The organism is Reyranella aquatilis, assembly GCF_020880995.1.
GTDB lineage: Bacteria > Pseudomonadota > Alphaproteobacteria > Reyranellales > Reyranellaceae > Reyranella > Reyranella aquatilis.
In genome coordinates this window covers 1-57,671 of sequence record NZ_JAJISD010000019.1, presented here as the reverse complement: position 1 = coordinate 57,671, position 57,671 = coordinate 1, and the positions used below count along the sequence as shown (strand labels likewise).

General features: G+C 61.3%; 51 protein-coding genes and 5 pseudogenes (1 of these 56 running past the window's edge). 18 read left to right on the top strand and 38 right to left on the bottom strand.

Annotated elements, in window-relative coordinates; translation table 11 throughout:
• Positions 1-675, top strand: the 3' portion of a protein-coding gene (locus LJ725_RS28135; protein ID WP_068190232.1) for an acyl-CoA dehydrogenase family protein. Its footprint begins 492 nt before the window's first position; 675 of the gene's 1,167 nt are visible here — the last part of the coding sequence; its start codon lies beyond the left edge, outside the window; its stop codon occupies positions 673-675.
• Positions 676-770: 95 nt separating this feature from the next.
• On the opposite strand, the gene LJ725_RS28130 is transcribed toward LJ725_RS28135, so the two are convergent.
• From LJ725_RS28130 to LJ725_RS28105, 6 genes and pseudogenes are all read right to left on the bottom strand, one after another.
• Positions 771-2,108, bottom strand: a complete 1,338-nt coding sequence (locus LJ725_RS28130; protein ID WP_068190234.1) for an LLM class flavin-dependent oxidoreductase — start codon at positions 2,106-2,108, stop codon at positions 771-773.
• Positions 2,109-2,381: 273 nt separating this feature from the next.
• Positions 2,382-2,585 (bottom strand): annotated as a pseudogene (locus LJ725_RS28125) (NAD(P)-binding protein); the annotation flags it as partial.
• Positions 2,586-2,830: 245 nt separating this feature from the next.
• A complete protein-coding gene (locus LJ725_RS28120) occupies positions 2,831-3,604 on the bottom strand; it encodes an SDR family NAD(P)-dependent oxidoreductase (protein ID WP_230554247.1) in 774 nt (257 codons plus the stop codon).
• Positions 3,605-3,713: 109 nt separating this feature from the next.
• Positions 3,714-4,949: an acyl-CoA dehydrogenase family protein gene (locus tag LJ725_RS28115; RefSeq protein ID WP_230554246.1), complete on the bottom strand. Its 1,236-nt coding sequence runs from the start codon at positions 4,947-4,949 to the stop codon at positions 3,714-3,716.
• 126 nt (positions 4,950-5,075) lie between these two features.
• A complete protein-coding gene (locus tag LJ725_RS28110) occupies positions 5,076-5,840 on the bottom strand; it encodes an SDR family NAD(P)-dependent oxidoreductase (RefSeq protein ID WP_068190243.1) in 765 nt (254 codons plus the stop codon).
• Between the two features lie 150 nt (positions 5,841-5,990).
• Positions 5,991-7,232, bottom strand: a complete 1,242-nt coding sequence (locus tag LJ725_RS28105; protein ID WP_068190244.1) for a phenylacetate--CoA ligase family protein — start codon at positions 7,230-7,232, stop codon at positions 5,991-5,993.
• A gap of 449 nt (positions 7,233-7,681) precedes the next feature.
• Between LJ725_RS28105 and LJ725_RS28100 the strand changes: the two genes are divergently transcribed.
• Positions 7,682-8,137: a MaoC family dehydratase gene (locus LJ725_RS28100; protein ID WP_230554245.1), complete on the top strand. Its 456-nt coding sequence runs from the start codon at positions 7,682-7,684 to the stop codon at positions 8,135-8,137.
• 75 nt (positions 8,138-8,212) lie between these two features.
• Here the strand turns inward: LJ725_RS28100 and LJ725_RS28095 are convergent, their stop codons facing one another.
• From LJ725_RS28095 to LJ725_RS28035, 13 genes are all read right to left on the bottom strand, one after another.
• The gene (locus tag LJ725_RS28095) at positions 8,213-8,671 is read right to left on the bottom strand and encodes a PaaI family thioesterase (RefSeq protein WP_068199973.1); all 459 of its coding nucleotides are present in this window, start codon (positions 8,669-8,671) and stop codon (positions 8,213-8,215) included.
• Positions 8,672-8,706: 35 nt separating this feature from the next.
• Positions 8,707-9,828, bottom strand: a complete 1,122-nt coding sequence (locus LJ725_RS28090; protein WP_068199972.1) for a zinc-dependent alcohol dehydrogenase — start codon at positions 9,826-9,828, stop codon at positions 8,707-8,709.
• 31 nt (positions 9,829-9,859) lie between these two features.
• Positions 9,860-10,312, bottom strand: coding sequence for a Zn-ribbon domain-containing OB-fold protein (locus LJ725_RS28085; RefSeq protein ID WP_082752399.1), 453 nt, complete (start codon positions 10,310-10,312; stop codon positions 9,860-9,862).
• Positions 10,309-11,493, bottom strand: a complete 1,185-nt coding sequence (locus tag LJ725_RS28080; protein ID WP_230554244.1) for a thiolase C-terminal domain-containing protein — start codon at positions 11,491-11,493, stop codon at positions 10,309-10,311. Before LJ725_RS28080 ends, LJ725_RS28085 begins: the two co-directional genes overlap by 4 nt.
• Before the next feature lie 56 nt (positions 11,494-11,549).
• Complete coding sequence (locus LJ725_RS28075; protein ID WP_068190642.1) at positions 11,550-12,749, bottom strand: amidohydrolase family protein; 1,200 nt, start codon at positions 12,747-12,749, stop codon at positions 11,550-11,552.
• Positions 12,750-12,802: 53 nt separating this feature from the next.
• Positions 12,803-13,675: an SDR family oxidoreductase gene (locus LJ725_RS28070; RefSeq protein WP_068190648.1), complete on the bottom strand. Its 873-nt coding sequence runs from the start codon at positions 13,673-13,675 to the stop codon at positions 12,803-12,805.
• Positions 13,676-13,700: 25 nt separating this feature from the next.
• A complete protein-coding gene (locus tag LJ725_RS28065) occupies positions 13,701-14,840 on the bottom strand; it encodes an LLM class flavin-dependent oxidoreductase (RefSeq protein ID WP_068190641.1) in 1,140 nt (379 codons plus the stop codon).
• 73 nt (positions 14,841-14,913) lie between these two features.
• Positions 14,914-16,014 carry an amidohydrolase family protein gene (locus tag LJ725_RS28060; protein ID WP_068190639.1) on the bottom strand — a complete coding sequence of 367 codons (1,101 nt, stop codon included), beginning with the start codon at positions 16,012-16,014 and terminating at the stop codon, positions 14,914-14,916.
• A gap of 105 nt (positions 16,015-16,119) precedes the next feature.
• Positions 16,120-17,286, bottom strand: coding sequence for an aromatic ring-hydroxylating oxygenase subunit alpha (locus tag LJ725_RS28055; protein ID WP_068190638.1), 1,167 nt, complete (start codon positions 17,284-17,286; stop codon positions 16,120-16,122).
• Between the two features lie 40 nt (positions 17,287-17,326).
• Complete coding sequence (locus LJ725_RS28050; RefSeq protein WP_068190636.1) at positions 17,327-18,109, bottom strand: enoyl-CoA hydratase/isomerase family protein; 783 nt, start codon at positions 18,107-18,109, stop codon at positions 17,327-17,329.
• Positions 18,110-18,122: 13 nt separating this feature from the next.
• Entirely contained in the window at positions 18,123-19,277 is a 1,155-nt protein-coding gene (locus LJ725_RS28045) for an acyl-CoA dehydrogenase family protein (protein WP_068190634.1), read from the bottom strand.
• A gap of 10 nt (positions 19,278-19,287) precedes the next feature.
• Positions 19,288-20,079: an enoyl-CoA hydratase-related protein gene (locus LJ725_RS28040; protein WP_068190631.1), complete on the bottom strand. Its 792-nt coding sequence runs from the start codon at positions 20,077-20,079 to the stop codon at positions 19,288-19,290.
• A 4-nt stretch (positions 20,080-20,083) separates the two neighbouring features.
• Positions 20,084-20,851, bottom strand: coding sequence for an SDR family oxidoreductase (locus tag LJ725_RS28035; RefSeq protein ID WP_230554243.1), 768 nt, complete (start codon positions 20,849-20,851; stop codon positions 20,084-20,086).
• 625 nt (positions 20,852-21,476) lie between these two features.
• Here LJ725_RS28035 and LJ725_RS28030 point away from each other — a divergent pair.
• The 4 genes from LJ725_RS28030 (at position 21,477) to LJ725_RS28015 (ending at position 24,792) form a co-directional block, all read left to right on the top strand.
• On the top strand, positions 21,477-21,692 hold the full coding sequence (locus LJ725_RS28030) for a ferredoxin (RefSeq protein ID WP_068190628.1): 216 nt from the start codon (positions 21,477-21,479) through the stop codon (positions 21,690-21,692).
• Between the two features lie 15 nt (positions 21,693-21,707).
• Positions 21,708-22,937, top strand: a complete 1,230-nt coding sequence (locus tag LJ725_RS28025; RefSeq protein WP_068190627.1) for a cytochrome P450 — start codon at positions 21,708-21,710, stop codon at positions 22,935-22,937.
• Positions 22,938-23,265: 328 nt separating this feature from the next.
• Positions 23,266-23,841 carry a carboxymuconolactone decarboxylase family protein gene (locus LJ725_RS28020; protein ID WP_068190625.1) on the top strand — a complete coding sequence of 192 codons (576 nt, stop codon included), beginning with the start codon at positions 23,266-23,268 and terminating at the stop codon, positions 23,839-23,841.
• Positions 23,842-23,940: 99 nt separating this feature from the next.
• The gene (locus LJ725_RS28015) at positions 23,941-24,792 is read left to right on the top strand and encodes an alpha/beta fold hydrolase (RefSeq protein ID WP_082751733.1); all 852 of its coding nucleotides are present in this window, start codon (positions 23,941-23,943) and stop codon (positions 24,790-24,792) included.
• Positions 24,793-24,854: 62 nt separating this feature from the next.
• On the opposite strand, the gene LJ725_RS28010 is transcribed toward LJ725_RS28015, so the two are convergent.
• The 3 genes from LJ725_RS28010 to LJ725_RS28000 form a co-directional block, all read right to left on the bottom strand.
• Positions 24,855-25,940, bottom strand: coding sequence for a Zn-dependent alcohol dehydrogenase (locus tag LJ725_RS28010; protein WP_068190623.1), 1,086 nt, complete (start codon positions 25,938-25,940; stop codon positions 24,855-24,857).
• Positions 25,941-26,013: 73 nt separating this feature from the next.
• On the bottom strand, positions 26,014-27,168 hold the full coding sequence (locus tag LJ725_RS28005) for an acyl-CoA dehydrogenase family protein (protein ID WP_068190622.1): 1,155 nt from the start codon (positions 27,166-27,168) through the stop codon (positions 26,014-26,016).
• Between the two features lie 162 nt (positions 27,169-27,330).
• The gene (locus LJ725_RS28000; RefSeq protein WP_156716891.1) at positions 27,331-27,804 is read right to left on the bottom strand and encodes a hypothetical protein; all 474 of its coding nucleotides are present in this window, start codon (positions 27,802-27,804) and stop codon (positions 27,331-27,333) included.
• 449 nt (positions 27,805-28,253) lie between these two features.
• On the opposite strand from LJ725_RS28000, the gene LJ725_RS27995 reads away from it, so the two are divergent.
• Positions 28,254-28,892, top strand: a complete 639-nt coding sequence (locus tag LJ725_RS27995) for a TetR/AcrR family transcriptional regulator (protein WP_156716890.1) — start codon at positions 28,254-28,256, stop codon at positions 28,890-28,892.
• 96 nt (positions 28,893-28,988) lie between these two features.
• Here the strand turns inward: LJ725_RS27995 and LJ725_RS27990 are convergent, their stop codons facing one another.
• The 7 genes from LJ725_RS27990 to LJ725_RS27960 form a co-directional block, all read right to left on the bottom strand.
• The gene (locus LJ725_RS27990) at positions 28,989-29,783 is read right to left on the bottom strand and encodes an ABC transporter ATP-binding protein (protein ID WP_068190617.1); all 795 of its coding nucleotides are present in this window, start codon (positions 29,781-29,783) and stop codon (positions 28,989-28,991) included.
• 40 nt (positions 29,784-29,823) lie between these two features.
• Positions 29,824-31,074: an ABC transporter substrate-binding protein gene (locus LJ725_RS27985; RefSeq protein WP_068190615.1), complete on the bottom strand. Its 1,251-nt coding sequence runs from the start codon at positions 31,072-31,074 to the stop codon at positions 29,824-29,826.
• Between the two features lie 35 nt (positions 31,075-31,109).
• On the bottom strand, positions 31,110-32,129 hold the full coding sequence (locus tag LJ725_RS27980; protein WP_230554241.1) for a branched-chain amino acid ABC transporter permease: 1,020 nt from the start codon (positions 32,127-32,129) through the stop codon (positions 31,110-31,112).
• Between the two features lie 52 nt (positions 32,130-32,181).
• Positions 32,182-33,078, bottom strand: coding sequence for a branched-chain amino acid ABC transporter permease (locus LJ725_RS27975; protein ID WP_068190612.1), 897 nt, complete (start codon positions 33,076-33,078; stop codon positions 32,182-32,184).
• Positions 33,079-33,087: 9 nt separating this feature from the next.
• Positions 33,088-35,028 (bottom strand): AMP-binding protein, encoded by a 1,941-nt coding sequence (locus tag LJ725_RS27970; RefSeq protein ID WP_068190610.1) that lies wholly within the window; start codon positions 35,026-35,028, stop codon positions 33,088-33,090.
• A complete protein-coding gene (locus LJ725_RS27965) occupies positions 35,025-35,813 on the bottom strand; it encodes an ABC transporter ATP-binding protein (RefSeq protein ID WP_068190608.1) in 789 nt (262 codons plus the stop codon). Before LJ725_RS27965 ends, LJ725_RS27970 begins: the two co-directional genes overlap by 4 nt.
• Before the next feature lie 322 nt (positions 35,814-36,135).
• Complete coding sequence (locus tag LJ725_RS27960; RefSeq protein ID WP_082751731.1) at positions 36,136-37,833, bottom strand: N-acyl-D-amino-acid deacylase family protein; 1,698 nt, start codon at positions 37,831-37,833, stop codon at positions 36,136-36,138.
• A 332-nt stretch (positions 37,834-38,165) separates the two neighbouring features.
• Between LJ725_RS27960 and LJ725_RS27955 the strand changes: the two genes are divergently transcribed.
• The 6 genes from LJ725_RS27955 (at position 38,166) to LJ725_RS27930 (ending at position 44,322) form a co-directional block, all read left to right on the top strand.
• On the top strand, positions 38,166-39,260 hold the full coding sequence (locus LJ725_RS27955; RefSeq protein ID WP_230554240.1) for an LLM class flavin-dependent oxidoreductase: 1,095 nt from the start codon (positions 38,166-38,168) through the stop codon (positions 39,258-39,260).
• 3 nt (positions 39,261-39,263) lie between these two features.
• Positions 39,264-40,061, top strand: coding sequence for an SDR family NAD(P)-dependent oxidoreductase (locus tag LJ725_RS27950; protein WP_068190600.1), 798 nt, complete (start codon positions 39,264-39,266; stop codon positions 40,059-40,061).
• Between the two features lie 15 nt (positions 40,062-40,076).
• The gene (locus tag LJ725_RS27945) at positions 40,077-41,522 is read left to right on the top strand and encodes a flavin-containing monooxygenase (RefSeq protein WP_230554239.1); all 1,446 of its coding nucleotides are present in this window, start codon (positions 40,077-40,079) and stop codon (positions 41,520-41,522) included.
• Positions 41,523-41,600: 78 nt separating this feature from the next.
• Positions 41,601-42,509 (top strand): alpha/beta hydrolase, encoded by a 909-nt coding sequence (locus LJ725_RS27940; protein ID WP_230554238.1) that lies wholly within the window; start codon positions 41,601-41,603, stop codon positions 42,507-42,509.
• 12 nt (positions 42,510-42,521) lie between these two features.
• The gene (locus LJ725_RS27935) at positions 42,522-43,778 is read left to right on the top strand and encodes a thiolase C-terminal domain-containing protein (protein ID WP_068190598.1); all 1,257 of its coding nucleotides are present in this window, start codon (positions 42,522-42,524) and stop codon (positions 43,776-43,778) included.
• A gap of 22 nt (positions 43,779-43,800) precedes the next feature.
• On the top strand, positions 43,801-44,322 hold the full coding sequence (locus LJ725_RS27930; RefSeq protein WP_068190596.1) for a Zn-ribbon domain-containing OB-fold protein: 522 nt from the start codon (positions 43,801-43,803) through the stop codon (positions 44,320-44,322).
• Between the two features lie 164 nt (positions 44,323-44,486).
• On the opposite strand, the gene LJ725_RS27925 is transcribed toward LJ725_RS27930, so the two are convergent.
• Positions 44,487-44,951: a MarR family winged helix-turn-helix transcriptional regulator gene (locus tag LJ725_RS27925; protein WP_068190594.1), complete on the bottom strand. Its 465-nt coding sequence runs from the start codon at positions 44,949-44,951 to the stop codon at positions 44,487-44,489.
• 431 nt (positions 44,952-45,382) lie between these two features.
• Here LJ725_RS27925 and LJ725_RS27920 point away from each other — a divergent pair, with 431 nt between their 5' ends.
• From LJ725_RS27920 to LJ725_RS27900, 5 genes and pseudogenes are all read left to right on the top strand, one after another.
• A complete protein-coding gene (locus tag LJ725_RS27920; RefSeq protein WP_230554237.1) occupies positions 45,383-45,826 on the top strand; it encodes a MarR family winged helix-turn-helix transcriptional regulator in 444 nt (147 codons plus the stop codon).
• A complete protein-coding gene (locus LJ725_RS27915) occupies positions 45,823-46,929 on the top strand; it encodes an HlyD family secretion protein (protein ID WP_082751729.1) in 1,107 nt (368 codons plus the stop codon). Before LJ725_RS27920 ends, LJ725_RS27915 begins: the two co-directional genes overlap by 4 nt.
• Positions 46,926-48,437: a DHA2 family efflux MFS transporter permease subunit gene (locus LJ725_RS27910; RefSeq protein WP_068190589.1), complete on the top strand. Its 1,512-nt coding sequence runs from the start codon at positions 46,926-46,928 to the stop codon at positions 48,435-48,437. Before LJ725_RS27915 ends, LJ725_RS27910 begins: the two co-directional genes overlap by 4 nt.
• A gap of 136 nt (positions 48,438-48,573) precedes the next feature.
• Positions 48,574-49,415, top strand: a pseudogene (locus LJ725_RS27905) (IS5 family transposase).
• 51 nt (positions 49,416-49,466) lie between these two features.
• Positions 49,467-50,316, top strand: a pseudogene (locus LJ725_RS27900) (IS630 family transposase).
• Between the two features lie 35 nt (positions 50,317-50,351).
• Here LJ725_RS27900 and LJ725_RS27895 read toward each other — a convergent pair.
• The 8 genes and pseudogenes from LJ725_RS27895 to LJ725_RS27860 all read right to left on the bottom strand — a co-directional run bounded on the left by LJ725_RS27895 (position 50,352) and on the right by LJ725_RS27860 (position 57,592).
• Positions 50,352-51,410 (bottom strand): annotated as a pseudogene (locus LJ725_RS27895) (IS630 family transposase).
• 360 nt (positions 51,411-51,770) lie between these two features.
• Positions 51,771-51,869, bottom strand: a pseudogene (locus LJ725_RS27890) (ATP-binding protein); the annotation flags it as partial.
• Positions 51,870-51,908: 39 nt separating this feature from the next.
• Entirely contained in the window at positions 51,909-54,014 is a 2,106-nt protein-coding gene (locus LJ725_RS27885) for a DUF3363 domain-containing protein (RefSeq protein WP_068190582.1), read from the bottom strand.
• Positions 54,015-54,364: 350 nt separating this feature from the next.
• A complete protein-coding gene (locus LJ725_RS27880) occupies positions 54,365-55,075 on the bottom strand; it encodes a lytic transglycosylase domain-containing protein (RefSeq protein WP_230554235.1) in 711 nt (236 codons plus the stop codon).
• Between the two features lie 110 nt (positions 55,076-55,185).
• Entirely contained in the window at positions 55,186-55,701 is a 516-nt protein-coding gene (locus LJ725_RS27875; RefSeq protein WP_068190580.1) for a S26 family signal peptidase, read from the bottom strand.
• On the bottom strand, positions 55,698-56,162 hold the full coding sequence (locus LJ725_RS27870; protein ID WP_068190576.1) for a DUF2840 domain-containing protein: 465 nt from the start codon (positions 56,160-56,162) through the stop codon (positions 55,698-55,700). The genes LJ725_RS27875 and LJ725_RS27870 overlap by 4 nt, the downstream gene beginning before the upstream one ends.
• A 244-nt stretch (positions 56,163-56,406) precedes the next feature.
• Complete coding sequence (locus tag LJ725_RS27865) at positions 56,407-57,294, bottom strand: replication initiator protein A (protein ID WP_068190575.1); 888 nt, start codon at positions 57,292-57,294, stop codon at positions 56,407-56,409.
• A 13-nt stretch (positions 57,295-57,307) separates the two neighbouring features.
• Positions 57,308-57,592 (bottom strand): helix-turn-helix transcriptional regulator, encoded by a 285-nt coding sequence (locus tag LJ725_RS27860; protein ID WP_068190574.1) that lies wholly within the window; start codon positions 57,590-57,592, stop codon positions 57,308-57,310.
• Positions 57,593-57,671 lie beyond the last annotated feature (79 nt).

Sequence of the window (57,671 nt, the reverse complement as noted above, 5' to 3'; positions counted from 1 at the left end):
GACAAGATGCTGCTGATTGCCCGGACCACACCGCAGGACCAATGCAGGCGGGCGACGGATGGTCTCTCGTTATTCTACACCGACTTCGACCGCAAATTCATTGAGGTGCGCGAAATCGAGAAAATGGGCCGCAAGGCCGTCGATTCGAATCAGGTTTTTCTCGACGGACTTAAAGTGCCGCTTGAGGATCGCATTGGCGAGGAAGGCAAGGGGTTTCAGTATCTTCTGCATGGTCTCAATCCAGAGCGAGTGTTGATTGGTGCCGAAGCCATCGGCATCGGGAAGCTGGCACTCAAGCGAGCGGCTCAATATGCCAAGGAACGAGTCGTCTTCGGCCGTCCCATCGGTCAGAATCAGGCAATTCAACACCCGCTGGCGCAAAACTGGATGGAGCTTGAGGCCGCCAACTTGATGGCGTTCAAGGCCGCTTGGCTTTACGACAACGGCAAGGATTGTGGCGCTGAAGCCAATGCCGCGAAGTATCTTGGGGCACAGGCTGGTTACAATGCATGTCTTCAGGCGGTGATGACCCATGGCGGCTACGGCTACGCCAAGGAATTTCATGTCGAGCGCTATCTGCGGGAAGTGATGATTTGCCGTATTGCCCCGGTCAGCGAGCAATTGATCCTCTGCTTCATTGCCGAAAAGGTACTAGGACTGCCGAAATCTTACTGAAAAGCCGATTCTGGCAAGCGCTGGCTGGAGAAGATCTGCCCGCTGGTCCGCAACATGATCCTGGCCGCCGAACAGGCAGACCCGCTCGCTGCACTTCAGCCGACGGCCGATTTCTCCGGCACCGAAAGCCCCAGCGTGTCGCGTAGCGTCTTGCCGGGATATTCCTTGCGGAACAAGCCGCGACGCTGCAGCTCCGGCACCACCAGGCGAACAAAATCCTCGTAAGCGCCCGGCATGTGGGTCGCGGCAATGACGAATCCGTCGCACGCCCCGCCGTTGAACCACTCTTCCATCTGATCGGCGATTGCCTGCGGCGTGCCGATAAAAGTCGGAACCTCGCGGATCGTGCCGCGACCGCTGTACTGCACGAAGTCGCGCGTCGTCGGGTTGGCCTTGCCGCTGATCTGGATCACCCGGTCGCGCATGGCCTGCAGGCCGCCGATGGATTTCAGCTCGGCGTCGGTGAATGGCTCGTCCATCGGCTTGCTTGCAAAATCGAAGTTGAGCACCTCTGACAGCAGCGCCAGAGAATCCATCGGATGCGCCAGATTGTCGATCAGCGCCGCCTTTTCCTCGGCCATGGTCTTGGTCTCGCCGGGGATGACGTAAACCGCCGGCGTCAGCTTGACCTTGCCGGGATCGCGACCGCCGGCCGCGACCTGCTGCTTGAAATCGGCGTACATTTTCTTGCCCAGCGCCAGGTTAGCGAAGATCACGAAGATCAGCTCGCCCCAGCGCGAGGCGAACGTCTTGCCGCGACCGCTCTGCCCGGCCTGGATGATGACCGGATGGCCCTGCGGCGAGCGCGGCACGGTGAACGGACCGCGCGAACGGAAGAATTTGCCCTTGTGGTCGAGGCGATGGACCTTCTTGGGATCGGCGAAGATGCCTTTCTCGCGATCAAGCAAGATCGCGTCCTTGTCCCAGGTATTCCAATGGCCCAGCACGACTTCCATGAACTCGTCGGCGCGGTCGTAGCGCAGATCGTGTTCGAGATGCTCGGTCTGGCTGAAATTCACCGCCTCCGAATCGTTTAGCGAGGTCACCACGTTCCAGGCGGCGCGACCGCCGATCATCAGGTCGAGCGTGGCAAAGACGCGAGCGACATGGAACGGCTCGAAATAGGTCGTCGAGTACGTGCCGCCGATGCCCAGATGCTGTGTCGCCAAACCCATCGCCGTCATGATGGAAACCAGGTCCATCTTCACGACTCGAATGCCATGCCGCACCGATTCCTCGTAGTCGTCGCCGTAGCGGTCGGGCATGGCCAGCCGGTCGTCGAAGAACGCCAGGTCGAACTTGCCCTCTTCGAGCGTGCGGGCGATGCGCTGGTAGTACTGCGGGGACATGAAATCGGGCATGGTCTGCGGATGCCGCCACGACGCCGGATAGTTTGAGCAGTTTTGCGCCTGCAGGAAGGCCACGAGCGTCATTTGTCTTTTCTTCTGCTCACCCATGACCTGACTTCCCTATTTTCTTTGCACGGCCCGAGCGTGATTCAGCTGCATTTCACCAGCCGATCAATACCCTGTGGCAATAAGGAACAAGAGGGAATGGCGTTTCGACGCGCAGGTCTCTTCGCAATTCCCCGGTTCTCACATCCTGACTATCTATCGCTCAGGTTTACTACTTTGGCAGCTTCGCCTTTAGAGCCTCGTAATTGGCGGAGACGTTAGGATACTTCTTGCGAAAATCAGCGCTCACCTCTGTGCCGCGGGGTATCGATTCCAGTACCACGTGCCACCTACGCCATCGCCGGTTTCGAAGACACGAGCCGTGAGCCCGAGCTGCCTGAGCCGGTACAGTTGGTACATTCCGGAAATGCCCGCACCGATAATGATGGCGTCATATCGCCTTATCGGTTCATGAGCGGCTGCGGGCTTGACTTGCTCGGCCACAACATTGGTCATCACCAAGTTTCCTCCTACTTACTTATGGGCTTCCATCAGGGTTCTCCGGATAAACCAGGGTTGCCAGCGTCAGCGCAACCATGCACCCTCCTCGCAACAATGCGATGGAACGAACGGATTTCGTTTAGCCAGGGGGAAAAGCGCGTGTAGGTGCCATGGGCGCGCGACGGCGGGTTCAGCAACAGAACTCCCCGGTTCGGGTTGGCAGGTGCCAATCGCGAATTGCGTCGCGAGCTCAAGCCAGTTCATGCCGTTGATCCACCATCGACCGGCAGAGCCGCGCCGGTCACGAAAGAAGCCTCGTCGGACAACAAGAACAGCGCTGCATTGGCAATCTCCTCAGGCCTGCCTGGTCGACCCAAAGGCGTCATGCCGGCGTGCTTGCGAATCAGTTCATCTGGATCTAGACCGTGCGTGCTCTGTTGGTCCGGCCTGGCGACGAACACACGTAGCATCGGTGTATCTACGGGGCCGGGACACAAGGCATTGACGCGGATCCCATCACGGGCAAGGCGCTTGGCGAGTGAGCGCGTCAGACCAACGACTCCGAACTTCATGGCAGAATAAACGGGACTGAACGGCGAACCATGCAAGCCGGACGTCGAGGCCGTGAAAAGAAACGCGCCGCCGCCACGCGCGCGCAATTCTGGAATCGCTGCTTCAGTGGTGATCAGCACAGAGCGCAAGTTGAGGCGAACCGCGAGGTCGAAATCCGCCAAGTCCAGACCCTCAACCGAAGCGGGGCCGGGATGGCCGAGATGATTCCAGACAAAGTCGAGGCCGCCAAAGGCGCTAGCGGCATCCTTGACGATTTGGCGCGCTGCATCGTCGTCGCCGAGGTCAACGATGATCCCTTTCGCAGTACCGCCAAAGGCCACGATCTCGTTGACTGTGGCGGCGACGCCCACTTCGTCCCGATCGATGACGGCCACAGCAGCACCCTCGCGCGCGAAGCGAACTGCTCCTGCCCTCCCCATTCCTGAGGCGGCAGCGGTGACGATGCCGACCTTGCCCTTCATTCGCATAATTACTTTCCTCTCTTGCAAACATTGGTTCAACAACGGCTAGGCGCAGCACACGCCTGTATGATGAGCGAAGCCTGCGAATCCGACGAGGCAGCTGCGACACCTACAATTCCGTATCCCCGGCAAGGAGGCGCTGCGCTATGGTGCGACGCAAAATTTCATTTGTGCCGTCAGCCACGTTGACCGAACGGACGTCCTGCCAGGCGTGAACAAGCCCGAGCTCATTAGTGAAACCCATGGCGCCATGAGTCTGGATTGCGCGATCCAGCGCCCGGGCACCGATTTCTACTGCGTAGGCCTTAGCCATCGACAGTTCCTTGACCGCCCGCTCGCCCCGGTCGATCAATGCCGCCGCGTTCAGCGCCATCAGATGCGCCGCATGCAGCTCCATCGCCGTCTCGGCCAACGGAAACGTCACGCCCTGGTATTCCGCAATCGGCTTGCCAAAGGCCTCGCGTTGTTGTGCGTAGCGCAACGCCATCTCCATCGCCCAGCGCCCAAGTCCCACGGCACGCGCTGAATTGTAGATGCGGCCAATTGAGACGCCCAGCAATCCGATCCGGAAGCCGTCGTGCAGTTCACCGACCAGCTGCCACGGCTCGAGCTGCACATCCTCCAACACGATCGAACCCTCGTTGCCGCCCACCGAGCCATGCATACGGATGACACTCTCCAGCGTGAAGCCAGGTGACGTCGTCGGCACCAGAAACGCGCTAATACCGCCCGCCCTGCGTGATGCGCGTTCAGGATCGGTGACGGCAAAGACGATGCAATAGTCTGCCTGCGGCGCGTTGGTAGTCCAAATCTTGCGGCCGTTGAGTCGCCAGCCAGACCCGCTTTGGACCGCCTTCGTCTGGATAGTGGTTGCATCCGAACCGGCACCGGGCTCAGACATGCCGAAACACATCGACGTCCTACCCTCCATCATGCCCGTTAGAATTTCGGCGCGTGCACGGTCCGTTACCATCAGCAAGACCGGGCTGGGACCGAACGCCCAGTGACTGACCGTATAGGCTCCCAGCCAGTTATGACTGCCACAGAGACGATAGATACGCTCCCAGACGACGAAGTAGGCAAGCATGCCCATTCCAGCCCCGCCCAGTTCCGCAGGGACTGACATCGAGTAGTAACCAGTCTCCGCTGCCGCCATACGCACGCCTCGGATATGGTCGACCACAGCAGGGACATAGCGGCCATCCTCGCCGTACGTGCGGCGCGGATCGGACAGCAGCGCATGATCGCGCTGGTGGCGCGGGAACACTTCCCTGCGCAGGAAGGCTTCGACGCCGTCCGCCACTGCGATGACGTCGTCGGGGATCGGAAAGGCGACAGCGGTCAAGACGATCCTTTCAAAATTCACCCCTCGCTTCGCGGCACCGGGACTTCCGTTCATAAGAGGTAGAAGTCAGATGATTGAGAGAGCACGCCTCCACCGCCAAGCGCAGTGAAGACAGACTGGTGTGACCTAAAGCAAGACCGTCCCGCCATCGACGGCGATCGTTTGGCCTGTCACCATCGAGCTCGCATCGGAAGCGAGATAGAGGATTGTGCCAACCAGATCGTCCGTCGTAAGCACCCGTCGGATGGACTGACCAGAGACGATAGCTTTCACGGCGTCTTCCTTTTTCTCGCTGAAAAACTGGCTCATGCCCTCTGTCTCAACGGTTGCAGGCGCCACTGCATTGACGCGGATGTTGAAGCGGCCAAGTTCGCGCGCGAGACCGCGCGTCAAGCCGATCACAGCCGCCTTGGAAGTCGTGTAATGCAGGGCGTTGGGCAGACCGTACGTCGCGGCTAGCGAAGAAATGTTGATCACGGAGCCGCCTCGTTCGCGCATAGGCGGCACGAACGCACGGCAGCAGTTCCAGACGCCGGTAACGTTGACGCGCAGGCATGCTTCCCAGTCTTCCTCGGCGATCGTGTCAAAACGACCCGACTTGAGCGTTGCGAAGAGCGCCGCATTATTGACGAGCACATCCAACCGCCCAAACCGGGCCAGGGTATCCTCGGCCGCCGCGCGGCAACTAGCCATGTCTCCAACATCGCATTGCCGGCCGAACGCCTGCCCACCGTTCGCCTCAATGTCGCGGACGGTATCGCCGCAATCCGAAACGTCGAGCACGACCACGGAGGCTCCAGCCTTGGCAAGTCCCTGCGCATAGGCGCGGCCAAGGCCCCTCGCGGCGCCCGTTACCACCGCCACCCTGCCGCGAAGATCACTCTGCGCCATCTTCATCCTCCACGCTTTCACGCGACCCCATCCACCGAAGTCGTCCGTCAGAGCCATTTCTAGGCTTACTGCTCAGCCCTATTCATTCGGCGGCTAGGTCGAACCGGCGTCGTGGCGGGGAGACCGTCTCGTCCCCAGGGCCTCGCTGGATCAGGTGTATTTGCGCACATCGTCGATCACTTTGCCGTCGTTGGGCAGGCTGCCAGGCGCCACGAATTCGACCCGTCCGCGCACCTTGCAGACGCTCTGTACGTTGTCTTCCACCGACTTGGCCAACTCGGTGGAGCCACCCGCAAGCTCAGCCTTCAGGGTCATCACGTCCTGCTGATCGACCCAGTCGACGACTAGCCGCAGACGGCCCAGCTCGGAATGCCGGCGTGCGATCAGCGCAATCTGTTCTGGGTCGACAAACATGCCCTTGACCTTGGTGCGCTGGTCGGCGCGCCCCATCCAACCCTTGATGCGCATATTCGTTCGGCCGCAGGGGCTGATGCCGGGCAGCACCGTAGACAGGTCGCCGGTGCCGAAGCGCACCAGTGGATAGGCCTTGCTGAAAGTCGTGACGACCACCTCGCCAACGTCACCGTCGGCAACGAGATCACCGGTTCCGGGCCGCACGATCTCTACCACCACGCCCTCATCGACGATCATGCCCTCGAGTGCCTGGGACTCGTAGGCGATCGTACCGAGATCGGCCGTGCCGTAGCTCTGTAAAGTTGAGATGCCGTGGTCGCGGAACATCTGGCGCAGTGAAGGCGGCAGCGCCTCGGCGCCGACGAACGCGTTGCGGATCGACGATATGTCCTTCCCGAGCTCAACGGCTTTCTCGAGAAGGATCTTCAGGAACGACGGCGTGCCTACATAGCCGACCGGCCGGATGGCCTCGATGGCGTCGAGCTGCAACTCGGTCTGGCCGACGCCGCCCGGCACCACGATGCAGCCCAACGCCCGCGCCGCCGTCTCCATCATGATCCCGGCCGGTGTAAGGTGGTATGAGAAGGTATTATGGACGATATCACCGGCGCGGAAACCTGCCGCGTACATGGCCCGCGCACCGCGGAAATAGTCCTTTTCAACGGTGTCGATCTCGAAGATCGGGCCTGGCGACATGAAAATGTGCTGGACCTGCGCGAGCGGCACACCGAGCAGCCCACCCATCGGCGGTTTCTTCTTCTGCACGGCACCAAGATTCCCTTTACGCAGCACCGGGAGTCTGGCGAGCGCAGCGCGGCCGGTCACTGCGGCTGGGTCAACGTCCTTCAGCCATTCAGCAAAGAACGGCGCATTGGTCTTGGCATGCGTGATTTGGGCCCGGAGGGCGGCGGCCAACGCCATTTCCCGTTCCTCGGCCGAACGTGTTTCAAGAGTGTCGAAGTATCCGGTGCGTTCCATATCTAGCGCCCCTGTATGCGCGTATCCGAACATCCTCTAAGACCGCCAAAGTTTGCGGCATTGGCAGTGCTTGACGTAGCGCCGGGACTCGCATGAACCGACCGCGTTCAATCCGGGCTAGAATTCCTTGAAGCCGAAATTCTCGCGCAACTCTGGCCGCCGCTCCCCTCTAGCATTAGTCTGTATTATTGGTATCGAACATTCATTAGAATTTCAATATGTGCAACCTTAAAATTATGAAGCGCCAGACCTATTATCTCGGCAAAGAAGACATTCATCGTAACGCGAAGCTCAATCCCACAGACAAGAGGCTGCAATGGGAAATGATGCTAGGCAAACGGTTTTGAAGTTCGCGCACGATCAGGGCTATCACGACAACAAGCCTCTGAGTCCGCGCGATCGTCAAGCTTGGGACACGCGTTCGACCAGGCCTATATGGGAGAATTCACATGGACTACGTCGGCCTCGGACTGTTCTGGACTGATCTCAAGGTCGGTCAGAAGTTCCGCACGATCAATCGCACCATCACCGAGGCTGATCTGGTGAATTTCATCAATGCGACCGGGATGGTTGAGATGATCTTCACCGATGTGACTTTTAGCGAACAATACGGTGCCATCGCGGGCCGTCCCGTACCGGGCGCCCTCTGCTACTGTTTCATCGAAGGCCTCCTGGTTCAGGCCACGATGCAGCATACCGGCCTCGCCATGCTGGAATCGACCATAAAGGTGCACGCTCCGACCAATGTCGGCGATACCATTCACGGTGAAGTGGAAGTGACCGCCATCCGGCCAACGAGCAAGGGGAACCGGGGAATCGTTACGACGATCAACAACATCGTCAACCAGCGCTACGAGGTGGTGATAACCTACAGTGCGATCCGCATGATGGCAGGACGCAGCTGAAGCCATCGCGCCTCGTGCTTCGTGCTTCGTTGGCGCACCCCGCTGCTGGTCGCCGTCCAAACGGCGAGATCTATGTCAGTCCTGGGATTTCGGTGGCCTCGGTTGCATGATCAGAACTGTACCCTGAGCAGCGCCACAGGCGCGTCCGTCATTCTCGACATCAATCCGCACCACCGCCGTAGAACGGGTCATGGCGATGATACGCGCCTCAGCGACCACGGTACCGGAGGAGACCGGCGTGAGCAGGTTCAGCTTGAACTCCGTGGTGGCCGCCCACTGGCCAGATTGCATGTGAGGGTAGCATACTAGCCCGAGCGTATGGTCGCACAAGGCCGAGAGCACGCCGCCATGCATATTGCCGAAGCGCGTCAATAGCTTCGGAGCCACCGACAGTTCCACGCGCAGCCGGCCCGGCTCGACCAGCGTGGTGCGCAGACCGAGGAACTCCGGGAGACCGGATGAAGGGGCGGCCGAGTCGAGAAAACGGCGGGCCACCTCTTGATCGAAAGGCGGGAGACGCGGCGGTAGATCCATGATGCTTCTTTTCCGGTTGTGGTTCAGCGCTAACGTCAAGATGGGGGGATCAGGCAAGAGTGAATCGATCCTTCGCCATCTACCTGACGAGCGAGCGTACGGATCGCCAGATCCGCATCTTCTAATGCAAAATCATGTGTGTGCATAAGCGCGAGCGGTACCTTGCGACTTTCGATGAGATCGATCGCCTTGCGATAGCCGGAACTGAGAACACCGATGGCGCCTTTGATGGTAATCTCCTTCCAGACGACCATGTCGGAAATGAAGTCGGGCACCGTTTTCTGACGCCTTTTGCCGTCCTGCGTGGTGAACCCCTTCACTCCAGCCAGCACGATCGTCCCGCCCCGACGGACGTAGTCGAGCGCACCGCGTACCGGCTGGGTGGCGTAAGAGGTGACATCAACGACTATATCCACGCCCCTGCCGGCCGTGATCTCGCGGACGCGCTGCTTGGGGTCCTCATTGTCTACGTCGATCGTGTAGTCAGCACCGAGCGCACGTGCAACGGCTAGCTTTTTGGCGTCTGCAGCCAGTCCCGTGACAATTATCGTGGCCGCCCCGGCATGGCGTGCGGCCACTACGCTGGCTAACCCACGCTGACCAGGCCCCAAGATCATCACCGTATCACCGACGCTCGTGCCCGGAAGCTCGACCGCCCAACGAAACCCAGCGCCAAGGGGATTGAACATGACCGCGATTTCCGGCGGCAAGGACTTGTCGATCCGATGAACGATCGCGTTCGGCGCGAGATACATATACTGAGAGTATGCGCCCCAGATTCCAGGTGCCACAGTGAGTGGGATATAGGAATAGATCTGCCGCCGGTCGCACAAATGATAGTGCCCACCAAGGCATGTACTGCAGCAGTGGCAGGACAGCATCGTCTCGACGCAAACGCGATCGCCGACGTCGACGCGCCAGCGCTTCGCCGCAGTATCGCCGATCGCCTCGATGATCCCCAGCGGCTCATGCCCCGGGACCACCGGATAAGGTGTGTTCAACACGCCTTCATATTGCTCGTGATCGCTGCCGCAGATGCCGCAGGCCTCGATTCTGAGGATCGCGCTGTCAGCGCTGACTGGTGGAATGGGCAGGTCGCGACGCTCCAGTTTGCGCGGACCTGTCTGCACCATGGCAAACGTTTTCTTGGGCAACATCGCGTCACTTCTCCTCAAACATGGAGCCGTTTCAACCTGACCCAATGATCTTCCAGTGGACCAGCGTGAAGGGCGGCTTGGCATCGTTGTGCGGCTCGAACACGGCCTCGACCTCGGCACCGATACGAACCTCCTGACGCGGATCGCCGACCAAGTTGCCCAACATTCGGATGCCGGCAGCGTGGGGCAACTCAACCAGGACGACGATATATGGCCCCTGATCTTTGAGCGCGGGATGCACCGGATGCCACGGCCGCTCCCAGCTATAGATCCGCCCGCGTCCTTCGACCTTCTGCCATCCCACATCGAACGACAGGCATTTGTGGCAGATCCATTCCGGTCCCCATTGCCAATTGCCGCATGGCTTGCAGCGCTGAACCATCAGCTCGCCGCGCCGCGCACCTTCCCAGTAGGGCGCATCCAGCCCGTCGTTCTCGGCCACCGGGCTCGGCAGGCCCGGCCGCAAGTAAGTCGCGGTGGTCATTGGAGCGTCTCCTCGCTGCCCAGGATCAGGCTCGATACCGGCGTCACCATAGGACCGGAGATCACCATCGACACCTGCGCATCGGGCACTTGCGTCGTCGACTCGTTGCGGATCTGCCGCACCGCCTCCACTTGCAGCTCGAGCCCGTGCATATAGCACTCGGCGAGATTCCCTCCGCTGGTGTTGAGCGGCAGCTTGCCACCAGGCGCCTGCAGGTTCTCAGGGACGAGGAAGTCGTTGGCCTCCTCGGCGGTGAAGAAGCCGTGCTCAACCAGGCTCATCAGCACGCCACCGGTGAAGTTTTCGTAACTCTGCACCACGTCAACATCTGCGGGTTGCAGATGTGCCATGGTGTAGAGATGCGGCGCGACCGTGGTAAAGCTGGACGTCGCATAGAGCGGCGCGTTGTGACAGCGCGCTCCGTTGCGGTATTCCGAGCCCTGCGCCGCCGCTAGAAGATACGCCGGCTTCTTGGCGAAGTCGCGCGCCCGTTCCGCCGGCACAACGATCAGCGCTGCGGCGCCATCGTTTTCCATGCAGCAGTCGAACAGCCGCCACGGCTCGACGATCCAACGCGACGCATCGTATGCCTCAGCCGTGAGCGGCTTGCCATACATTACTGCACGCGGATTACGCTGAGCGTGATGATACGACGCCAATGCGATGGCGCGCTGAGCGCCGGGCTCGATCCTGTTCTCGTGGATGAAGCGCATAGCGCGCATGGCGTAGCGCTGAGCAGGCGACATCACGCCATAAGGCGCGTTGAGCGCTGCCTCGCCAGAGGCCGTACCGCCCGGCGGTGCCGCGCCGAAGCGCTGGAACTGGCCTTGTGCTAGGGCCCGGAAGACGACGACGCAGTCCGCCACGCCGGTGGCAACGGCAGCGGCGGCATTGGCGACGGCGCCTGAGCCACCCCCGCCGCCACCGCCCCACTGCATGTTGGAAAAACGCAGCTCCGGCAACCCGAGCGCCGCGGCGAGACGCGACGGATCGTTGCGGTCGTTGCTGTAGGAGGCGAAACCATCGATCTTCCGCGGATCAATCCCGGCATCAGCACAGGCGGCGAGGATCGCTTTCAGCGCCAGCATGAATTCGGGATCTGGCGACTTGCCATGTTTGTAATAGGTAGTCTCGCCGATACCGACGATGGCAACCTTGCCGCGTAACGTGCGCTCGGTCATTTCGCGGTCCTTTCGGGTCCTAGTCGCTCCTGCACACACCGTCCGTTGCCACGAGGTCAGGTCCTATAGCGTGCCGGCAGGTCGAGCTTGAGGAAACGCGCCGCATTGAGACCGAGGATCTTGGCCCGGCTGGTATCTGATAGCTGCCCCATGGTGCGCTCGATTGCCTCTGCCGAATGCGGCCATGTACCCTCGTGGTGCGGATAATCGTTTGCCCACATGAAGTTATTAGAAAGACCATGCGACTCGGCCAGATCGAGACCGGCCTTATCCTCCTGGAACGAGGCGAATCCGTGGGCTCGGTAGTAGTCGCTGGGTAGACCCTGCAGCTTGGGTCGGACCCAGAAGTGATGCTTCTTATACGCTTCGTCCATCGCCCCTAACAGCCACGGCACCCAGCCAATCCCGGCTTCGATGGTCGCAAACCGTAGCCCTTTGAATCGCTCCAGCACGCCGGAAGCGCAGAGATTTGCCACAGGCTCGATCGTCGGCGACAGCGAGTGAGACACGTAGTTGACGACAGCACCTCCATTGCCACGCGAAGCCCGCGGATCACGTCCGGTCGAGACGTGGAACGTGATCGGCAGGTCGGCGTCCTGGACAGCCGCCCATAGCCGGTCGAAATGTGGCAGGTTGTAGTTCGCGTGGTTAACGTCGTGCGCACCCCAAACCGGCTTGCACGGTAGAGTGAGGCAACGGAAACCAAGCTTGGCCAAACGCTGAACCTCGGCGATCGATCCTTCAAGATCACCGGTCGCGATCGCACCTGCGATAACGATGTGATCCTGGTGTGGGGCGAACATCTCCCACGCCCAGTCGTTCCAGGCTCGGCATTGCGCCATTGCGAACTCAGCGTCGGGCGTGGCCCACATGGCGAGGCCCTTGTTTGGGAACATCAGCTCCACGTCGACGCCGTCTCGGATGTGATCGGCGATGCGCCCCGCGGCGTCTGCACCAGCCTTGTTGCGCGCCGCGTCCTCGCCTTCCAAAGTGGCAAGCCGCAGCCGATCCGGTCGGTAACCTTCAGATACGCGCCACTGCACGCCGTCCTTGTCGGTCACCACGCGCGGTAGCCGCTCATGGTACTTTGGGTCCATTCGCTTGAGCCACAGATCTGCTGGCTCGTTGGCATGGCAATCCGCGGAGACCAAGAAGTACTTGCGCGTTGCATCCGGTCTTGCGGTCCGCACCCAGCCATCGGTACCAGGGGTTTCGAGCCGCCAGCGGTTGGGGGCGTTGACCACGATCTCGTTCATGACTGTCTCCCTCGGTACATTTCGGGCAAGACCACAATCCAAGCCACAGGTGACTAGCCGATCTTGAAGTAATCCGGTCGGCCGGCCGACCAAAAGTCGCCCCACATCTGCTGCCCGCCGTCGATCGTGAGGACTTCACCGGTAATGAACTTGCCCGAAGGTCCGGCCAGATAGACGCAACCTTCGACGACATCCCAGACATCGCCTGGACGGCGCATGGGATTACTTTCGTAAAAGGTTTTCCGGCCCTCCTCGGTGTACTGCTCGAAGCCGCTGCTCTCTACGGCGCCGACTCCGAGGCAGTTAACCCGGATGCCCAGAGGCGCCCATTCCACAGCGACCGTCTTCGACAGGTAGATGACCCCGGCACGGGCAGCGGTCGAATGTGCCATGTGAGGCAATCCGCGCCCGATGGTGGCCGTGATGTTCACAATGTTGCCCGCCTGGGCATGATCGCGCCAGCGTCGCGCGGCAGCCTGCATCATGTACCAAGTGCCGTTAAGATTCGTGTCGATGACGGCCTTCCAGCCCTTGATGCTGAAATCGATGGCGGGTTGCGCGAACTGTCCGCCGGCGTTGTTGACGAGGACGTCGAGCCGACCATGGCGCGACCATACGCGCTCCATGAGCGATTCAACTTCCTCCGGTTCGCGAATGCTCATCGCCGTGGCGTCGACATCAGTGCCCAGGTCACGCAGTAACGCGACTGCGGCTTCGAGCTTCTCGGGCTTGCGGCCGCAAAGGACGAGATTCGCGCCGAGCCTGGCGAAGAGTATGGCGATCGCCTTGCCGATGCCACTGCCACCGCCCGAAACCACGATCACCTTGCCCTTGAACAAGTCGGGTCCGAACACGGTGGGATGCGCGACGAGCTCGGCATCCGTGAAGCCGAATCGGCGATCGCCAGCGGAGACAGAATCGGTCATGAGCGCCAACGGTTCGCCGGCACGATCAAGTCGGATCCGTAAAGCGCGGCATGACCTTCGTCGCCATCAGCTCCAGGGACCGCAGTATCTGGCCGCGGTCGTGCAGACCTTGGGGTATCAGCAGCACGATTTCATCCTGGCCGGGTACCGCTTTCTGAACCGCCTCCAGCCGGCGTGAGATGGTGTCCGGCGAGCCGACGAGCAGCTCGGGCAGGCCCTGCCCGAACGGGGTGGCCCATTGATTCCAAAACCACCGCATATCCTCAAGCTGTGCGTGCGCTTCGGCGTCGGTCGGCGCACAAATGAAGATGCCGCCCCAGGCCGTCGCGTGGCCGGGCTTGACGGCTCGGCCGTGTTTCGCAGCCTCGTCGTGATAGGCGCGATTGAGCTGGCTGTAGAAGTCGAGTTTGTCCGTCAAGACGATCGGCTTGCCGCCGTACTTCGCCCAGAACAGCGCGGTGCGCATTGAGGCCGCGAAGCCGCCATAGAGGGGCGGGTGCGGCGTCTGCAGCGGACGCGGTGCGATGCCGACCTCGTTGATGTGCATGTCGGGGCCAACGCCCTGCCCATAGGTCGTGTAGACGCCATGCGGATGCGGATTGACCATGCCCACGGGTGGAAAGTTCCAGTACCTGCCGCGATGGCTAAAAGTATCGTGCGTCAGAGCCTTGACCACGACGTCGACGAACTCGCTGAAATATTCGCGGTTGGCTTCGTCTGCCGGCGAGTCCTTGTTCCATGGACCGACAGCGTGGAGATCCTCGCGCACCTTGAAATTCTCAACCCAACGGGCCTGATAACCACGCACCAGGCCGACACCGAAGCGGCCGCCCAGCATGTGGTCCATGGTGGCGATGTCCTCGGCGACGCGCAGCGGATTGTGCGTGGTCGATACGAAGCCGCATGTGATGACCCGCAGCCTCTTCGTGTGCTGGCCAATCCACATTCCCATCAGCCGCGGGTCGTTGGAGATCTCGAAGCCCTCGATCTGCAGATGATGTTCGGGATGGCCGAAGCCGAAATACCCGGCATCGTCGGCAAAGCGCGCATACTCCGCGATCTCGTCCAGCATGCGCTGGTAAAGCTCCGGTTTGCGGCCGGCCATCCCGGCTTCAAGTTCAGCCCGTCGGCCGACCGTGCAATAGATGAACAGGCTGAACTTCATGTTGATCCCTCACGGCTCGGAAGTGATTTGCCGGTAGTCAATGTCGTCACTCAGCACACGAAACTGCCGACGGCTAGGCCGCGAGCTTGTAGAGCGCCGCCACGTTGTCGTGCAGGATCCGCTGACGCTGTCCCGCGTCGAGATGGGCGGTCTGTTCCGCGATCACGTCCTTGCTCCACGGCCACGTCGAATCGCTATGCGGGAAGTCGTTGGCCCACATCAGTTGTTGAGGTGCTAGCATGTCGGCAAGCGTGAATGCGACGTAGTCGTCCTGGAACGTCAGGCTGATGTTGTCGCGGAAATATTCCGACGGCAGGCGCGGCAGTTCCTGGCCCTTCATCCAGTAGCGGTGGCGCTTGTAGGCATGATCCATGCGGTACATGAAATGCGGCGCCCAACCGGCGTCGGCTTCGACGCACACCACCTTGAGCTTGGGGTGGCGAGCGAACACGCCGCTGAATATCAGCATGCCCATGATGTCCTGACAGCCGCGAATGATCGACAGGAAGCCGTTGATCTTCGGACCACGGTGCTGATTGATGCTGTCGCTGCTCGACGTGAGGATGTGCCACGACAACGGAATGTCTAGAGCGACGGCGGCTTCCCAAAGGGCATCGTAGGATGGGTTGTCATAGTCGAGCTCGCCGGGATTGCCCGGCATCATGACGCCCTTGAATCCCATAGCTTTGATGCGTTCGAGATCGGCGATGCCTTCCTTGATGGTGCGGATTCCCGTTTGACCGATGCCGATCAGCCGGTCGGGGGCATGTGCGGTGTACTGCTGGAGCCAGCGATTGTAGGCGTCGAAGCAGGCCTTCTTGTAATCCTGGTCGGGATGGTTGCAGAGGACCATGCCGACGGTCGGATAAATGATCTCCGCGCCGACGCCATCCTTATCCTGGTCGACAAGACGAGCGGCCGGGTCCCACCCGCCGCGATGCAGGTCCTCAAAACGCGCACCGCCGATGCGGATGCTGCTGGGCTCGACGCCGGCCGCTGCAACCAAACCCATCGGGATGGTCTGCTTCATACCTTCAACGACATATATGTCGCCGTACTTTGGATCGCGCACGACATGGGGCGCGCGTTCACGATAGGCGGCTTCGATATGCCCGCGATAACAATCCGGCGGCTCGGTGATATGCGAATCTGCGGAAATCGGGAGCTGATCCATATTTATCTCCTCACGTAGTCCAGCTGGTTGATCGACGATCGATTGCAAGCAATGGAAGCGGACGCTTTTCCATGGAGTAGGCTGTGCATATGGCCTAAGTACGATTCATGCTTCCTGGAGCCCGAGCGCCTCGTGGACCGAGCGATGAAAATGCGCCAGCGCGGGCTCATTGCGGCCGAACAACAGATGGTCCTGCGCGCCGGAATGGAAGCCACGCTGCATGTCCTCGCCAAGCGGGAAATCCTCCTTCTCCACCGTATCGAGCAGAAGCTTCATGTTGCGATCCCAATGGCGCTTCGCCTTGTCGGTCGCCGCCGGCTCCGGGATATAGAGTGACGCATGCATCACGCTTTCGTCCGGAGTGTTCCCCGGGAAGACACGCCACGTTTCCATATGGTCTCCCTGCCAGACCAGCACGGTGTTGGGGAACAATTCGTAGACGACGGCAGTGTGCTTCAGCACGTCCCGCTCGTGTTCCGGTGTCTCGCGCAGCGTCTCAAAACCGGCGCGCGGCACCGCCATTCGAACGTGCCGGCCATAAGGATCGAAGGAGGTTTGCGCCCCCAGAAGCAGCGACGAGATCGTGTTCCGATGCAGAACCTTGATATGGTAGCCCTCCAGGAACGTACCGATGACGAGCTTCCAATTCATTGCTCGCCGCAGCGTGCGCGTCTCGTAGTGGCTGTAGCGCTCGAACCCATACGCTGCCATCTCCGGCGCGAGAGTGCCTAGCAAGACGTCGGGGTCGAAGGGCTCTTCGCTACCCGGCCGCACCCAGATGAAGCCGTTGCGTTCGACTACCGCCAGGCGTCGAAGGCCGTGCGTGGAGCGGTCGACCTCGCCGAACGCGTCGGCTTCCCGAACGCCGAGCAAACGTCCATCGAGGCCGTAGGCCCATCCATGATAGGGACACGTGAAGGACCCGCCGGTTTGCGCGCAGCCTTGGGCGAGATCCGCGGTCGCCAGCTTGGCGCCGCGATGGCGGCACACGTTGAGGAACGCGTTGACCGTGCCGTCCTTTCCGCGGACCACGAGAATCGGGCGGCCGGTGAAATCGTTAGTGAAGAAGTCGCCGGGATTCGGCAGGTCGCCGGTCATGCCGAGGAGGAGAGGATGGTCGTGGAACAGAACATCGCGTTCACGCGCCGCCTGATCGCGACAGATGTAGTCTCGTACCGGATTGGCAAAAGGCGTCGCGCTGCGCGCCTGCTCGCCCCTGTCGATGTACGTGAACAGAGTGCGGCCGAGCTCAACCTGTGTTGCGTGTTCCATGACTGTTTCTCCTAAACCATCGACAGGCAGCATGCCGCCGCTATTTGAATTTCGGCTCCCGACGCGCGCCAAACGCCGCCAGTCCTTCCGAGACGTTGTCCGAGCGGAGCGCGTCCACGACACACGTGGACTCGCGCGCCAGCCCCTCCGCGAGTGATTCGTCGAGGCCAGCGCGGGCGAGCGACTTCATTGCCGCCATGGACTCAGGATTGCGTGTTGCCAGCACCTGCGCGTACGCCATGGCCCGGTCAGCGAGCGCATCATCGTCAACGACGAGATTCACAAGACCGCATTCGCGCGCCGCTGCCGCATCCAGCCACTCCGCGCTGTACATCAGGTGAAGCGCTCGACGAAGGCCGACCAGGCGCGGCAGGCGCTGCGTGCCGCCCCATCCGGGAATAAGTCCATACCGCGAATGCTGGTCGCCGAAGCGCGCCGAACTGGCGGCGAACACGACATCGCATGCCATCGAGAGCTCGAGCCCGCCAGCCAGGCACAAGCCCTGCACCGCGGCGACGACCGGCAGGCGCGAGCGTTCAAGAGCGGTGAGGGCTTCGTGTCCCGCCGACAGGAAGTTCTCAAGTGAAGCTCGCGAAGCGCGCGCCTCGAGAACCTCGTCGAGATCGGCGCCGGTGCAGAAATGCTTGCCATTGGCTTTCAGCAGTACAACTCGACATGCAGGATTCGCTTCCAAAGAACGCACGCCGGCACACAGGCCATCCGCCAGGCCTCGCGAAATGCAATTGAACTTCTCGGGCCGGTTCAGCGTGATCACGCCGACCTGGGCTTGCAGGTCTACGAGGACAGGAGGTGCGGCGGTCATCGGCATCCTCCGCCTAGTAAGGCACCGCGACGCGCCCGATCTTCTCGCGCGCGATGATCATCTTCTGGATCTGTTCCGTGCCGTCGCCGATTTGTAGGCCCATCACGTCGCGTAGACGCTGTTGGTGTGGCAGATCCATCGTGTAGCCGGAATGACCGTGCGTCAGCAGGCAGCGGTGAATGGTCTGAAAGGCTGTCTTCGGGGCCCACCATTTGCACATCGCCGCTTCCGACGTGTGGGGCATGCCCTGGTCGCGCAGCCACAGCGTCCGATAGCAGAGGAGACGCGCGGCTGTGAGCAGCGTCTCCGCCTCGGCCAGGGGCTCCGTCACGCCTTGGTAGCGCGCCAGCGGATGGCCGAAGGCTTGGCGTTCGGTGACGTACCGCCAGGTTTCCTCGAGCGACGCACGGGCCGGCGCCAGCACCTGTAGGCCAATCAGCGCGCGACTGTAGTCGAAGCCCTGCATGACCGTGCGAAAGCCCTCGCCTTCGCCGCCGATGCGCCATTTATCCGGCACCTTGACGTCCTGGAAGAAGACCGAGCCGCGACCGACAACCTTCGAGCCCACGTCGTTGAAGCTGGAACGACTGATGCCGGGAAGGTCGAGCGGCACGTGGAAGGCCGTCACGCCGCGAGCCCCGGCGTCGGCCGCGCCGGTTCGGGCGAAGACCACAATCGACTCCGCCTGTTCGATCATCGAAATCGACGTTTTCTCGCCATCGAGCACATAGCCCTCGTTGTCGCGGCGCGCCTTGAGTTGGAGGTTTGCGGCATCGGAGCCGCCACGCGGCTCGGTCAGGCCCAGCGCCACCAAAGTCTCGCCCCGGCAAATCCTCGGCACGACGTCGCTCGCGATCTCAGGCGGGCCATGGCGCGCCAGGATCGAGCCCATCAGCGACCCCAATAGCTGCACGTAGGCGACGCCCAGATCGGCCGCAGCAACGCCTTCGATCACTAGTCCAGCCGTGACGCCGTCCGCGCCGAGTCCGCCGAACGCCTCCGGCAGATCGACACCAATCAGTCCGACAGCACCCATCTCCCGTATCAGCGATGGCGCGATGCGGCCCTCCTGTTCGCGCGCCGCATACCCCGGCGCGAGCTTTTCGACGCCGAAGCGCCGAGCAGTCTCGCCAATCTGCTGCTGTTCGGGGGTAAGGGAAAAGTCCAACCGTCGGCCCCTACTTGAGGAAGTCCCTGAAGCGTGGCGGACGCTTCTCGTTGAGCGCCTTGACTCCTTCCTGGGATTCGGCGCTCGCGTAGTAGAGGCGCAGGGCCTGCATCCCAAGACCGCCGATGCCGCGAATGTTTTCGCTGTCGGCGTTGAAGGACTTTTTGGCAATCGCTATGGCGGTGGGACTGCGCTCCACCAGTTCGGCACACCACGCCGCGACTTCGGCATCGAGCTTGTCGTCGGACACGACGGCGTTGACCAGCCCCATGTCCATCGCCTGGCGCGCCGTGTAGCGCCGGCACATGTACCAAATTTCTCGCGCTTTTTTCTCGCCAACCACGCGCGCCAGATAGGCGGTGCCGAACCCGGGATCGACGGAGCCCATCTTCGGCCCAACCTGACCGAAGATGGCGTTTTCGCCGGCGATAGTGAGATCGCAGAGCGTGGCCAGAACATTGCCGCCGCCGATCGCGTAACCGCGCACCTTGGCGATCACCGGCTTCGGCACATCGCGGATGACGCTGTGCAGCTCCTCGACCGGCATGCCGACCGAGCCACGCGTCGACCCGTCGCCGTACTGGCCGCTGTGATCGGACTGGTCGCCGCCGGTGCAGAAGGCCTTGTCGCCGGCTCCGGTCAGGACGATGGCGCCGACGTCGTCATCCCAGCCCGCCTTCAGAAAGGCGTCGAGGAGTTCCACCACGGTGCGCGGGCGGAACGCATTGTAGACCTTTGGCCGATTGATCGTGATCGTGGCGACGTGGTCGGCCTGAGCGTAGAGAATGTCCTGATAGTCCATCGAATTACCCATGCATCGTGAGGCCACCGGAGACGCTGATGGTCTGACCGGTGATGAAGCTGGCGTCGTCGCTCAGCAGGAAGCAGACGATGCCGGGATAGTCGTCCGGCTGCCCCAGGCGACGGAGCGGGATCGCCTTCTTCAGGGCCTCGGCAAGCCCCGCCGCAGATTCGCTGACAGTCGCAAACAGGGGCGTGTCGGTCGGTCCTGGGCAGACCGTGTTGAACACGATCCCCTGACGTGCCACTTCCCGCGCCAATGTCTTGCCGAACGCTGCAATGCCGCCCTTGCAGGCCGAATAGACAGCTTCGCCCGAGGAGCCGACCCGACCCGCGTCGGAGGCAATACTGACAACGTGGCCTTTGCCGTGCTTGACCATCTTTTTCAGCACGACGTGCGTGACGTTGAGCGGGCCCCAGAGATTGATGTCGATCACTTTTCGCCACAGGTCCCGGTCGCTGTCCACGAAGCGCACAGCCTTGTCCCAGCCCGCGTTGTTGACCAGGCCGCCGATCGGTCCAGCAGCTGTTTCAAACGAATCGACGGCCCGTGCCACCGCCTCATAGTCGACAATGTCGACCTCGTAGCCGGATGCTCGACCGCCGGTCTCGCGAAGCGCACTGGCCGCAGCTTCGGCCGCCTGCCCGTTGATGTCCAAGATGCCAACGACGGCACCTTCGGCCGCGAGACGCCCGGCGATCGCGCGGCCGATGCCGCTCCCGCCACCCGTGACGATGACAGGCTTGTCTCTTAATCCGCGCATCCCGGCCATGAACCTCCCGAAAGATAAATTCGCCAAGTCGGGCGATGGAACCGCCAGGCAATCTGCGCGCCCTTCCCGGACCACTCCACGCGTCAGGCGAGGCGATTGTGCCCAAGGACTTTCAAATACTCGTTAGAAACGTAGGCAGCTGGTACCGATGAGTCAAGCGGTCCATGCCCACCCCTCCCGAACGGCGAGGCCGAAACACCTGCTCCTGTTCCCAAAGGGGTCCGCGACCTCCACAGGCCACTGTGGATACCTTTGCACGCTGCAGTCTTTGCCTTTGGGAAACCAACCTTGTGAAGGCAGCGACATTCTTGGCTGGACTGCGCCGCAAGATCTCCGCCAATGCACCACAAGTTCCTTCGCACGGCAGAGTGGCGATATTCCTGCGAGCGCGACGCCATGCCCAAACCTAAGAGAGCAATGCCGGGCTTCCCACACTGGTCGAGTCACTTGGGACCGCCCGTCGCACCGATTGACTACCCTTGCCTGAACTTCTAACGTCCATTAGAGGATTGCGCTTGCTGATTACCGACGAATTGGCCAGTTGGTCGATTATGGCGCAGGCGACGGACTATCCATCAATTGCACAGCGGACGCGTTCGGAAACTGCGCAGGGAGGGCTTCAGGTATGCCCGAGCATAAAGTCCTTCAAATCATCGTCGACCCGGAGCGATGTCAGGGACACAACCGATGCAAGGCGATAGCACCGAGATTGTTCGAGCTCGATGAACTCGGCCACGCGCGCGCAGTCGGCGATGGCACGGTCCCTCCCGGCCTCGAGGATAAGGCGCGGCTTGCGGAAGCCAACTGCCCCGAATTCGCGATCAAGGTGGCGCAGGCTTAACTAAAGGAGTTCACCATGACCGATCGCCGGCCTGTCTCAGATTGGGCCAAAGACTTCGATCATCTGGACCCACGTTGGGTCACCGAACCCTATCAGATCTGGGATGAGTTGCGTCGGCAATGCCCTGTCGCGCATACTGAACGATATAACGGCGTCTACTTTCCCAGCCGCTACGCCGATATCCGGGCGATCGCATATGATACGGAGCACTTCTCTTCACGCCGCGTGGTCGTTCGTGAAATGCCACCTCGTGTGCCAACGGATTCCGGGAAACCGAAATCCCCGCCTGGGGCGTCGACATTGGCTTCGCCACCGATCACCTCGGATCCACCGTATCATCGGCCGGCGCGAATGCTCCTGCTGCCCGCGTTCACCCCGGATGCAATTGGCCGCCTGGAGGCAAAGACGCGAGCGATATGTGGCGACTTGATTGATCGCTTCGCATCGAATGGCCATTGCGACGCGGCAACCGACTATGCACAGCATGTTCCCGTCGCTGTCATTGCACATATGCTCGGATTGCCGGAGGGAGACGGCGAGAAGTTCCGGCGTTGGATTCACCTGCTTCTGCACGAAGGAATCGCGGAAAACGCCTCCTTCGCCCAAGCTCTCGCGGAGATGGACGATTATTTCAGGATGCAGATCGCAAACCGTCGTTCGGTCCCCAGAGAGGACCTGATCACTTTCTTGCTTGGCGCACGAATGGAGGATCAGCCCCTTTCCGACGAGCACATAATCGGTACGCTTCGTCTTTTGCTGATTGCCGGCATCGATACGACCTGGAGTGCCATCGGCTCCTGCTTATGGCATCTGGCCCAGCACCGTGATGACCGTCGTCGGCTGGTCAGCGAGCCTGCACTCATGCCGCTTGCGGTAGAAGAGTTTCTGCGGGCCTATGCCCCGGTGACGATGGCTCGCCAAGTCGCCAAGGAGACAACAGTCGGCGGCTGCCCGTTCAAGGAACGCGAAATGGTGTTGTTGTCCTTTCCGGCGGCCAATCGTGACCCAGAGGTGTTTCCACAGGCTGATCGTGTCCTGATCGATCGGGCCGAAAACCGACATGCCGCCTTTGGACTGGGAATCCATCGGTGCATCGGTTCAAATCTCGCCCGCATGGAGATTACGGTAGCGCTGGAGGAATGGCTGGCGCGTATTCCTGACTTCGAGCTCGCCGACCCCGCCTCCGTAACCTGGTCGCACGGCCCGGTACGCGGTCCTCGGAAACTTCCTGTGGTCTTCCGATGACAGTGTTGTTGGTCTCGCACGTCCCCTGACGTCTGCGCTTTGTGCGACACCGCACGCTCCTCACCGGATTGGATCTGCCCGAAGGTTTCTGGTGTGGGGTTGCGTTCGCCTCTCCGCATGCGCACCCCTTACGATAACGGCTCGAGGCACCGGTGGCGTGCGCCATCACAGATGGCAATGGGCGCGCAGCGGGAGTGGGGCCATCGCAGTTGGGTGGCGACGCAGGATTGGATGCCATACTTCCAAGATTCTGATCGGAACAAGCGGCAAGATTCCCTGAGGCGTTTTGTCTGTCGACGCGGCAATTTGAAACTGAAAGGAAGGCCAAATGGTCACGCGCATTGAGATGCTGTCAGTCGAGCAAGCCAAGGCTGCCGCCAAGGCGTGTGGCATTCGAGAGTCGATGGCCGGCCTCAGTGTTTATCGGACGCTGTTGCGTCATCCGCAGCTGGCGTCTGCAGTCAATCACTTGCTGACCACGCTGCTCTTCACTGGAAACAAGCTCGATGTCCGTCTACGCGAGCTCCTGATCATGCGTATCGGATGGACGACAGGCGCCAAGTACGAATGGACGCAGCACTGGCATTTCGCGGAACGCGTCGGGCTGCCGCCTGAGGACGTCATCGCTGTCCGCGACTGGCGTTTGTCGACGCGTCTCGGTGCAGCGGACCGGGCGGTGCTGGCCGCGGTCGACGATACGCTGGAGCGCGGCAAGATCTCGGATTCCGTGTGGGCTGAGTGCGTGCGTCATGTCGGCAGCCCGGAGCAGTTGCTAGAGATGGTCATCGCGATTGGAAACTGGAACATGTTCTCGCAGCTTCTTCGAAGCGTCGAAATCCCTTTGGAGGACGGCGTCAAGGACTGGCCGCCCGACGGCAGGATCCCCCAAGGGGGCGATGCTTGAGGCAAGCATGCGCTTATGGCCTAGCCACTGCGAACGTATGCCTCTGCCTCAGCATGTCGCTCTGGCGTTGAACTGGTTTTGTGTGTGCAGGAGACGTCAATGAATGAATTGAGTTTGGTGGGCGCTGATGGAAATCGGCTTGCCGCCAGTGTTGCTGGAAATATTGACCAGCCGACGATCCTGCTTGCGCACGGTGGTGGCCAGACGCGACATGCTTGGGGCAACACTATGAAATCGTTGTCCGCCCGAGGCTATCGCGCAGTCGCGCTTGACCTGCGTGGACATGGTGACAGCGATTGGTCAGAACATGGACGTTACGAATTAGACGCATTTGCTGCCGATTTAATCGCAGTTGCTCGACGTCTCGGTCGGCCGCCGGCGGTAGTCGGCGCCTCCCTCGGTGGGCTCGCCGCTCTTGTTGCTGAAGGCGAGAAAGCGCCGGGGACCTTTTCCAGTCTAACGTTGGTTGATGTCACGCCAAGAATGGAGATGGCGGGGATAAATCGTGTCGTGGGCTTCATGACCGCTCACGCTCAGAACGGTTTCGAATCAATCGATGAAGCGGCCGACGTCATTGCCGCCTATCTGCCCAATCGCCAGCGACGCCGAAACCTGAACGGTCTCGCCAAGAACCTTCGGCTCGGACCCGACGGTCGCTACCGATGGCATTGGGATCCACGTTTCATCACGAATGTGCAGCCTCCAGAGCAAGAGCGGCGATTTGACCGACTGGAAAACGCAGCTCGGCGCATTGGCTGCCCGGTTCACCTAATCCGAGGGGGTATGAGCGACCTCGTAAGCGAAGAGGTCACCAAAGCATTTTTGGAGCTTGTTCCACATGCAAGCTATTCAAATGTTGTAGATGCGGGGCATATGGTGGTCGGTGATCAGAACGATCTTTTCTCAGAAGCGGTTCTTGGATTCTTGGAAACCCACTACTCGCCAAAGTAACAAATCCTGGATTACGCCCACAACGGCCGTGATCGAAAGGCCGCTTCGGCGCGCGCGCTGCCTCAGAATTCGATGACCGTCCGGGCCGCTTCGCCTGTCTTGAGCTGCATAAATGCATCGTTAATGCCGGCGAGCCGGATGCGTCCCGAGATGAGCTTGTCGAGCTTCAGATCACCACGCAAATAAAAGTCGACCAGCCGCGGCATATCGATACGAAACTTGTTGGATCCCATTGCGGAGCCCTGGATACGCTTCTCACCAAGAAGCTCCGCACCGGAGACCTCAAACCGGGTGCCGAGTGGCATCATGCCGATAACCGTCGCGGTGCCCCCACGCCGCAACATGCGAAACGCCTGCTCAACAGTCGTCTTCGAGCCAACACACTCGAACGAGTATTCCACGCCGCCACCGGTCATCTCGCGAATGGCCTTGATGGGATCGGTAGCGCTGGCGTCCACCACATCTGTGGCGCCGAATTCCTTCGCCAAGTCGAGTTTGGAAGCTACCTTGTCGATCGCGAATATGCGGCCAGCGCCGGCGATCGCGGCACCGTTGACGGCCGACAGGCCGATGCCACCCAGACCGATCACCGCGACCGTTGATCCGGGTTCGACCTTTGCGGTTCGAAACACCGCCCCCGCGCCGGTCATCACTGCACATCCAATTACCGCTGCCCGGTCCAGCGGCATGTCGGTGCGGATTTTCACGACTGAACGTTCGTGTACCAGCATATATTCGGCGAACGACGAAAGATTGCTGGTGTGCTGGAGTGGCGTCCCCTTCAGCATCATTCGCTGTGGCCCTCTCGGATCGCGGCGCGTGCTAGGGCTGAGGCAGAGGGACAACCGGCCGGTCATGCAGTACTCGCACTCGCCGCAGAACGTCGAGATGCAGGTGATCACGTGATCACCTGGCCTCACGTAGCTCACGTCATCGCCGACCGCCTCAACGACACCGGCCGATTCGTGGCCCAGAACACACGGGCACGGACGCGTATAGAGCCCCTCGATGTAGTGCAGGTCACTATGACAGACGCCTGCAAAGGCGGTGCGAATCAGCACCTCGCCGCGCGCCGGCTCGTCGAGGAGTACTTCTTCGATCCTTAACGGTTCATTGACGGCGTACATAACGGCAGCTTGGGCTTTCATTTCGCTCCTCCATAACGCTTGTATTTGTTCCGTGCGCGTCGTCGACGATCACCGCCCGTGCATCGAAGCTTCGTTACTCTGGCGCTTGGCTCATGACGTTGCGCGCAATGATATTGCGCTGAATCTGGTTGGTGCCTTCGACGATCTGCAGCACCTTGGCGTCTCTAAAGTAACGGTTGATTGGAAACTCGTTGGAAATGCCGGCCGCGCCGAAGAGTTGTACAGCATCGGTGGCAACACGCATCGCGGTGTCGCTGGCGTGGCACTTCGCGATTGCGGCCATGGTCGCTAGAGCACTACCGCCCAGGCCAGAGTCGACGGCGGACGCCGCCCGGTATACCAACTGGCGCGATGCCTCGATCTGTATCGCCATGTCCGCGATCATCCAGCGCACACCCTGAAAGTCACCAACTTGCTGGCCGAACGCACGGCGATCGCGGATAAAAGTGATCGCATGATCCATGGCACCTTGAGCCAAACCGACGCCGCGGGCACCGATGATCGGCCGGGAGTGGTTAAAGGTCTCCATTACAATCTTGAAGCCTTTGCCTTCCACGCCAAGCCGGTTTTCTTCCGGAACGTAGGCGTCCTCTAAGTACAACGCATAGGAAGGGACGCCGCGCGCGCCGAGCTTGTCCTCCTTGCGGCCGACCGTAAAGCCGGGTGTGTCTTTCGGCACGATGAACAGGTTGATACTGCCCGGCGCGTCGGCCTCACCTGTCTTCGCAGCGACGACCACGAAGTCAGCAACACCGGCGTTTGTGCACCAGAGCTTGGAGCCGGTCAGCCGATAGCCTACCCCGTCGCGCTTCGCCCGCGTCCTGATACCAGCGACATCGGAGCCACTCTGAGATTCGGTGACCGAGATCGCACCTCGGAGTTCTCCCGTCGCCAAGCCCGGTAGATATCGTTGCTTCTGCGCGTCGTCGCCACCCGCCAGGATTGCACCGAACGGCACCCATTGAACCAACAATAAATAGGCAGTGTTGTAGCAGACTCGGCCGAGTTCCTCGATAGCCAAGCAAGCAGCCAGCACGCTATTCATGCCACCGTAGTCCACCGGAAACGGCAACGTGAACAAGCCAAGCTCACGTAGCAGATCAAACATGTCCTGCGGGTACTCGCCTTTGGCGTCGATCTCTTGGGCGCGCGCCGCAATTCGCTCGCGCGCCACGCGTCGCACGAGTTCCTGCACTTGGCGCTGTTCGTCTGTTAGGCAATAAACCATACAACCGACGTCACAATTGTCGACCGAGCAGGCATCCCGGTCGCAAGACCGTGCCCCCGACGTTCCGCAATGAACTCACGTTCGCGAGGGCGCCATGAAGGCGAGATGCTATCCAGGGACGGCGGGAACGCGGCGCTGCATGGTGCCCTTCCCTGTGTCGCGCTACTCCGCAGCAAGTCTCGCTTCCCCGAACGCCGGCATGACATCGCGCGCGAACCAACGCAGTTGCTCCGTAAACTCGGCCGGCGACAATCCTTCGGCCCAGTGGATCATGAAATCCTCGAGCCCGGGGTACTTGGCTTCGATCGACTTGATCCCCTCGATGACCTCGGCCGGCGGGCCACAGAACCAAGCCTTTTGCTTCACGCCGTCGCGGATCGAGGGGATCGTCGAAGGCGCGCGCTCGTCATGTGCCGGCTCGACACGGCGGATCGCCTCCTCCTGGCTGCCGGCGAGATACAGTCCGGCGCCCCAGATCATATCCTCGCCGAGCTGCTTGGGCCGACCGTGGCGGGCACAGGCGGCGTGATATTCGCTCACGACGTCGTCGAGGATCTTCTCGCCGTTCAGCGTCACCATGGCCTTGAGACCATAGCGGGCCATCATGTCGATGGTCCTGCCGCTTGCGATCGGCATCCAGATATCGACCGGCAAGTGATTTGAAAGACGCATGTACCTCTAGGATCGATCGTGACGTGTTCTCGGAGGGGTTAACTCGCAGATCTTTACTTGGCCACCGTCACATAGCGGAATAGTGGGTTCGAGGATCTACACAGCTTGAGACACGCGGAAGTCGAAATCCCGGAAGTGCGCCAATTTCGAATGATCATTAGGAACGCTAGGCACGCCATATCAGCGAGTCAAGAGCAGGACGTCCTAAATTGTGCTGCCAACGTTTTGTACCATCGCGACAATGGCGGTCTTATCATTTAGGCCGCGCATGGGTATTATGACGTTTCCAAAATGGGGCATCGCCAGCCTAATCTGGCGGCAAATGCCGCAGTCTTGTTGCGTTTGAGCCAATCCATGCTGGCTCCAAATGGGGGTTTTTGGTGAGTCAAGGAGTATCGGCCCGGTCTCGTCGTGTGTCCCATCCGAAATCGGCGATCACCAAGCAGCGCATCCTTGATGCAGCAGCACGTGCATTCAGTCTCAACGGATATGCTGGGACGACCATTAACGACATTGCGATGACTGCAGGAATGCAAGGCGGTAGCATCTACTATTACTTCGAGTCAAAGGACGACATCCTGCAGGAAGTGCTCGATGTAGGTATAACTCGAGTGTTTTCCGCTGCCCGTCTCGCCATCGGGTCCCTGCCCGCTTCCTCTGCATTCAGCGAAAAGCTCGAGGCCGCGGTGACGGCTCACCTTACGATGCTTTTGCAGCAAGGCGACTATACATCGGCGAACATACGCGTGTTCGAGCAGGCGCCCCCGGCTGTGAAACGCCAGAATCGGAAGCTTCGTACCGCCTATGGCGAATACTGGGGGCAGCTTCTTTCCGAAGGACAGCGCTCAGGAGAGATTCGCAAGAATGTGGACCTGACCATTCTGCGTTTGATGCTTCTCGGTTCAATGAACTGGGCGGTTACATGGTATCGATCAGACCGTATGCCTATTCCCGAGCTAGCTCTGAAATTCTGCGAAGTCGTCTTAAAGGGTGTTGGATTGAGCGATGATCAGCTCGAAAACTCCTCGAGAGGGCGGCGCGCTCGTTCCTGAGCGATTGGGCCCACGGTATCTTGCATTGACTTGGCACTTCGCGTTCAAGGGTCCCGTTGTCCGTCGTCTAAGACTTTCACAACGCGCAACAGAATGTCACGACAGCCAGCGCTTGCGCCTCTTGTAATGCTTGGTGTCGCGGTAGGATTTGCGCGCGCCGCCTTCGTTCAGGCCAAGGTAGAATTCCTTGATGTCGGAGTTGTCGCGCAATTTGTCGCCCGGCCCCTCCAGCACGATGCGGCCGTTTTCCATGACGTAGCCGTGGTCCGCCACGGCCAGCGCCATGGTGGCGTTCTGCTCGACCAGGAGGACAGAGAGCTTTTCCTGCTTCACCAGCCGGTCGACGATGCCGAAAATCTCCTCGACCAGCATGGGCGCCAGGCCGAGCGACGGCTCGTCCAACAGGACGACCTTGGGCCGGCTCATCAGCGCCCGGCCGATCGCCAGCATTTGCTGCTCGCCGCCCGACAGGTAGCCGGACTGCTGGTGCCGTCGCTCCCTCAGCCGCGGAAAATACGTGTAGACCAGCTCGATCCCCTGCTTCACCGCGCTGCCATCCTTCTGGACATGGCCGCCGGCGATCAGGTTTTCTTCCGTGGTCAGGTGTTCGAACACCCGCCTCCCCTCGAATACCTGCGCGAGCCCCAGCCGCGTGACATCGTGGGCGCGCATGCCGTCGATGCGACGGTCGCCGATCTGGATCGTGCCCTTGGTGACCTCGCCGCGCTCGCTGTGCAGGACGCCAGAGATCGCCTTGAGTGTCGTCGTCTTGCCGGCGCCGTTGGCACCCAGCAGGGTCGTGATGGCGCCTTCGCGCACGTCGATCGACACGCCCTTGAGGACGAGGATTACGCGGTCGTAGACGACTTCGATGTTGTTGATTGCCAGCATGGGATGTCGGGCGGCGATTGCTCGCCGCCCGCCCGTTCGTTTAGGATTTCTTGGCTTCTGCCTCGAGATGCTTCTGGATTACGGGCCGGAAGCCTTGGAACCAGTCTTTGGACTTCACGAGCTTGCCACCCTTGACTGTCCAGATCTGGACCCAGCCACCGCCCTCGTGGTCGGTCGGCGTGATCTCCATTGGCGGCACCAAGCCGCCGAGCGTGAAGCCCTTGATCGACTCCATACCCTTCTTGACCTCTTCCGAGGTCGGCGCCGCCCCGCCCTTGGCCTTGATGGCGTTGCGCACGGCCTCGGTATGCAGCGCTGCCATGAAGACGCCGCGATTATAGTAGACGGTCGAGTCCAATTCCTTCGGCAGGGGTTTGCCTTGTGCCTTGTACATCGCCTCGATGTCCTTGATGACTTGGAAGTCCTTGCCAACGCCTGCAAACTGGATACCATTGTAACCTTCGGCCACACCCATGCCGCCGGCCGCGATGATGTCGGCCTCGGCGCTGCCCCACACGAACGCCACCACTTTGCTGAGTGGGAAACCCTTACCCTTCAGTTCCTTGATGGAGACCGATGGCGAGCGTCCGAACAGATGGGTGATGATGAAATCCGGCTTGAAGCGGCTGGTGATGTCGAGGATCTGGGCACCCATCTCGACGCCCGGCGCCGGCACCGCAAAAGTGCGCATTTCGAAGCCTTCGGACTTCACGAGGTCCTCGAGAATGGGTAGCGGTTCCTTGCCCGCTGGGTTGTCGTAGAAGAGATAGGCGATCTTCTTGCCCTTGAGGCTGCCGCCAAGCCTTTCCTTGGCGAAGGCCACCGCAGCACCGGCCTGCGACCAGTAGCTGGCCGCGATCGGGAACGTGTAGGGGAAGCGCTTGCCGTCAGCGGACGAGGCCGTGCCGAAGCCGGGCGACGTACCGAGAATCTTGTCCTCCTCCAGCTTCTTGGTCAACGCCATGGTCGAGGCGGTGCCGAAGAGGCCCTCGAGAACCGCGCCCTCCTTCTTGAAACGCTCATGTGCCTCCATCGCGGGCGGCACCTTGTACTCATTGTCGATCTCGAGGACCTTGATCTTGAAGCCCTCGACGCCGCCCTTACTGTTCACCAGCGCGATGTAGTCGTGATAGCCGGGGCACAAATTCACGCCGACAGTCGCCGTCGGGCCTGTCCGGTCGCACTGCAGGCCGAAGACCAGTTCCTTCTGCGCTGAGGCCTGGCCTCCGCCGAATGCCAGGGTCGCAGTGGTCGCCGCGATACCCAGCCAACTCCTAACGAACCTCGTCATGGGTTCCTCCCTTCGCTTCGCCGTAACGCCCCGCTCTAGTAGGAGAAGGGCCAGACCCGGAAATAGCTCCGGATATTCCGCCACAATCGGTTGAGCCCCTCGGGCTCGACGATCAGGAAAAAGATGATCAGGCCGCCGAATACACCGAGCCGCAGGCCGGAGATGACGTTCGCCATTTCGGCGCTGGTGAAGAACAGCGCTCCGACGTCCTCCATCAGAATACGGATCACGATCGGCAGCAAGGTGACGAACACCGCTCCCAGGATCGATCCCAGCACCGAGCCCAGCCCGCCGATGATGATCATGGCGAGGTAGTCGATCGAGACGATGAGCTGGAACTGCTCGTAGTTGGCGATGCCGAAATAGTAGGTGTAGAGCACCCCGCAAACGCCGGCGTAGAAGGACGAGATCGCGAACGCCAGCAGCTTGTAGCGATAGATGTCGATGCCGATGATCTCGGCTGCGATGTCCTGGTCCCGCACCGCCACGAACGCCCGGCCGATGCGGCTGCGCACCAGGTTGAGCGTCCCCACGATGGCGAGCACGGCGAAGAACAGCAGGAAGAAGTAAAGACTGCCCTGCGTATTGAAGCTGAAGCCGAAGAGGCTCGGCCGGTCGACCTGGATCGAGGCCTGTGCGCCGCCCGAGATGGCCGGCACGTGGTTGATGGTCCATTCGATGATGAGCTGGCCGGCCAGAGTGGCGATCGCGAGATAGAGGCCTTTGATGCGCAGGCTCGGCATGCCGACGATGACGCCGATCGCTGCCGCCATCAGCCCGCCCGCCGGCAACGTGATCCAGAACGGCAGGTCGAGCCTGACGGCGAGATTGGCCGCGGTATAGGCGCCGACCGACATGAAGGCGGCGTGGCCGATCGAGATCTGCCCGGTATAGCCCACGAGAATGTTGAGCCCGAGCGCGCCGACGATGGCGATGAAGATGAGATTGAGGATCGAGAGGTAGTATTCGTGGACCGTAAGCGGCACGATCACGACGAAGATCAGGGCCAGCGCCATCACCGTCCACTTGGCGATCGGCAGCGGATAGAGCGCCATGTCGGCGCGATATGTCGTTTTGAAGACTCCTGACTCGCGATGAAACATGGGCTTACACGCGCTCGATCTTCCGCTTGCCGAAGATGCCGTAGGGCCGGATCATGAGCACGAGGATCATCAGCACATAGGGCGCAAAGTCCTTGGTCCCGCCCCCGACATAGGGGTCGAGATAGCCTGCGGCGAGACTCTCGACGATACCGATGATCAGGCCACCCACCAGCGCGCCGCCGATCGAATCGAGGCCGCCCAGGATCACCACCGGAAACACTTTCAGGCCGACCAGCGCCAGATGGACGTCGACCCCCAGCATGCTGCCCCAGACGATGCCGCCCAGGGCCGACACGACTCCGGCCATCGCCCAGGCCAGCGCGAAATAGCGCTCGACGTTGATGCCCATGGCTTGCGCCACCTGCTGATTGTCGGCCACTGCCCGCATGGCGACGCCCATTCGGCTCTTCTTGAAGAACCAGCTGAACACCAGGAAGAAGACGATCGCCACGATCGCACCCGCGACCTGAATGGGGGGCAGACTGGCCGGTCCAAGGACGATCGGTTCGTCGCCGATCGGAAGCGACACGGCCCTCGTCTCGCTGCCAAAAATGACCGGACCCAGGCCGCGCAGGACGGCCGCGAGGCCGATGGTCGCCATGATCACGGCGACGACGGGGCGGCCGAGCAGCGGCCGCAGCACGACGCGCTCCAGCCCGAAGCCAAAGCCGATCATCACGGCCAGCGTCACCGCGACCGCCACGGCGAGTGGCATACCTTCGATGGAAAGCATCATCGCCACAATCAAGCCCGCCAACATGACGAACTCGCCCTGGGCGAAGTTGATGGCGTCGGTCGCCTTGTAGACCAGCACGAAACCGAGCGCGATCAGCGAGTACATCAACCCGATCGACACGCCGTTTAGCAACAACGCGAAGAGAAAGTCCAGATCTTCGGACATCACCTCTCCTCAAGCCGCCCGCCGCACCGGCGGGGCCGATACGAGGTCGTGGATGGCGATAATGGATGTCATGGTCGACTTGCGACCATCCTCAAAAGTGATCTCCACGGTGACCTCGGCGCTATTCTCGCCGCCATAAAAGGCGTCGATGACGTTGGCGTATTTCTCGGCCACGAACTTACGGCGCACCTTGCGGGTGCGTGTCATCTCGGCGTCGTCGGCCTCGAGTTCCTTGTTGAGCAGCAGGTAACGCCTGGCCTGCTGCATGTCCGGCAGCGTGGCATTGGCCTTGGCGATTTCCTCGCCGATCAGAGTCGCCACCTCGGGCTTGCGGCTGAGATCCATGAAGCTGGTGTAGGCAATGCCGCGCTTCTCGGCCCAGGTCCCGACGGTCTGCATGTCGATGGCGATCATCGCCGCCACGAACGGCCGCTGGTCGCCGAAGGCCACGGCCTCGCGGATGAAGGGGCTGAACTTCAGCTTGTTCTCGATGAACTGTGGCGCGAAGGCCGAGCCGTCGGCCAGCTTTCCGACATCCTTGGCCCGGTCGATGATGACGAGATGGCCCTGCTTGTCGAAGAATCCGGCGTCGCCGGTCTTCAGCCAGCCGTCCGGCGTCATGGTCTCCCGCGTCACGTCCTCCTGCTTGTAGTAGCCGCTGAAGACATTGGAGCCTTTCAGCAGGACCTCGCCGCGGTCGTCGATTTTGACCTCGACGCGCGGCATCGGCCGGCCGACCGTATTGGGGTTGGCCTCGGCGTCGGCCTGGCAGGCTATCATCGCCGTGGCCTCGGTGGCTCCGTAGATCTGCTTCAGGTTGATGCCGAAGGAGCGGAAGAACCGATAGGTATCGGGTCCGAGCGGCGCCCCGCCGGTGTAGCACCAGCGTGCGTTGCGGAGCCCGAGCTGGTCGCGCACCGGCCCGTAAACAAAGATCTCACCCAAGGCGAGGCCCATGTGCTCAATAAGTGTCAAAGGCTTACCATCAGTCCGCTTAAGTTCGCAGCGCTCGGCTAATGCACGAAAATGCTCAAAGGTGCGGTGCTTGAGCGGCGAGGCGTCGCCTGACTTCACCTGCATCGTGGTCAGCATGTTTTCCCAGATGCGCGGCGGCGCCAGCACCGCGTCGGGGCCAAGCTCGCGCAGGTCGCGCTGCACGGTCTCTGGATTCTCCGGACAGTTCGCCGTGGCCTTCGCGACCAACGCCATACCGAGCGAGAAGGCTGCGTCGCCGACCCAGGCCATCGGCAGGTAGGACAGCCAGTCGTCACCCCCTTTGATCTCGTTCACCTCGATGAAGGCCTCGGCCGTCGCGATCATGTTGCGGTGGCTCAGCATGGCGCCCTTGGGCACGCCGGTTGTGCCCGATGTGTAGGCGATCATCGCCGTATCGTCGGCCTTACCCTTGGCGACTTCCCGGGCGCAATAATCTGGATTCGCTCTTCCGAACGCTCTGCCCGCTTCCATCACGCTCTCGAACGAGCACAGGATCGGATCGGCGTAGGCCCACATGCCGCGCGGATCATCGAACACAATCGAACGTAATCTGGGCAATTGGTCCTTGAGCGACAGCGCCTTGTCGACCTGCTCCTGGTCTTCGGCGACGATCACCGAGGTCTCGGCGTGGTTCAGCACATAGACCAGCTCCGAGGCGATCGAATCCTGGTAGACTGGTACTGAAATGCCGCCCAGCGCCTGTGCCGAGAGCTGGGCGAAGTAGAGTTGCGGACGGTTGTCGCCGATCACCGACAGCTTGTCGCCGCGCCCGAAGCCTAGCGACGCCAGCCCGAGAGCGAAATCCTGCACGTGGCCCTGGTAATCGGCCCACGTATAGGTCTGCCAGACGCCGCGCGTCTTTTCACGCATGCCCGCACCGCCCGGATCGGTAGCGGCGTTACGCGCCACAAGCTTGGGCAATGTGTCGGTCTTCGGGGAGCCAACGACACTCATAAACGGCCTCCGCTTTTGGACGTGCCGAGATAGGCCTCGACCACTTTGGGGTGGCGCTGCACCTCATCGGGCGTGCCCGTAGCGATACACCGGCCGCGGTCGAGCACTACAATCTTGTCGGAAATATCCATGACCACGCCCATGTCGTGCTCGATCAGAACGACCGTGACACCGCGCTCCTGATTGACGTCCAGGACGTAGCGCGCCATGTCCTCTTTCTCGTCCTGATTCATGCCGCCCATCGGCTCGTCGAGCAGCAGTACCTTCGGTTCCGACGCCAGTGCCCGCCCCAGCTCGACGCGCTTGCGCAGGCCGTAGGACAGCGACGCGCTCTGCTGTTTGCGCAGATCCTGAAGATTCAGAAACTCGATGATCTCCTCGACGGCTTCGCGGTGGGCGATGTCCTCTTTCTGCGCCATGCCCCAGTAGATGACGCTGGAGAGCACGCCCGCCTTCATCCGCACGTGGCGGCCGAGCATCAGATTGTCGAGAACGGTCAGTCCGCTGAACAGGGCGATGTTCTGGAAGGTGCGGGCGATGCCGAGTGCGGCGATGTCGCTCGGCTTCATCTGGGTGATGTCCTGACCCTCAAGGACAACCCGGCCGGTGTCGGGTCTGTAGAAGCCCGAAATCATATTGAGCAGCGAGGTCTTACCCGCGCCGTTGGGACCGATGATCGACAGGATACCGCCGCGCGGCACGTCGACCGAGACATCCTGCACGGCGGTCACGCCGCCGAATTTCTTGGACAAGGTAGCGACGCCCAGGATCGAAACGTCATCCAACTTTCTTGCCTTTCAACGCCTCAGCTGCACTTCTAAACATCCGCCAATCCGCGCAATCAAAGGCATGTTTGACCGCTACAGAACGGACGACACTGGCAGAGCAATCCAGCCATCGAGTCGGACACCAAGACGCTTTGAAGGAATGATCGCCAACATCTAATGCCTCCCGTGTCGACATTTTTCTAATGTCTATTTGGTTTTGAGGCACCCTATTGGCGATGAGTCGGAACCGTCAAGAGAAAATGGCTACATTAGAAACCTGAAATGGTTCCGCTGCTCGAATTAACCAAGAAACAAGCTAAGCAAGTGATCATTCTAATCTTCAAGCGCCCGCCCGACCGCGCCGCAATAGACGTCCCGGCAGTACCGATCCCGAGTGGTTCAAGAGGTCTCGATTGAATTGCCTCACCAAGGTGCCATTCACAACCACGGCCTCAATGCCCGCTGCGTCGGAAACAAGACGGTCTGCGCCGCTCGGAAGGTCAAAGACCCGGCGAACCTTGCCACTACCGACTGTCGCCGGATCAAACACCACAAGGTCCGCGGGCATGCCCAAAGCAATCAAGCCTCGATCTGAAAGCCCAAATACTTCAGCCGGACGACTGGTTAGCATTCGCACGGCCTCTTCCAGCGAAAATGCCGCTTTTTCACGCACCCAATGGCCAAGGAGATAGGTCGGCAGGCAGGCATCGCAGAGCTGACTTGCATGGGCGCCAGCGTCCGACAAGCCGATCACAGTACAAGCACTCTTCAACAATCCTTCAACTTCGACTTCGTCATGATTTGCTACAGGCATACGGAAACGCGCATCTAGATTTGTGGCCAGCGCGAGATCGAGAAGCAAATCAGTTGGTTTGACTTTTCGTTCTCGTGAAACCTCTACCAACAGCCGTTCTTCCAACTTCGGGTCGGGGCTGAATTGCGAAATGATCGTCTTTGCGAACGCTGACCGGAAGGCCGCTCTTGCGCTCCGCTCCATTACGTCCGCGAATGCATTTCGAAAGCTCGGATCGGCATAGATGCGACGCTTGCCTTCTAGATCTGCCGCAGCAACTGGCTTGAATAAGGACATCGGCTCAAAAAGAAACGGTTGCTTGAGCTGGTATTCAAACATGAGCGCGCGAGGCGTAACTTGCGGAAAGATTGGCAACCCCTCCGCCGCCAATTCCTCAGATCGACGAAGCTGCTCTCGGTGATCGCCTGCTCCGAGTGATAGCCCTGTCAGCAATGCTGTCCAGGTGACAGGACGACCTGTCGCTCGCGCAATTTCTGCGAATTCCGCCAAGAACAACTCTTTACCAACAGTCGCTTGGAAAATTCCACTACCTACCTCACCCAATACTTTGGCTAGTGAAATTATCTCCGATACTTCCGCAGCCCGGCTCGGAACCGGCTTTCCACCGTAGCCTACGTGGGTTGAAGCCTTTGAAGTGGCAAATCCGACTGCCCCGGCGACAAGCGCCTCTCGAACGAGTTCACGCATATGCGCTACTTCGTCGGGCCGCGCCGGCCGTTCGACAGCCTCCTCTCCCATAACGTAAAAGCGTATCGGTGTGTGGCCGATGAGAACACCGACATTGATCGCACTGCCTTGGCGTTCAATCGCGTCGAGGTACTGAGGAAACGATTCGAAGGGCCACGTTGGCCCGAGCCCAGCCTCCAGCGCGTCGACGCTCATGCCTTCGACTTTTTCCAAGGTTCGGAGAATTAGGTTGCGATGATCCGGCCGGGTCGGCGCGACGCCAAAGCCGCAATTCCCCATCACGACGGTAGTAACGCCATGCCAAGGCGAAATGCTAAGCATCCGGTCCCACATGATCTGGGCATCGTAGTGGGTGTGAATGTCAACAAAGCCAGGCGCTACGACTAATCCGCCGGCGTCGATTGTTTGTTCACCTTTGCCAGGTGCCTCGCCGATAGCAATAATCCGGCCATCCTTTACGCCGATATCGCCACGGATTCGCTCCCGCCCCGTGCCATCTACAATACTGCCGCCGACAATCTTCAGATCGTAGGTCATACTGCGCACCCCTCACTGTACTGGCCGTAGCTGAAACGCCCGATCAAGAAGTGCAAGGCGGTTGGCACTCAAACCGCCGTCGAAATATTCACCCTGTTCCCGTCGGCGAAGGATTACGGCGATTGCGCTTCGCATATGAGACAATTGCCACCTGCAGCCCGATTAGCATTGCACACAGAACAAATTCTAATTAATGCTAGAAATAGTCAAGCATCAAATCAGCGTCCTCTCGCCTCTCTCAGAATGAACCTTCGATGGCGCTGCGGAGGATGAAACTCTTCTTCGTTGACCTAATGCTCCACATCTGAGGAAACGCCACGATGCATGTCGGAATGAGCACATTCTTTCAGAACCTGGCGGGTCTGACAGACCGTCAGGTCTACCGCCACGAAGTCGCGATGGCTGATCTCGCTGAACCTCTTGGCTTCGATTCGGTCTGGGCTGCCGAGCATCACTTTGACAACTACACAATGTGCCCGAACGTTGCACAATTCTTGACCTACATGGCTGGCCGAACCAAACGCGTTAAACTTGGATCCATGGTCATGGTGCTTCCCTGGCACGATCCAGTTCGCCTGGCCGAAGAAGTCTCCGTACTCGATCACGTTTCCGATGGCAGGGCGATCCTCGGTATCGGACGCGGTCTAGGGCGCATTGAATTTGATGGTTTCCGTGCCGTCATGGGTGAGTCGCGGCAGCGGTTCGTGGAATACTCTGAGGCGATTCTCAATGCGTTGGAAACGGGCTGGATTGAGAGCGCAGGCCAACTCTACCGCCAGCCAAGAACAGCAATCCGACCCTCTCCTCACTCCAGCTTCAAGGGACGCGTGTACGCTTCAGCGGTATCCCCAGAATCTGCCCGTATCATGGCCCGGCTAGGCGTCGGCCTTTTGATCATCGCGCAGAAGCCTTGGGATAAAACGGTTGCTGAGCTCAACGCATATCGCGAAATATATCGGGAAATTCACAACAACGCAGAACCGCCGAAGCCGATAGTCGCTTGTTTCATCTGCTGTAATGAGGATGCGGCAGCAGCGGACGCAATGCATGATAAGTACACTCGTGGCTACAGCCGCTCAGCGCTTGATCACTATGAGTTTCACAACGAAGGTCTCGCCGACATCAAAGGATACGAGTACTACGGCGCTTTAGCGCAGAACATTCGAAAGCACGGCGTCGATGCCTTTGTGAATTTCCTTGCGGACCTGCAGGTACGCGGGACGCCACAGCAAGTCTACGACCAGATGCTTCAGTATCAGCATCTCACCGATTGCGCCGGCTTCATTGGTATTTTCAGCTTTGGCGGGATGCCCCATGACGTTGCTGAAGCGAACATGCGCCTTTTCGCAAAAGAGGTTCTTCCCCGACTCCAGGCATTAGAGGTGGGTGCATCGGTTGGAACGCCCCTGGCGATCGCAGCTGAGTAGCCAATGGTCGACATCGGTCTCGGTGGCAAATCCGTACTGGTCACGGGCGGCGCGTCCAACATTGGGCGCGCCATCGTGTTTGCCTTAGCTCGGGAAGACGCCAATATCGTCTTTGCCGATATCGATGAAGAGCAGGCACAGCGAACACTTAAAGAGGCAGCCAAGCAAGGCAAGGGGCGGATCAGCTTCCAAGCAGCGGACGTGACAAGGGAAGAGGACGTAAACGCGCTCATCGAGCGCACGATGGCCGAACACGGACGCCTCGATGTCCTGGTCAATAACGTCGGATGGGACCGCCCGTCAGCGTTCGTCAGACAGTCGACGAAGCACTGGCGACAACTGATCGAGGTCAATCTGGTATCGACGATCTTGTGCACCCAAGCTGCGTTGCCTCGGCTCGTCGACGCCGGTGCAGGCGCGATTGTTTCAGTCAGCTCAGATGCCAGCTTTGGCGAGCCTCGCGAAGCGGTCTATGGGGCCGCGAAGGCCGGCGTAAATACCTTCATGAAGGCAATTGCAAAGGAATACGGTCGCCACGGCATCCGGTGCAATGTTGTGGCTCCAGGCTTGATCTTGCCGACAGCCGCTGAAGAGATTGGCACCAACAGTCTGTGGGTCGGCCGTGATGCCTTCTTTTCCGATGAACAAGTGGAGAAAGCTAGGAAAGTGATTCCTCTCGGCAAGGTTGGCCGAGCCGCCGATATTGCCAATGCAGTGCTGTTCTTCGCCTCACCCGGGATGGCTGGACATATCTCCGGGCAAGTGTTGAGCGTGAGCGGCGGTTATGCGACCCCAGGCTGAACGAAAGGCGGAAGCGTGAGCAAGCGTTTTGCGATCATCGGTGCGGGCATGTCGGGCATCCTGACGGCCATCAAGCTCAAGCAGCGCGGCATCCGGGACTTCGCGATCTACGAGAAGGCCGGCGGGTTGGGCGGTACCTGGCGGGACAACACCTATCCCGGCCTGTCCTGCGACGTGCCGAGCCACGTCTATGCCTATTCCTTCGAGCTGAAGGCCGACTGGTCGCACCGCTTCTCGCCAGGCGCAGAGATCCAAGGTTATTTCGAGGGCGTGGCGAAGAAGTACGAACTCGACAGCCACTTTCGTTTCAACAGCGAGATCGTACGCGCGGAGTATTGCGACGGGCGCTGGCATCTCTCGATCAAGGACGGTGCCACCGATGTCGTGGATTTCGTCATCTGTGCCACCGGGGTACTGCATCACCCGGCCTATCCCGACATCCCGGGACTCGGCGACTTCGAGGGTGCCTGCTTCCATTCCGCGCGCTGGGATCATTCCGTGCCGCTCGAGGGCAGGCGGATCGGGATCATCGGTACAGGCTCGACAGCGATCCAGATCGTACCGGCTCTGGCCGATACCGTGTCGAAGCTGACACTCTTTCAGCGCACCGCGCAGTGGGTTCTGCCGTTCGCCAACCCCGCCTATAGCGAGGACGAGAAGGCGATGTACCACACCTCCCCGGAGCGGCTGCAGCAATCTTACGATTTCTGGTCGGCGCGCTTCGTTGATACCTTCGCGCGCGCCGTAATCGGCGACCAGGACGAGCTGCGGAAGATCGAGGATGCCTGCCGCACCAACCTTGAGGAGAACGTGGCAGATCCCGATCTGCGGCGGCGACTGACGCCCAACTATCGCGCCGCCTGCAAGCGGCTGATCATGTCGGACACGTTCTATCCGGCGATGCAGAAACCCAGTGTCGCGCTGGTGACCGACGGCATCGACCGGATCGAGGCGGGTGGTGTGCGGACCAAGGATGGTGTCCTGCATGAGCTGGACGTGCTTGTGCTGGCGACCGGCTTCGACGGACATGCCTTCCTGCGGCCGATGGATGTGGTAGGCGAGAGTGGTCGGCGCCTCGCCGACGCCTGGGCGCAGGCCAATGAGGCCTACCGCTCGGTGGCGGTGCCAGGCTTCCCCAACTTCTTCATGCTGGTCGGTCCCAACAGCCCGATCGGCAATTTCTCGGTAGTCCTGATCTCAGAGATTCAGCTGGCCTATATACTGCAGCTCGCCGATTTGGTGCTTGGCGGGAAATGCCGCGCGGTGGCACCGAAGGAGGAAGCGACCCGCCGCTTCAACGTCGCTCTGCGCGAGGCCTTGAAGGGCACGATTTGGGTGACCGGCTGTCGTAGTTGGTACCTCGACCGCAACGGCAATCCCGCGCTGTGGCCCTGGAGCTTCGGCCGCTTCCGTCGGGAGATGGACTCACCTGACCTCGCGGACTTCAATCTCGCCGCCTGAATTCAACTATTCACTCAAAGTCGCGTCATCACAGAACAGCGGACCCACCGGTACAAAACTTCTTGAGAAGGCTAAGAGATGGATGATCTGACGGCATTGATGTCGTTCCTTCGCAAACAACCGTCAACGTCGATCATGACAGTGGCCGAACGGCGCGCGGCTTACGACCGTGCCGAACGAGCCTTTGCTCTGCCGGCCAGCACAACAGTTCGATGCTGGGAACGCAATGGCTTGATCGGAGAGCTGATTGAACCCAAACATCCAATCGACGATCGCATGGTTCTGTATCTGCATGGTGGCGGATATGTGATCGGGTCTCCTCGGTCGCATCGACATCTGGCCGCCGCGATCGCGATTGCAGCAAGTACCAATGTACTTTTGCTCGATTATCGCCTCGCCCCCGAACACCCGTTCCCGGCCGCAGTCGACGACGCCGTCGCCACGTATCGCCTACTTCTGCAGGATACAGGTCAGCGACTGGCTGTTGTGGGTGACTCGGCCGGAGGTGGCCTGACTGTAGCGACACTAGTCGCCGCCCTTCGTGCCGGTGATGCCATGCCTGCGGCAGCGGTCTGTTTATCTCCTTGGGTCGATTTGACATGCGACGCCACTGCACCGCCCCCCGCTACAATCGACGATCCACTTGTAAAGACTGAAGACATATTGGCCTACGCTTCGTCTTATCTTGGAGCCGCTCCGACAACCCATCCCTTGGCATCACCGCTGTTCGCAGACCTTTGTGGACTGCCTCCATTGTTGATACATGCAAGCGCTTCCGAAATGCTGGCGCCTGACTCGATGCGGCTGGCCGAAGCAGCGCGAGTCGCAGGCGTAGACGTCACTTTGGAAATGTTTGAGGGTGTCCCTCACGTTTGGCATTGGTTCTGGCCACGCCTTGAAACGGCAAAAGTTGCTATCGCAAAGGTCGGCACGTTTCTCGACGACCATTTGGATGGAGGCAATAGGCAGCAACGCAAACTGAAATAAGAGGAGGACGTCATGACGATGCCGGCGGACACCGACACAACGAGTCCGAAATATCTGCGCGACAAGTACGCCATCGTTGGCGTCGGCGAGACGACCTACATGCGCGGCTCGGGCATGACGACGCGCGCGCTGGGCACCTGGGCGGTGCGCAACGCCGTCGAGGACGCCGGGCTCAAGCCGTCCGACGTCGACGGCATGCTGTCATACCAGTCGGGCGATTCGACCTTCTCGAACTTCATCGCCGGCGACCTCGGCATCCGGCCCAACTTCTACATGGACGTGTTCGGCGGCGGCTCCTCGACCGAGGCGCTGGTCGGCATGGCGATGGGCCTGATCGAAGCCGGCATGTGCAAGGTGGTCGTGATCTTCCGCGCCATGAACGGCTTCTCGCAGGTGCGCATCGGCGGCACCGGCGCGCGCGCCGTGGCGCCTGTCTCGGGCGACGCCCTGCACGGGCGCGCCTATGGCTGGCAGAGCGCCGGCCAGATGTTCGCGCCCACCTTCATGCGCCACATGTACGACTACGGCACGCGGCCCGAGCAGGTGGCCGCTGTCAAGGCGATCCACAGCGAGCACGCCTCGAACAATCCCAAGGCCTTCTACAAGCAGCGCTTCACCGTCGACGACGTGCTGAAGAGCCGCTTCATCTGCAAGCCTCTGCACCTGTTGGACTGCTGCGTCGAGACCGACAACGGCACGGCGATTGTCGTGACCAATGCGGAGCGCGCCCACGACTGTCGCCATCCGCGCGTGCTGATCCGTGGCGTTGTTGGTAGGTGCAACAAGCCACGCCTCGATATGCACTACCAGCACGGCCCTATCTCGACGGTCGCCGGCCGTTATGCGCGGGAGATCCTGTGGCCAAATTCCGGGGTCGGACCGGAGGACGTCGACGTCACAGGCTCCTACGACGCTTTCACCTTCACCACAATGCTGCAGCTCGAGGATTATGGTTTCTGCAAGAAAGGTGAAGGCGGAGACTATGTCAGCGATGGCACGATTCGCCTGGGCGGGCGGCGCCCGAACAACACCAGCGGCGGTCATCTCTGCGAGGGCTACACGCACGGGCTGAACATGGTGATCGAGAACGTGCGCCAGCTACGCCATGACGTCGACGATTCGTGCCCTATAGGGCCCAACGGCAGGCGCCGCCATACTTACGACTACCGTGAGGGCGGTTGCCGGCAGGTCGAGAAATGCGAAGTGACGGCCAATATGGGCTGGGCGAACCCCGGCACTGGCTCGGCCATGGTCATGCGGCGCGACTGAGCTGTAAAAAAGGAACATTACTATGGCAATCCAAGCCACCTACCTCGACATGCCGCTCGACGCCAGTGACCTCGATGTTGAGAACCTAGCGTATTTCAAACACTGCGCTGCTCACGACTTCCATTTGCACCGATGTGGAGCCTGCGGCCTATTGCGTTATCCGCCAACCACGGCCTGTCCATGGTGCGCCAGCCCAAAGTCGGATTGGGTGCCGGTGGAGGGTAGCGGTGCCGTCCACTCCTACACCGAAGTCCATCATGCCATTCAGCCGGCCTTCAAGAGTCACACACCCTATCTCATCCTTCTGGTCGACCTCGATACGCAGAAAGGTCAACCAAGTGAGCATGAGGCCTTGCGCGTGGTCGGCAACCTCGTCACGCCAGATGGCCGGTTGGCGCCACCGGAGATGGTATGTCGTGTTGGCATCGGTACGCGTGTTCACATGGTGTTTACCGACGTGACTGCGGGCCTCGCTCTGCCTCAATGGACCATCGACGAGGGCGCGACTCAGCCTACCAAGCCGTGGCGTTATCCGCAGGAGTGACGATAGGCCAACAACCACTTTCCAGATTCTCTATTGCCTCGTTGTCATACGGCACGGACGGCGGCATTGGGTGTCGTTTGGCGTAACGGCACCTCCGACCGCGGAGTGAATCTCGCGCCAGATCGACGTGACTTGGCTGATTGAGCGTATGTTACATTGGTAATCTATCTCTCCACCTTGACGCTCCGGTTGGCGGTACTTTCAACTTCAAGAAGATTCCGCCTTAAGCGACGTAGTGTATTGATGAACATCTCTCGTTGTTGGTTCGGCAAGTCCGCCAGCGCTTCTTCCCGAGTTTTGGCGGCCAGAGACCACATGCGAGCAAGCAGAGGCTGTGCCTTGGTGGTAAGGTAGAGTTGTGAGGCTCGCCGATCATGAGGATCGGGTCGCCGGTCTATCAAACCACTTGCCTGAAGGCGGTCGAGCAGGCGGACCAGCGTGATCGGTAGAATCTCCAGCCGGTCGGCAAGCGTGACCTGATTCACGCCTTCCTGACGGGACAGATAAGCGAGCACCCTCCACTGGGCCTGCGAAAGGCCGAGCCGCTGCGCCCGACGATCAAAGTTGCGTCGCAGCAATCGCGCGACGTCACCCACAAGAAAGCCGACACTCTTGTCGGGATCGCGCATCAAAGCACTCCGCACATAATACTTATTACATATCATACACTTTGTATATTATTGCCACAACTATTCATGCAAAGCCACGCTGCGCATCGGCGTCACTTCGCATGCGACCATCTTGACGCAATCCTGCAAATATCCGGAAGCACAAACACCTCTAAGGCTCTATCACGTCCCCCGCGACGCGAAAGCCTCGGCGAGTCAGCGCTGAAGTGAGATGGCGCTGGATTCTCAAGGTGTTGTATCTGGCTGCTAGGGTTGAGAGAAATCATCACTTGGCAGAGCTCGGCCCCAGAAATCTAGCATCTTGTATTGCCGTCTCTAATTCTTCCGTTCTGTCCGCTTGCGACCAGAAATAAATAAGCCTAGCTTACTTACTAATGGCACTCTCGCTAAAGCGATCCACCGAGTCGGACGACCCCACGCGAACCATGGGCATGTTGGTTTACGACGTAGCGCGATTGATGCGCCGCCACTTCGCCACCCAGATGGCCTGGAGTGGGTTGGGTCAATCGAGCTGGCGACTTCTCGTCCACGTAGCTCGCCAACCGGGATTGCGTGCCGCCGATCTGGCCGAGATCATGGAACTGCAGCCGATTTCGGTCAGTCGCGTACTGGACGGCCTCGTGCGTTCGGAGCTGATCGAACGCCGCGCGGATTCGCAGGACCGGCGCGCATGGCGGCTATTTGCCACGCGCAAGGCCCGACCGCTGATCGCACGTATGGAAGATCTGGCGACGGAAACCCGTGAACTGGCGATGACCGGTCTCCGCCCGGAGGATCGATCGACGCTGCTACGGGCGCTGGCGGTTGCGCGCGACAACATGTCAAGAGCTGGCAGGGACAGCCCTCGATCGAAGGCACGGCCGAGACCAGAATGAGCGACGCCCCGCCTCCAGCGATTGCGATCCGTCCCCGGCGATTTTCGCGACGACGAACCCGGGCCCTTCTCCTCGCATTGGTGCCTTTAGTCGCCATAGCGGGCGGCGGATATTGGTACGTCTACGGCGCGCGTTACGTTTCGACCGACAATGCCTATGTGAGGGCGGCGAAGACGACAATTTCAGCGGAGGTTTCCGGACGCATCGCCTCCGTGCTGGTGGGTGAGAACGAAGCCGTCCCCGCGGGACATCCGCTTCTGACAATTGACGACGAAGTGTACCGAATCGCGTTGTCGCGTGCCGAGGCCGAGCGGGCCACCGTGATCGCGCGGCTCGACGCGTTGCGCGCCCAGATCCGGCAGAAGCACGAAGAACTAGAACTGGCCACCATCATGGCGGGCTATGCTGAGCGCGAACACAATCGTGGTGCGACGCTCGCCGCAAGAAGTGTCGTGAGCGTCTCCAAGCTCGACGAAGCCAGAAACCGGATGGACAGCGCCCGTCAACAGATGGCGATCGTTCGACAGGAGATCGAACGTCTGGTTGTGGATCTCGGCGGTGACGAACTGGCTCCCGCCGACCGGCATCCAGCCGTCAGGCAAGCTCAGGCCATGGTAGACGAGGCACGGGTCGCGTTGGAGCGCACGAAGGTATTCTCGCCGGTTGACGGCATCGTGTCGCGCGTCGATTCAATTCGCCCCGGAGACCATGTCCGCCCCGGAGTGCCGCTATTCTCGGTGGTTGCGACGAGTCAGAAGTGGATCGAAGCGAACTTCAAGGAAACTGATCTCACCCGCGTCGTGGCCGGGCAACCCGTGGAAGTGACCGTCGACACCTTCCCCGGCGTCAAACTCCCGGCCGAGGTGCACAGCATCGGGGCTGCGACGGGAGCGGAATTCGCCCTCATTCCGCCGCAGAACGCGAGCGGAAACTGGGTCAAGATTGTCCAGAGAATTCCAGTTCGCATCCGACTTCTGGAGGCGCGGTCGCTCCCATTGTTGCGCGCCGGGATGAGCGCGCAGGTGACGATCGACACCGGCTATAATCGACCCTTGCCTAGCCTGGTCGCCCGTGCCGTAGGGCGTGCGGGCAACGCTGAGTGAGCGACGCGGGCTCTGGTCCGCGCGTCAGCCGGGCCGGTATCACGGCGTCGGTCATGCTCGCGACGACCATCTATGCCCTTGATAGCACGATCGCGAACGTCGCGCTGCCGCACATGCAGGGAAGCCTGAACGCTACCCGCGATCAGGTGTCGTGGACAGTGACTTCGTTCGTGGCGGCCATGGCGATCATGACGCTGCCAATCGGCTTTCTGGCGCAGAGATTCGGCCGACGGCGCGTCTTCCTCGGTTGCATTTTCGGGTTCACGATCAGTTCGATGGCCTGCGGCGCCGCCGGATCCCTATCGGAAATGGTCATCTCCCGCATCCTCCAGGGCGCGTGTGGCGCCGCGATGGTTCCGCTCTCGCAGGCGATACTGCTCGATACATACCCGCCCGAACGGCATGCCTCGGCCATGTCCATCTGGGGGGTGGGCGTGATGGTGGGCCCGGTGCTGGGGCCCATCATCGGCGGCTGGTTGACCGATTCCTACAGCTGGCGCTGGGTATTCTATATCAACCTGCCGCTAGGAGCCCTGGCGTTTCTCGGCATCATGGTTTTTCTCGGCGAATCGCCGAGGAAGCAGGTCCGCTTCGATTGGTTCGGGTTCGTGGCATTCGCGATTGCGGTGGGGGCGCTCCAGCTGATGCTCGACCGTGGCGAAAGAAATGGATGGTTCGAATCAGAAGAGACCATCGTTGAAGCCGCGATTACAGCTGCGGCGTTCTACGTCTTCGTCGTCCATCTGGCGACGTCAGAGAACTCGCTGGTTTCTCTCAAGGTTTTCAAGGATCTTAATTTCACACTCTGCACTACGCTTATGCTGGTGGTCGGAATGGTGTTTCTCGGTAGCATGGTCTTGCTACCCCTGTTCCTTCAGCAGTTGCGTGGCATGACGGTCCTGGATACGGGCATCCTGCTCGCGCCACGCGGGGTCGGCATGATGGTAACCATGGTTATCGCGGGCCGCATGGCCGGGCGCATCGACTCCAGAATCCTGATGTCGCTTGGCATAGTCATGGCCATGATCGCCATGTGGGCGACGTCGGGATTCGACATGAACGTTGATGACTGGTTGGTGACGTGGACCGGTCTACTACAAGGGGGTGGACTTGGTTTCGTATTCGCAAGCAGCAGTGCGCTTGCCTTCGTCACTCTTCCCGGTCAATTCCGCCTCCAGGCGACTGGTCTCTACAGCCTCTTCCGCAATTTCGGAGGTAGCGTCGGTATCGCGATTTCGGTTGGGATGCTCGAGCATTTCGCGGCAATCAACCGGGGCGAGCTCGGTGAACGCCTCACCGTTTTCTCGACATGGTTCCACGACCCCGGAGCAACCATGCCGTGGTTGCCGCCCGGCTTGGTCGGGACCGCGATGCTCGATCTCGAACTGGTTCGACAGGGGTTGATGATTGCCTATCTCAACAACTTCCTGCTCATGGCGGTGATCGGCTTCATCGGCCTGCCGCTTATCGCCTTGCTGCGCACGCCAAAATCCATCCGCCAAGCATAGATCCGGTCAGTGGTTCGGCTAGAGTCAGTTCTTACTCGTACGTCAGTAAGTTAGAGCCCATCCGAAAAGAAGTTGAGTCGGATGAATCAGTTATGATTCACTGCGCGGCACCTGAGGGTTTGAAGGAAGGTGCCGCATGTGGACACAAGAGCATCGCCAATCGCATGACCGCAAAGGGTTGCGCTATCCGAGCGATCTTACGGACGCGGAATGGGCGCTTGTCGGGTCCCTGATCCCGCCGGCCAGACGGGGTGGCCGGCCGCGCGACGTGGACATACGGGAGGTGCTGAACGCGGTGTTTTATCTGCTGTCGACCGGCTGCCAGTGGGACGCCTTGCCCAGGGACCTGCCGCCCAAGAGCACCGTCTACGAATACTTCTCGCTGTGGCGGTCGGATCGCACGCTGCTGCGGCTGCATCAGGCCTTGTATGCCCAAGTCCGCGAGGCCTCGGGGCGCAAGGCCCAGCCGACGGTGGCGATCCTCGACAGCCAGAGCGCCAAAGCGGCACAAAAAGGGGGGCGCCGATCGACCCGCAAGGCTACGACGCGGGCAAGAAGGTCACCGGCCGCAAACGGCACATCCTCGTCGACACCCTCGGCTTGCTGCTGAACGTCGTGGTCCATCGCGCCAGCGTGCAAGATCGCGACGGCACGCGCCGTCTGCTGCGCGATGACGCCCGCCGCTTTCCCTCGATCATCAAGATCTTCGCCGACGCCGGCTATCAAGGGCCCAAGATGGCCAAGGTCGTGGCCGATACTGGAAACTGGCAGATCGAGATCGTCAAACGCACCGAACTGCACAAGTTCGTCGTCATGCCAAAGCGCTGGATCGTGGAGCGCACCTTCGCCTGGATCAGCCGCAACCGCAGGCTCGCTCGTGACTTCGAGCGATATGCCGCAACTGTCGTCGCCTTCGTCCGACTGGCCATGATCCGCATCATGCTCAGGCGCTTGACCAGACTAAACCCTTGTTCCTGAATCCATACTTCTTGGAACGGCTCTTAGACAACAGTATGAAGACGTGCAAGTATGCGCTTCACGATGAAGCGAGATGGCCGCACCCTCGATCACGCGACGCTGGAAGCCATCCGCAAAGTGGCGGGTCAACGTGTTCGCGAGGGCGAGTTTCGACTTTGGCCTATGGACGCGCCAGATCGCCCGCGATCTCATCGCGCAGCGTTTCGGCGTGACGTTGAGTCTGGCGTCGGTGGGAGCGTTGCTGGTGCGGGTGGGATTGACGCCGCAGAAGCCGCTGCAGCGCGCCTATCAGTGTGACCCTGAGGCGATCGCACACTGGCAGCGAGAAACCTACCCGGCGATTGCCCGCCAAGCCAAGCGGGACAAGGCGGATATCTACTTCTGGGATGAGTCGGGCTTTCGCGCCGATGCGGTGCAGGGCACGACGTGGGGCGCCAAAGGGCAGACCCCGGTGGTGTCGGTGCCGGGGCAACGCCAGGGCATCAGCGCCGCGTCGGCCGTCAGCGCCAAGGGGGCGTTCTGGTTCGCCACCTACGCCGGGGGCCTGAACGGAGCCCTGTTCATCACCTTGCTGCGCCGCATGATGCGTGGCCGGCGCAAGCCTCTGCACCTGATCGTCGATGGTCTCCCCGCGCACAGGACACGCCTGGTACGGGACTACGTGAACAAACTCGATGCCAAGCTGACGCTGCATTTCCTGCCCGGCTATGCCCCAGACCTCAACCCCGACGAACTCGTCTGGAGCCACGCCAAACGCACAGGCAATGCGCGCCGGCCGCCGCTCAAGGGCGAGCGCCTGGAACAACGGGTGACTGCACAACTCGCCGATATCGGCAGCCGACCCGGCTTGGTCCGGTCATTCTTCAGGCATCCAAGTGTTGCCTATATTGCTGACTGCTGAGTAAGAGTGAGGGGCGTCATACCAACCGACAGAACTCATGACAGTTCAGCCCATCGCCGGCTGGTGATGGATACGATCCTTTGCGGAGAGGCGAGAAGGTCAGTCCAAGCCTTGCAGCAGGCATCGACGATGGCGTCGTAGGTGTCATGGACGCGCAGGGCGAGGTTGTTCTTGCGCAGGTACTCCCAGACGTTCTCGACCGGATTGAGTTCGGGTGAGTAGGGCGGCAGGCAGAGAAGCGTGACGTTGTCTGGCGGATCCAGAGTGTGGCTGGTGTGCCATCCAGCGCCGTCGAGCACGAGGATGGCATGGGTTCCGGGAGCCACCGCGCGGCCGATCTCCTGGAGATGGAGGTTCATGGCTTCGCTATCGGCATAGGGCATCACCAGGGCAGCACCGACGGCGCGCTCGGGGCAGACCGGCACCGAACAGGTAGGCCCACTCGTAGCAGGTATCGCGCGGGGCGCGAGGCCGCGAGCCGATGCGGGCCCATAGGCGGGTCAGGGTGCCCTTTTTGCCGATCCGCGCTTCGTCCTGGAACCAGACCTCTATCGGCTTGCCGTTGGCGGTGGCGGGAAGCGCCTCTTTCACCAGGCTTGCGAAGTTTTTTTAAACGCCTGCTGCTCTGCCTCGTCGGTCTGCGGATGGCGTGGCCGCACCGACAGACGCGTGAACTCGAGCTGTCCGAGAATCCGGCCGACCTGGCGCTCCGAGAGATCGACATCGAAGCGCGCCTTGATCTCGGCCTGGAGATCGACGCAGCGCCAGCGCACCACGCCATGCACCTCGATATCCGGGCCTTCTTCGACCAGCCGCGCAAGCTCGGCCAGATGCACGGCGTTCAGCCGCGGCGGCCGCCCCGAGCGCGGCAGGTCGAGCAGCCCTTCCACTCCCGCCTCGTTGTAGCGGATCACCCAGTCCCGCAATGTCTGGCGGTCCATCCCGCCCGCCCGGGCCGCGTCCGTCCGAGAGGCCCCGTCCAGCACCAGCGCCAGCGCCAACAGACGGCACGCTTGCTGGACGTCCTGACACCGACGGGCATGACCGCGAAGGGCCTCCGCCGATAAATCCCTCCGCGTTATCGCCAACGACATCCCGACCTCCTCAACGATCTTGTCGCTTCAAAGAATCGAGCCCCGACCTCCAGCGCAAATCACATAAGAGTCACCGGTTCAGACGGTTGGTATAAGAGCCGTTCCGGGAAGAGTTGAAACAAGAACAAGGGCTTAGCCTGGCCAATCCCCGGAACCGACGAGTGCTTCGGCTTCGCGCCACTCGCACGCTACATTCGCAGTGTCGGTTACTTTCCGCCACACTATGCGGATTCCGATGAAGCCGCCCAGGCATTCCGACTTGATGGCGCCCTGTGTTCCGACGTGATGCCGCCCAGGGCGGGGCCTCGCTGGCTGAAGATTTGTGGCACCGACCGGTCGGTTCGGTCAACTCTTGTGGATTTATTTTGTTCGGGTTCGCCGCAGGCTGTCGCCTGACAGGTTGAGCTGTTGAGCGTTGTGGGCGAGGCGGTCGAGAATGGCGTCGGCATAGGTCGGATTGGAGGGCTGGCGTGTAGGTCTGGCGTCCTGGCGCTAGGCTTACAGCCCCAACCCCCGGCTTCGCCCGAGCGCCCAATCCACATCGCCGCCAGGCATGGCGACGCCGGATATGACGCGGCCGATATGAGGTTCAAGGGTAGGCCGCCAGGGGACGAGGCTGAAACCCAGCCCATCATCGATCATGGCGAACCGGCCGCTGGAAAGCTCCGCAGAACCGACGAGCTGGCCGCTGACTTCGTTGCCGGCAATGGCGGGCCGCCATTGCCGGCCCCGCTCGCCGGCGAGCGCCCTGCCCGCGCGCTCGATGTCATGAGCCTCCAGCCGCTGCACCAAATCTCTTGGCGCACGGACTCGGCCGTCGCCAAGGTCGGCGGCGTAGCCCTTGTCAGCCAGCCAACGCCGGCGCTTGGCCAGTGCCGCCGTCACCTCGCGGCCGAACCCTTCGTCGGCGACGACCGTGCGCTGCCGGGACGCCAGCTCGCGGTCGAGCCAAGTCGCACCGTCGTGGCCGACCTGCTGCTCGAGGCCCGTGGGCGAGAGAACGCTGATACCGCCGGTCGTCCGGTCCCGCGCGAGATCGTAGGCCTGCCCGCGTTCGGGCAAGTCGGCCGGAACGCGCCACTGGTCGGCGTCGATGCGCTCGACATGGCCCGCCCGGCGCAGCGCCTCCAGGCGCCGGACATGGGATCGGACATAGGCTGCGGGATCGCCGCCCAGACGCTCGACGGTGCCGACCGCCTGCTCCAGATGCCTGGCCGGCCGATAGATGCCCTCCTTGCCGGCAATCGCCAGGATGTTGCGGTCCGAGGCGCGCGGTCCGGCCTGGGCGAACCCCGCCGCCACAATCATGCCCCGCTGCACCTCCTCGGCACGGGCCGGATCAATCTCGAGGTGATGGACACGCCCGTCCACGCCGTCGATCACCAGCCGCACCCGCTCACCCATCTCGTCGCCGCCCAGCCCCTTGTCGAGCACACGGCCGACGATCGGCTCCGTCATCTTCTCCTGGTGAAGGACATAGCCCGCGATGGGCCGGACATCGGCCAACCCTTCCCGGTCCAATGCCCGGTGCATGGTCTTGATGATATCGCCGCGCTCGCCCAGCTCCCGTAAGACAGGCTCGGCCCTGGGCGACACACTCCATCGCCCGGGTTCCAACTCAGTGGCCAAGCCCATGCGTTCCAGCTTGCGTGCCCGCTGGATCAGTAGCGCCCGGTTTTGCCGCAGGCTGTCGAGCATGTCCCGGTCCGGCCGCAGGTCGGCGAACTCGTTGCGGCTCCGCTGCTCGGCGATCAGCATGCGGTCGAGCCGGGTGAAGCGGTCGGCATCGATCTCCCGCTCCAGGCCCCGGGACACCTCCTGCTCGGTCTGGCGGCCGAGTTCCCGGGTCACGAACTCGCTCGCCCGCTCCCGAATTCCATAGGCGATGTAGTCACCCGCGATGTTGAGGGATTTGCCGTCGTCAGTGGCACCCCGGACGATGATGTGGGTGTGGGGATGGCCGGTGTTGTGGTGATCGACGGCGATCCAGTCGAGCCTGGTGTCGAGGTCGGCCTCCATCTGCTTCATGAGATCGCGGGTGGTGGCGTGTGGATCGGAGAGTTCGACACCGTCCTCGGCCGATACAATGAAGCGGAACTGGTGACGGTCCTCGCGACCGCGTTCGACGAACGCACGACCGTCCTCGACATCCCGGCTGGCCGAATAGACCTGCCCCTTCTCCCCGTCCTTCGTCACGCCGTCTCGCTGGAGATAGCGCAGGTGGGCGTCGATCGCCTTGGCGCTGACGAATTGCCGTCCCCGGGCGGCGCCGCGCTGTGGATTGAGCTTCACGACGCGGGCCTTCACCGCGACGCGCCGCGACCGTGTGCGGACGCCACCGTCCCGCCTCCAGGCACTCCGATCCTTCAGCGCCGCCACCACCGCCGCACCGCGCCCCCGCGCATTGAACCGGCCGCTTTCCTTCCCGGTCCCATTCAACCGGGAAGGATCACCGCCGGACCGCCGGATGGCCTGTTGAACCTGGCCTGCGAAGCTGGTCGGGCGGGCCCGCACGCCGCCGACGTGACGTCCGCCAATCCGCGCACTGCCCCGATCCCGGATCGTGCCGGGCCGGAGCCGGAAATCGTCGTCATCGCGTGCCATGGCATGACGATTGGAGGCCGCGCGAGGACCCACAAGAGGCAGACTTCGCGCATCGTCGCGTGGCGTAGAAAAGGTCGTTCCAGCGTAGCGGCGGAAGCTATGCCTTCGAGCGACGGCGCTCGGAGCGTTGAATGCAAACGACAAATCGATTCAAGAGCCGCCCACGCATCGCCACAAGCTGCCGCGATCTGCTCAAGAAACAACGTGCAGACAGGCTTTCAGGCGCATGGCGCCGGCAGCGGGGCAACCCGCTTTATCTTGCCGTCCATGATCTAGTGCCCCTCGACTGATAAACCTCATGAGCACCTTTGCCGGAATGATCGAAAGCATACGATCGCCGGCGCGTCGTATCACGGCAGCTGCCTTGCAATTCCACGGCGCACAAACAGTCCGTCAGCTTGTGGCACCAGCACAGATACGCCGGCAACAGAACGGCCGGCCAACGTTCGGTCTGATTGCGTTCGGAATGATGACGGCATGGCCGCAGAATTGCCCTGGTCATGTGCAGTGAACAGCGGCGAGTCCCTCCACGACATGACGCTACGGCTGAGGGTGATCATGCCATTGGCTTGCCCTTCTCCGATCAGCGGTGCGAGCATGGCGACGTAGAGCTGGGTCTCGGCCGGCAGCTCGCGGCCCGTCGCCAGGTATTCGTCGTAGCGCGCAGGACCTGCATTGTAGGCAGCCAGAAACCCCGGCGAGCCGTAGCGATCGTGCATCTCCCGTAAGTACGCCGCGCCGGCGAGAATGTTGTCGCGAGGATCGTAGGGGTTGGCACTGAACCCATGACGGGCATGCAAATCGGCCCAGGTGTCGGGCATGATCTGCATCAACCCCATAGCGCCTTGTGGCGAGAGCGCCAGCACGTCGCCGCCACTTTCCATCGCCATCACGGCGCTGATCCAGGAAGCCGGCACGCTGAACCGATGTGCGGCTTCAATAACGAAACGCGAGAAAGGATCGGCGGTAGATACGCCTTGGGACTGCGCAACGACAGCGGATTGAGCATGTACTCGCCCAGCAAACCCGGTCGCGCACGACGCCAGCAGGATCACAATCATCGGCGCCGCCAATCGGGCGACGGCTCGTCGGAGCTTGGCCGGGAAGGAGAAAGGGCCGCGGCGCCGCGCGAACAAGGGAGCGGCTGCTTGAACGCGAGAGCGTTGCATGGTCAATCCTCCTTCTCGATCCAGACGGGGTGCGCGCGGCCGATGACGGCGGACGCCGGAAGCGGCCCGAAGTACCGCCCGTCCAGAGAGTCCGCCGACTGCCAGTTCATCAGGAAGAGCTCGCCCGCGGCGATGACGCGGCATCCCTGCCAGACGGGAAGCAGCCGACCCTGTCCGTCGCGTTCGCGCGCCGCGCCCATCGGGGTCGCATCGATCATTACCGTGAGCCCTTCCCTGCAGACGGTCTGCCCGGGAAGCGCCAGGACGCGCTTCAGCAAGGGAACGCTGGGCGGCAGATAGCCGCCGTCTGCGAGGAAGGTCGCGAGGGGCTCTGGAGGCAGGATGGCGACAAGTTCGGTGATGTACCGCTCGCCAGTGGACTGCAGCCGGTAGAGACCCACAGGCACACTTGCCGAGGCGTTCCACACGTAGAGCGGAAGCGCACCCCTGCCGAAGGTTAACGCCAGGGCGCCAACACCGGCGAGCGTGGCCACGAGCACGTGCGCTCGGCCGGTCATGGATCAATCCGCTGCCGAAGAAGCCAGGCTTTGTGCCGCGCCAAGGTGTAGGGTCGGAGCGCTTCGCCGACCGACAGACGATTGTGAACGTGACGCCAATAGTCCGGTGCTGCGTCGGCCGCATCGATGCCCAGCGAGTCGACGATGTCGATCATCTGCAGCACGTGCTTGACCTTCGGCCAGCCGGACGCCCGCAGCAGGATGTCGGCGCCAGGGCGCACAAACGGAACTGTCGCGCAGGCTTCGCTGGCCCGGACGGCACGCAGGATGTCGATCCGCGAGGCCACCGTGCCGTAATCGTTGGCCGCCCAGCGTACGAAGGCAAAGATGCTGCCGGGAGCAAAGGACAGGACACGCCGACGACGATCGAGGATCTGCTCCGCTGCGACACGGCCGAAGCGGATCCAATGCTCGGTCTGCTTCTCGAGCCACTGGAGCTCGACGTGCGTGAGGTCACTCAAGCGGCACCTCCAGCCCGGGTGGGAGGCACGCGTTTGAACAGTTCCCTTACCGGGCAACCTGTTATCCCCGACGGTGGATGAGGCCGGTCCGTTAGACAGATTCCGAAGGAATCTGAGTTAGAGAAGTTACGGCCGCTCCAACCTGTTGAACGCCAAAGACTTTCAGGCGATTGCAGTCCCCGATAGCACGAGAATCGGGTCCCCGATGGCACGATGGGCGTCGTCCCCGATAGCACGAGGCCAGTCACAGCTTGTCCCCAGGACGAGCGGTTGGTGCGTTGCTGCGCAATGTCGTCACGAACGGTTCGCGGAGGATCGGCGTGAAGACCAGGCGTTCGGCGCCCCGGCGCCCGCGCTCGATGAGCAGCCGGTAGCCGGGCAGTGTCTGGCGCCGCACGATCTCGCGCAGATCGTAGGCGAAGTGCTTGAGCGGCGAGAGGCTCCCGGACTTGGCGTGCAGATGCAGGAAATCGAAGCTCCAGCCGCCGGCCTGGCGGCCGCCATGCTTGCGCACGACGCGGTAGAGCCAGCGTTCCAGCCCGCCCGTCAGATCGAAGTATGCCCGGTCGATGGTGAGCACAAGCGCATCGTCCAGGACACCGGCATAGAACCAGTCCGGCAGGATCAGTTCTAGCCCAAGCGGGCGGCCGTTCGGGTCGGCCGTCTCCTTCCATTCGTTGATCCAGGAGAAGCGGTGACGCCGCCGCTCTGCAGGCTGGCGGATCGAGGTCTGCACGGTGGTCGACTGCAGCCGGTCGAACGCCGCTTTCAGGCGGTCATAATCCCGTGCACCGGTGCCGCGGCCGACGAAGGTCAGGATCTCGTAGGGAGTCGCGGCCATCAGGCGGGACGTCTTCAGGCCGGCGTCTCTCGCCTCGACGATCTGGGAGGCGGCCCAGATCAGCACGTCGGCGTCCCAGATGGTGGCCATGCCGTGGTCGGGCACGGCCTCGACCCGGATTGCGACGGTACGAGTACGGTAATCGATCGGCCGGACGCGCTTCGATTTGGCGAGGGAGAAGAAGGGGTAGGCCATGAGGTCCTGCGCGTCGCGCGGGGCGAGGTCACCCGGCAGCGCCCGGAATAGGTCGAGCTGGTCCCGCTCGCTGGCCCGCTTATGTCGAGAGGTCACGCCCCGCCTCCGATCAGCGCCGAAGCCGGGCGGCGGGGACGGGCGGAGTCGCCATATGCCGTTTGGCCGGAAGCACGGTCCCGGCGCCGGGATCGGAGGTCGAGGTCTTGGCGCCGCGATCGGCCCATGCCTTGAGGTCTTCCACGGCATAGACGACGCGGCCGCCGATCTTTCGATAGGTCGGGCCGGTGCCGTAAGTCCGATGCTTTTCCAAAGTGCGCCCCGAGAGGCTGAGAAAGCGCGCGGCTTCAGCAGTGCGGAGAAACCGTGGCGGCAGACCGGCGGCGGGATCGGGCATGGGAGAGCCTCCAGGAACCTGGTGAGAGCCGCCGGCGGTGACGGCGGGAGCACGATCACCGTGGCGGAGGAGGACGGCG

What these genes read in the sequence shown, in the direction of transcription:
- LJ725_RS28130 (WP_068190234.1), bottom strand. Translation starts at nt 2,108, where the DNA reads ATGACGCTCGTGGCCTTCCTGCAGGCGCAAAACTGCTCAAACTATCCG.
- LJ725_RS28120 (WP_230554247.1), bottom strand. Translation starts at nt 3,604, where the DNA reads ATGAAGGGCAAGGTCGGCATCGTCACCGCTGCCGCCTCAGGAATGGGG.
- LJ725_RS28110 (WP_068190243.1), bottom strand. Translation starts at nt 5,840, where the DNA reads ATGGCGCAGAGTGATCTTCGCGGCAGGGTGGCGGTGGTAACGGGCGCC.
- LJ725_RS28105 (WP_068190244.1), bottom strand. Translation starts at nt 7,232, where the DNA reads ATGGAACGCACCGGATACTTCGACACTCTTGAAACACGTTCGGCCGAG.
- LJ725_RS28100 (WP_230554245.1), top strand. Translation starts at nt 7,682, where the DNA reads ATGGACTACGTCGGCCTCGGACTGTTCTGGACTGATCTCAAGGTCGGT.
- LJ725_RS28095 (WP_068199973.1), bottom strand. Translation starts at nt 8,671, where the DNA reads ATGGATCTACCGCCGCGTCTCCCGCCTTTCGATCAAGAGGTGGCCCGC.
- LJ725_RS28090 (WP_068199972.1), bottom strand. Translation starts at nt 9,828, where the DNA reads ATGTTGCCCAAGAAAACGTTTGCCATGGTGCAGACAGGTCCGCGCAAA.
- LJ725_RS28085 (WP_082752399.1), bottom strand. Translation starts at nt 10,312, where the DNA reads ATGACCACCGCGACTTACTTGCGGCCGGGCCTGCCGAGCCCGGTGGCC.
- LJ725_RS28080 (WP_230554244.1), bottom strand. Translation starts at nt 11,493, where the DNA reads ATGACCGAGCGCACGTTACGCGGCAAGGTTGCCATCGTCGGTATCGGC.
- LJ725_RS28075 (WP_068190642.1), bottom strand. Translation starts at nt 12,749, where the DNA reads ATGAACGAGATCGTGGTCAACGCCCCCAACCGCTGGCGGCTCGAAACC.
- LJ725_RS28070 (WP_068190648.1), bottom strand. Translation starts at nt 13,675, where the DNA reads ATGACCGATTCTGTCTCCGCTGGCGATCGCCGATTCGGCTTCACGGAT.
- LJ725_RS28065 (WP_068190641.1), bottom strand. Translation starts at nt 14,840, where the DNA reads ATGAAGTTCAGCCTGTTCATCTATTGCACGGTCGGCCGACGGGCTGAA.
- LJ725_RS28060 (WP_068190639.1), bottom strand. Translation starts at nt 16,014, where the DNA reads ATGGATCAGCTCCCGATTTCCGCAGATTCGCATATCACCGAGCCGCCG.
- LJ725_RS28055 (WP_068190638.1), bottom strand. Translation starts at nt 17,286, where the DNA reads ATGGAACACGCAACACAGGTTGAGCTCGGCCGCACTCTGTTCACGTAC.
- LJ725_RS28050 (WP_068190636.1), bottom strand. Translation starts at nt 18,109, where the DNA reads ATGACCGCCGCACCTCCTGTCCTCGTAGACCTGCAAGCCCAGGTCGGC.
- LJ725_RS28040 (WP_068190631.1), bottom strand. Translation starts at nt 20,079, where the DNA reads ATGGACTATCAGGACATTCTCTACGCTCAGGCCGACCACGTCGCCACG.
- LJ725_RS28035 (WP_230554243.1), bottom strand. Translation starts at nt 20,851, where the DNA reads ATGGCCGGGATGCGCGGATTAAGAGACAAGCCTGTCATCGTCACGGGT.
- LJ725_RS28030 (WP_068190628.1), top strand. Translation starts at nt 21,477, where the DNA reads ATGCCCGAGCATAAAGTCCTTCAAATCATCGTCGACCCGGAGCGATGT.
- LJ725_RS28025 (WP_068190627.1), top strand. Translation starts at nt 21,708, where the DNA reads ATGACCGATCGCCGGCCTGTCTCAGATTGGGCCAAAGACTTCGATCAT.
- LJ725_RS28020 (WP_068190625.1), top strand. Translation starts at nt 23,266, where the DNA reads ATGGTCACGCGCATTGAGATGCTGTCAGTCGAGCAAGCCAAGGCTGCC.
- LJ725_RS28015 (WP_082751733.1), top strand. Translation starts at nt 23,941, where the DNA reads ATGAATGAATTGAGTTTGGTGGGCGCTGATGGAAATCGGCTTGCCGCC.
- LJ725_RS28010 (WP_068190623.1), bottom strand. Translation starts at nt 25,940, where the DNA reads ATGAAAGCCCAAGCTGCCGTTATGTACGCCGTCAATGAACCGTTAAGG.
- LJ725_RS28005 (WP_068190622.1), bottom strand. Translation starts at nt 27,168, where the DNA reads ATGGTTTATTGCCTAACAGACGAACAGCGCCAAGTGCAGGAACTCGTG.
- LJ725_RS28000 (WP_156716891.1), bottom strand. Translation starts at nt 27,804, where the DNA reads ATGCCGATCGCAAGCGGCAGGACCATCGACATGATGGCCCGCTATGGT.
- LJ725_RS27990 (WP_068190617.1), bottom strand. Translation starts at nt 29,783, where the DNA reads ATGCTGGCAATCAACAACATCGAAGTCGTCTACGACCGCGTAATCCTC.
- LJ725_RS27985 (WP_068190615.1), bottom strand. Translation starts at nt 31,074, where the DNA reads ATGACGAGGTTCGTTAGGAGTTGGCTGGGTATCGCGGCGACCACTGCG.
- LJ725_RS27980 (WP_230554241.1), bottom strand. Translation starts at nt 32,129, where the DNA reads ATGGCGCTCTATCCGCTGCCGATCGCCAAGTGGACGGTGATGGCGCTG.
- LJ725_RS27975 (WP_068190612.1), bottom strand. Translation starts at nt 33,078, where the DNA reads ATGTCCGAAGATCTGGACTTTCTCTTCGCGTTGTTGCTAAACGGCGTG.
- LJ725_RS27970 (WP_068190610.1), bottom strand. Translation starts at nt 35,028, where the DNA reads ATGAGTGTCGTTGGCTCCCCGAAGACCGACACATTGCCCAAGCTTGTG.
- LJ725_RS27960 (WP_082751731.1), bottom strand. Translation starts at nt 37,833, where the DNA reads ATGACCTACGATCTGAAGATTGTCGGCGGCAGTATTGTAGATGGCACG.
- LJ725_RS27955 (WP_230554240.1), top strand. Translation starts at nt 38,166, where the DNA reads ATGAGCACATTCTTTCAGAACCTGGCGGGTCTGACAGACCGTCAGGTC.
- LJ725_RS27950 (WP_068190600.1), top strand. Translation starts at nt 39,264, where the DNA reads ATGGTCGACATCGGTCTCGGTGGCAAATCCGTACTGGTCACGGGCGGC.
- LJ725_RS27940 (WP_230554238.1), top strand. Translation starts at nt 41,601, where the DNA reads ATGGATGATCTGACGGCATTGATGTCGTTCCTTCGCAAACAACCGTCA.
- LJ725_RS27935 (WP_068190598.1), top strand. Translation starts at nt 42,522, where the DNA reads ATGACGATGCCGGCGGACACCGACACAACGAGTCCGAAATATCTGCGC.
- LJ725_RS27930 (WP_068190596.1), top strand. Translation starts at nt 43,801, where the DNA reads ATGGCAATCCAAGCCACCTACCTCGACATGCCGCTCGACGCCAGTGAC.
- LJ725_RS27925 (WP_068190594.1), bottom strand. Translation starts at nt 44,951, where the DNA reads ATGCGCGATCCCGACAAGAGTGTCGGCTTTCTTGTGGGTGACGTCGCG.
- LJ725_RS27920 (WP_230554237.1), top strand. Translation starts at nt 45,383, where the DNA reads ATGTTGGTTTACGACGTAGCGCGATTGATGCGCCGCCACTTCGCCACC.
- LJ725_RS27915 (WP_082751729.1), top strand. Translation starts at nt 45,823, where the DNA reads ATGAGCGACGCCCCGCCTCCAGCGATTGCGATCCGTCCCCGGCGATTT.
- LJ725_RS27885 (WP_068190582.1), bottom strand. Translation starts at nt 54,014, where the DNA reads ATGGCACGCGATGACGACGATTTCCGGCTCCGGCCCGGCACGATCCGG.
- LJ725_RS27880 (WP_230554235.1), bottom strand. Translation starts at nt 55,075, where the DNA reads ATGATTGTGATCCTGCTGGCGTCGTGCGCGACCGGGTTTGCTGGGCGA.
- LJ725_RS27875 (WP_068190580.1), bottom strand. Translation starts at nt 55,701, where the DNA reads ATGACCGGCCGAGCGCACGTGCTCGTGGCCACGCTCGCCGGTGTTGGC.
- LJ725_RS27860 (WP_068190574.1), bottom strand. Translation starts at nt 57,592, where the DNA reads ATGCCCGATCCCGCCGCCGGTCTGCCGCCACGGTTTCTCCGCACTGCT.